The organism is Schlesneria sphaerica, from assembly GCF_044336245.1.
GTDB lineage: Bacteria > Planctomycetota > Planctomycetia > Planctomycetales > Planctomycetaceae > Schlesneria > Schlesneria sphaerica.
Genome location: NZ_CP172346.1, coordinates 6,193,771 through 6,251,441, shown reverse-complemented (window position 1 = coordinate 6,251,441; position 57,671 = coordinate 6,193,771). Strand labels below are relative to the sequence as shown.

General features: G+C 57.1%; 43 protein-coding genes (2 of these 43 only partly in view). 21 read left to right on the top strand and 22 right to left on the bottom strand.

The window, feature by feature from the left end; all coding sequences use genetic code 11:
• The 5 genes from upp to ACGY09_RS22485 form a co-directional block, all read right to left on the bottom strand.
• Positions 1 to 37: the start of a uracil phosphoribosyltransferase gene (gene upp, locus ACGY09_RS22505; RefSeq protein ID WP_397569521.1), read on the bottom strand. Its footprint begins 602 nt before the window's first position; 37 of the gene's 639 nt are visible here — the first part of the coding sequence; it begins with the start codon at positions 35 to 37; its stop codon lies beyond the left edge, outside the window.
• 327 nt (positions 38 to 364) lie between these two features.
• Positions 365 to 1,741 carry a hypothetical protein gene (locus tag ACGY09_RS22500; protein ID WP_397569520.1) on the bottom strand — a complete coding sequence of 459 codons (1,377 nt, stop codon included), beginning with the start codon at positions 1,739 to 1,741 and terminating at the stop codon, positions 365 to 367.
• A 339-nt stretch (positions 1,742 to 2,080) separates the two neighbouring features.
• Entirely contained in the window at positions 2,081 to 2,725 is a 645-nt protein-coding gene (locus tag ACGY09_RS22495) for a bifunctional 4-hydroxy-2-oxoglutarate aldolase/2-dehydro-3-deoxy-phosphogluconate aldolase (protein WP_397569519.1), read from the bottom strand.
• A gap of 152 nt (positions 2,726 to 2,877) precedes the next feature.
• A complete protein-coding gene (locus tag ACGY09_RS22490) occupies positions 2,878 to 3,369 on the bottom strand; it encodes a hypothetical protein (RefSeq protein ID WP_397569518.1) in 492 nt (163 codons plus the stop codon).
• Between the two features lie 268 nt (positions 3,370 to 3,637).
• Complete coding sequence (locus ACGY09_RS22485; protein ID WP_397569517.1) at positions 3,638 to 3,841, bottom strand: hypothetical protein; 204 nt, start codon at positions 3,839 to 3,841, stop codon at positions 3,638 to 3,640.
• A 173-nt stretch (positions 3,842 to 4,014) separates the two neighbouring features.
• Here ACGY09_RS22485 and ACGY09_RS22480 point away from each other — a divergent pair, with 173 nt between their 5' ends.
• Complete coding sequence (locus tag ACGY09_RS22480; protein ID WP_373652738.1) at positions 4,015 to 4,428, top strand: hypothetical protein; 414 nt, start codon at positions 4,015 to 4,017, stop codon at positions 4,426 to 4,428.
• A 103-nt stretch (positions 4,429 to 4,531) separates the two neighbouring features.
• Positions 4,532 to 5,827, top strand: coding sequence for an ATP-dependent Clp protease ATP-binding subunit ClpX (clpX, locus tag ACGY09_RS22475; protein WP_373652739.1), 1,296 nt, complete (start codon positions 4,532 to 4,534; stop codon positions 5,825 to 5,827).
• A 144-nt stretch (positions 5,828 to 5,971) separates the two neighbouring features.
• Here the strand turns inward: clpX and ACGY09_RS22470 are convergent, their stop codons facing one another.
• Positions 5,972 to 7,351 (bottom strand): hypothetical protein, encoded by a 1,380-nt coding sequence (locus ACGY09_RS22470; RefSeq protein ID WP_397569516.1) that lies wholly within the window; start codon positions 7,349 to 7,351, stop codon positions 5,972 to 5,974.
• Positions 7,352 to 7,699: 348 nt separating this feature from the next.
• Between ACGY09_RS22470 and ACGY09_RS22465 the strand changes: the two genes are divergently transcribed.
• Both ACGY09_RS22465 and ACGY09_RS22460 read left to right on the top strand, forming a co-directional pair.
• Positions 7,700 to 8,488 (top strand): SDR family oxidoreductase, encoded by a 789-nt coding sequence (locus ACGY09_RS22465; protein ID WP_397569515.1) that lies wholly within the window; start codon positions 7,700 to 7,702, stop codon positions 8,486 to 8,488.
• A gap of 312 nt (positions 8,489 to 8,800) precedes the next feature.
• Positions 8,801 to 9,211 carry an iron-sulfur cluster assembly scaffold protein gene (locus ACGY09_RS22460; RefSeq protein WP_397569514.1) on the top strand — a complete coding sequence of 137 codons (411 nt, stop codon included), beginning with the start codon at positions 8,801 to 8,803 and terminating at the stop codon, positions 9,209 to 9,211.
• Between the two features lie 187 nt (positions 9,212 to 9,398).
• Here the strand turns inward: ACGY09_RS22460 and frr are convergent, their stop codons facing one another.
• The 4 genes from frr to rpsB all read right to left on the bottom strand — a co-directional run bounded on the left by frr (position 9,399) and on the right by rpsB (position 12,606).
• Positions 9,399 to 9,956, bottom strand: a complete 558-nt coding sequence (gene frr / locus ACGY09_RS22455; RefSeq protein ID WP_397569513.1) for a ribosome recycling factor — start codon at positions 9,954 to 9,956, stop codon at positions 9,399 to 9,401.
• Between the two features lie 24 nt (positions 9,957 to 9,980).
• Complete coding sequence (gene pyrH / locus ACGY09_RS22450; RefSeq protein ID WP_373653808.1) at positions 9,981 to 10,721, bottom strand: UMP kinase; 741 nt, start codon at positions 10,719 to 10,721, stop codon at positions 9,981 to 9,983.
• 48 nt (positions 10,722 to 10,769) lie between these two features.
• A complete protein-coding gene (tsf, locus tag ACGY09_RS22445) occupies positions 10,770 to 11,606 on the bottom strand; it encodes a translation elongation factor Ts (RefSeq protein WP_397569512.1) in 837 nt (278 codons plus the stop codon).
• Between the two features lie 250 nt (positions 11,607 to 11,856).
• A complete protein-coding gene (rpsB, locus tag ACGY09_RS22440; RefSeq protein ID WP_373652745.1) occupies positions 11,857 to 12,606 on the bottom strand; it encodes a 30S ribosomal protein S2 in 750 nt (249 codons plus the stop codon).
• 856 nt (positions 12,607 to 13,462) lie between these two features.
• On the opposite strand from rpsB, the gene ACGY09_RS22435 reads away from it, so the two are divergent.
• A complete protein-coding gene (locus tag ACGY09_RS22435; protein WP_397569511.1) occupies positions 13,463 to 14,239 on the top strand; it encodes an SGNH/GDSL hydrolase family protein in 777 nt (258 codons plus the stop codon).
• 202 nt (positions 14,240 to 14,441) lie between these two features.
• Positions 14,442 to 15,476, top strand: coding sequence for an L-threonine 3-dehydrogenase (gene tdh, locus ACGY09_RS22430; RefSeq protein WP_373653809.1), 1,035 nt, complete (start codon positions 14,442 to 14,444; stop codon positions 15,474 to 15,476).
• Positions 15,477 to 15,669: 193 nt separating this feature from the next.
• Here tdh and ACGY09_RS22425 read toward each other — a convergent pair whose 3' ends face one another.
• The 3 genes from ACGY09_RS22425 to ACGY09_RS22415 form a co-directional block, all read right to left on the bottom strand.
• A complete protein-coding gene (locus ACGY09_RS22425) occupies positions 15,670 to 16,860 on the bottom strand; it encodes a formylglycine-generating enzyme family protein (protein ID WP_397569510.1) in 1,191 nt (396 codons plus the stop codon).
• A 110-nt stretch (positions 16,861 to 16,970) separates the two neighbouring features.
• Positions 16,971 to 18,980, bottom strand: a complete 2,010-nt coding sequence (locus tag ACGY09_RS22420; protein WP_397569509.1) for a M28 family peptidase — start codon at positions 18,978 to 18,980, stop codon at positions 16,971 to 16,973.
• Between the two features lie 317 nt (positions 18,981 to 19,297).
• Positions 19,298 to 19,921 carry a TetR/AcrR family transcriptional regulator gene (locus ACGY09_RS22415; RefSeq protein WP_373652750.1) on the bottom strand — a complete coding sequence of 208 codons (624 nt, stop codon included), beginning with the start codon at positions 19,919 to 19,921 and terminating at the stop codon, positions 19,298 to 19,300.
• 113 nt (positions 19,922 to 20,034) lie between these two features.
• Here ACGY09_RS22415 and ACGY09_RS22410 point away from each other — a divergent pair, with 113 nt between their 5' ends.
• From ACGY09_RS22410 to ACGY09_RS22375, 8 genes are all read left to right on the top strand, one after another.
• A complete protein-coding gene (locus tag ACGY09_RS22410; RefSeq protein WP_397569508.1) occupies positions 20,035 to 22,791 on the top strand; it encodes a PSD1 and planctomycete cytochrome C domain-containing protein in 2,757 nt (918 codons plus the stop codon).
• 18 nt (positions 22,792 to 22,809) lie between these two features.
• Positions 22,810 to 24,297, top strand: a complete 1,488-nt coding sequence (locus tag ACGY09_RS22405; RefSeq protein WP_397569507.1) for a DUF1501 domain-containing protein — start codon at positions 22,810 to 22,812, stop codon at positions 24,295 to 24,297.
• Positions 24,298 to 24,455: 158 nt separating this feature from the next.
• The gene (locus ACGY09_RS22400) at positions 24,456 to 25,133 is read left to right on the top strand and encodes a hypothetical protein (RefSeq protein WP_397569506.1); all 678 of its coding nucleotides are present in this window, start codon (positions 24,456 to 24,458) and stop codon (positions 25,131 to 25,133) included.
• Positions 25,134 to 25,323: 190 nt separating this feature from the next.
• The gene (gene hemL / locus ACGY09_RS22395) at positions 25,324 to 26,616 is read left to right on the top strand and encodes a glutamate-1-semialdehyde 2,1-aminomutase (protein WP_373652754.1); all 1,293 of its coding nucleotides are present in this window, start codon (positions 25,324 to 25,326) and stop codon (positions 26,614 to 26,616) included.
• Between the two features lie 18 nt (positions 26,617 to 26,634).
• Positions 26,635 to 28,371 carry a gamma-glutamyltransferase gene (ggt, locus tag ACGY09_RS22390; protein WP_397569505.1) on the top strand — a complete coding sequence of 579 codons (1,737 nt, stop codon included), beginning with the start codon at positions 26,635 to 26,637 and terminating at the stop codon, positions 28,369 to 28,371.
• Positions 28,372 to 28,674: 303 nt separating this feature from the next.
• Positions 28,675 to 29,454, top strand: coding sequence for a class I SAM-dependent methyltransferase (locus tag ACGY09_RS22385; protein WP_397569504.1), 780 nt, complete (start codon positions 28,675 to 28,677; stop codon positions 29,452 to 29,454).
• Between the two features lie 90 nt (positions 29,455 to 29,544).
• Positions 29,545 to 30,888 (top strand): ABC transporter permease, encoded by a 1,344-nt coding sequence (locus tag ACGY09_RS22380; RefSeq protein WP_397569503.1) that lies wholly within the window; start codon positions 29,545 to 29,547, stop codon positions 30,886 to 30,888.
• Between the two features lie 125 nt (positions 30,889 to 31,013).
• A complete protein-coding gene (locus tag ACGY09_RS22375; protein WP_397569502.1) occupies positions 31,014 to 31,565 on the top strand; it encodes a nitroreductase in 552 nt (183 codons plus the stop codon).
• Between the two features lie 89 nt (positions 31,566 to 31,654).
• On the opposite strand, the gene ACGY09_RS22370 is transcribed toward ACGY09_RS22375, so the two are convergent.
• Together ACGY09_RS22370 and ACGY09_RS22365 are read right to left on the bottom strand one after the other, a co-directional pair.
• Positions 31,655 to 32,635 carry an amidohydrolase family protein gene (locus tag ACGY09_RS22370; protein ID WP_397569501.1) on the bottom strand — a complete coding sequence of 327 codons (981 nt, stop codon included), beginning with the start codon at positions 32,633 to 32,635 and terminating at the stop codon, positions 31,655 to 31,657.
• A 124-nt stretch (positions 32,636 to 32,759) separates the two neighbouring features.
• Positions 32,760 to 35,117: a Tex family protein gene (locus ACGY09_RS22365; RefSeq protein ID WP_397569500.1), complete on the bottom strand. Its 2,358-nt coding sequence runs from the start codon at positions 35,115 to 35,117 to the stop codon at positions 32,760 to 32,762.
• 607 nt (positions 35,118 to 35,724) lie between these two features.
• Here ACGY09_RS22365 and ACGY09_RS22360 point away from each other — a divergent pair.
• On the top strand, positions 35,725 to 36,519 hold the full coding sequence (locus ACGY09_RS22360) for an HpcH/HpaI aldolase/citrate lyase family protein (protein WP_373652761.1): 795 nt from the start codon (positions 35,725 to 35,727) through the stop codon (positions 36,517 to 36,519).
• A 312-nt stretch (positions 36,520 to 36,831) separates the two neighbouring features.
• On the opposite strand, the gene ACGY09_RS22355 is transcribed toward ACGY09_RS22360, so the two are convergent.
• The 3 genes from ACGY09_RS22355 to ACGY09_RS22345 all read right to left on the bottom strand — a co-directional run bounded on the left by ACGY09_RS22355 (position 36,832) and on the right by ACGY09_RS22345 (position 39,713).
• Positions 36,832 to 37,905 carry a ThiF family adenylyltransferase gene (locus ACGY09_RS22355; RefSeq protein ID WP_397569499.1) on the bottom strand — a complete coding sequence of 358 codons (1,074 nt, stop codon included), beginning with the start codon at positions 37,903 to 37,905 and terminating at the stop codon, positions 36,832 to 36,834.
• A gap of 91 nt (positions 37,906 to 37,996) precedes the next feature.
• A complete protein-coding gene (locus ACGY09_RS22350; protein WP_397569498.1) occupies positions 37,997 to 38,638 on the bottom strand; it encodes a tRNA-uridine aminocarboxypropyltransferase in 642 nt (213 codons plus the stop codon).
• 130 nt (positions 38,639 to 38,768) lie between these two features.
• Positions 38,769 to 39,713, bottom strand: coding sequence for a hypothetical protein (locus ACGY09_RS22345; RefSeq protein ID WP_397569497.1), 945 nt, complete (start codon positions 39,711 to 39,713; stop codon positions 38,769 to 38,771).
• Between the two features lie 403 nt (positions 39,714 to 40,116).
• Here ACGY09_RS22345 and ACGY09_RS22340 point away from each other — a divergent pair, with 403 nt between their 5' ends.
• Complete coding sequence (locus ACGY09_RS22340) at positions 40,117 to 40,530, top strand: hypothetical protein (protein ID WP_397569496.1); 414 nt, start codon at positions 40,117 to 40,119, stop codon at positions 40,528 to 40,530.
• Between the two features lie 596 nt (positions 40,531 to 41,126).
• Here ACGY09_RS22340 and ACGY09_RS22335 read toward each other — a convergent pair.
• Positions 41,127 to 45,068: a hypothetical protein gene (locus ACGY09_RS22335; protein ID WP_397569495.1), complete on the bottom strand. Its 3,942-nt coding sequence runs from the start codon at positions 45,066 to 45,068 to the stop codon at positions 41,127 to 41,129.
• 346 nt (positions 45,069 to 45,414) lie between these two features.
• Between ACGY09_RS22335 and ACGY09_RS22330 the strand changes: the two genes are divergently transcribed.
• From ACGY09_RS22330 to ACGY09_RS22320, 3 genes are all read left to right on the top strand, one after another.
• Positions 45,415 to 46,881: a MotA/TolQ/ExbB proton channel family protein gene (locus tag ACGY09_RS22330; RefSeq protein ID WP_397569494.1), complete on the top strand. Its 1,467-nt coding sequence runs from the start codon at positions 45,415 to 45,417 to the stop codon at positions 46,879 to 46,881.
• A gap of 65 nt (positions 46,882 to 46,946) precedes the next feature.
• The gene (locus ACGY09_RS22325) at positions 46,947 to 49,229 is read left to right on the top strand and encodes a hypothetical protein (protein WP_397569493.1); all 2,283 of its coding nucleotides are present in this window, start codon (positions 46,947 to 46,949) and stop codon (positions 49,227 to 49,229) included.
• Entirely contained in the window at positions 49,226 to 50,368 is a 1,143-nt protein-coding gene (locus tag ACGY09_RS22320) for a hypothetical protein (protein ID WP_397569492.1), read from the top strand. Before ACGY09_RS22325 ends, ACGY09_RS22320 begins: the two co-directional genes overlap by 4 nt.
• A gap of 965 nt (positions 50,369 to 51,333) precedes the next feature.
• On the opposite strand, the gene ACGY09_RS22315 is transcribed toward ACGY09_RS22320, so the two are convergent.
• Positions 51,334 to 51,927: a sigma-70 family RNA polymerase sigma factor gene (locus ACGY09_RS22315; RefSeq protein ID WP_397569491.1), complete on the bottom strand. Its 594-nt coding sequence runs from the start codon at positions 51,925 to 51,927 to the stop codon at positions 51,334 to 51,336.
• Positions 51,928 to 52,113: 186 nt separating this feature from the next.
• On the opposite strand from ACGY09_RS22315, the gene ACGY09_RS22310 reads away from it, so the two are divergent.
• Positions 52,114 to 54,309 (top strand): serine/threonine-protein kinase, encoded by a 2,196-nt coding sequence (locus ACGY09_RS22310; protein ID WP_397569490.1) that lies wholly within the window; start codon positions 52,114 to 52,116, stop codon positions 54,307 to 54,309.
• A 267-nt stretch (positions 54,310 to 54,576) separates the two neighbouring features.
• Here the strand turns inward: ACGY09_RS22310 and ACGY09_RS22305 are convergent, their stop codons facing one another.
• Positions 54,577 to 55,749: a hypothetical protein gene (locus ACGY09_RS22305; protein ID WP_397569489.1), complete on the bottom strand. Its 1,173-nt coding sequence runs from the start codon at positions 55,747 to 55,749 to the stop codon at positions 54,577 to 54,579.
• 383 nt (positions 55,750 to 56,132) lie between these two features.
• Between ACGY09_RS22305 and ACGY09_RS22300 the strand changes: the two genes are divergently transcribed.
• A complete protein-coding gene (locus ACGY09_RS22300) occupies positions 56,133 to 57,203 on the top strand; it encodes a tRNA dihydrouridine synthase (protein WP_397569488.1) in 1,071 nt (356 codons plus the stop codon).
• A gap of 86 nt (positions 57,204 to 57,289) precedes the next feature.
• Here ACGY09_RS22300 and ACGY09_RS22295 read toward each other — a convergent pair whose 3' ends face one another.
• A protein-coding gene (locus tag ACGY09_RS22295) for an N-acetylglucosamine-6-phosphate deacetylase (protein ID WP_397569487.1) crosses the window boundary here: on the bottom strand, positions 57,290 to 57,671 show its 3' portion. The gene runs 788 nt beyond the window's last position; the window shows 382 of its 1,170 coding nt (coding positions 789-1,170); its start codon lies beyond the right edge, outside the window — the gene reads right to left on this strand; the stop codon is at positions 57,290 to 57,292.

Below are 57,671 nucleotides of genomic sequence, written 5' to 3'. Positions count from 1 at the left end.
TCACCAGGGGATGGTCAACTTCCGTTACTTGCGTCATGCGATAATCCTCAGGCGAATAGGAATGCGAGAAGCCTACGATGCAAGCCACTTTCGGAACAGCAACACTCCGAAAAGAGGGGGACGCGACCGGCGAGACGCCAATCGATTTGCGACAACTGCCAGGAGATCGAAATTGAAACTCAAGGCAACCGGATGGGCGATCCGTCACCCCTCACGGGTTCACGTCGAGCCCCGGATTCCGCTCTCGACATCGGCTCAGGCCGCAGCCACAAAAAAAGGGGCACAGACCCGAAGGTTTGTGCCCCATCTTAGTTGGTGAATCTCAAGTCGAAGCAGAATCTCGACAGGAACCAGCCAACTTCAATCAGATCGCCAGACGACGTCGAGAGAACGGGGCGGTGGAAATCGGCCCGTTCGAAGTGGGAATCGTCTCAGCAGGAATCGGCTTCAAGTTGACCGATGATTCCGGAACAGTACCGCAGTTGCCCGAGGCACATCCGCCGCTGCCGCAGTTACCAGTGGCACAGCCACCCGTGCTGCAGGAGTTGCAAGTCACCGGGCAGACGGTTTCTGGAACCAGCTTGCAGACTTCGTAGTTCTCGACACGTGGAACACACTTGGTCACCATGCGGGTGCAGGTCTGCTGGACTTCCCGAGGAACACAGCGAGCAACTCGCTTGGTCACGGTGATGGGCTCCTGGCGGCAGACGGTGTAAGGAACGCGACAGGTCCGTGTTTCCATGACCGTACGACAGGTCTGATGGGGAACCTTACGAACGCATTCTTCGGCAACCATTCGGCAAACCTGGTAAGGAACTTTTCGTACCTGAGTTTCGCAGACTGTACGGCAGACCTTAACAGGAATCTTCTCAACGACTTCTTCCGAAACCATGCGGCAGACCGTGTAAGGCACCCGTGTGACAATCGTCTCGGGAACCATGCGGCAAACCGTCACGGGACAGACCTGACGAACAACTTGTGGCTGGTAGGTCGTGCAGGGAACCTGGCGTTCAACGATGTTCGGGCACCAGACTCGCTTGCAGGTATAGAAACCTGGCATGCGTGTCATGCACAGTTGCGGACCGCAAGGGCCACAGACGAGCTTCGGACAGCAGGGGCCCGGATGATAGACCTGCTGCGGAACCCACTGACCACAGTCCTGTCGTTCCGTACGGTATGTCGTAACGGGACTCATGACGGTGTAGCATCGTTCCTGATTGATCACTTCTGTCTGCTGTCGCATGACTGTCTGACGACATTCACGCTCAAGCGTTTCGGTGACGGGTCGCTGAACGCAGCGTCGGACTTCCCGCGTTGTGTCTTCAAACACTTGTCGCTGAGTTGTGTACGTCTGATCGCGGTAGAGCGTTTCGGTGACGGGACGCATCACGGTGTAACGTTCTTCACGATCGGCAGTCTCGTAGACCTGACGGGCGACCTGATACTGCTGTTCGCGATAGGCAACTTCGTTCACGATCCGGTGATGTGTTTCCTGCACATCATCGAAAACGGTTTCATACACTGTTCTGCTGACGGTGTACGTTTGCGGTTCCTGAATCGTCTCATAAACCGTGCGCTGACACATCTGCCGCTCGACGCGCTGAGTGGTGTAGCAGCAATTCTGCTGACATGCATTCACCGGACAGCACCGGTAACTCGCGGCTCCGCAGTACCACCCTGCCGAAACAGTTCCCGGTGACGCGCCGACCGCGATTACCAGCGCCCAAAAAGCACTGACCATCGCTCTTTTCATAATTGCCTCCCCCATGACTGGTTTAAGCCATCTCCCCCGCGGAGCTCACCAACGGAAGAAATGGCAAATTGCTGAGATCCGACAATCATGATAGGCCGCAGGTTAACCGGACGCTTTAATCAATTTCTGGAAAATCCAGATTCGCTCTCAAACATCGGGCGTGATCGTATACAGACCGCAAATTCCGCAAACTATCGAGCGCAAGTGAGTCGTTACAGACCCGTTTAATCCCCCTATTTTGCTATCATTTGGTGAGTTTCGGCATCATTGATGATGCCAAAGAGCCACGTCCCGGATTGATCGTTCAGGACCTTATTCCGGACGAATTTATTGGCGCGCCTGTTGCAGCAACTGCACATACTCGCTCGCCAATTGCCTGATCCGGGCGAAGTCGCCACGTTCAAGTGCATCCTTTTCGACAAGCTGGCTGCCAAGTCCGACTGCACACGCGCCCGCCTTGACGAAGTCACGCAGTGTCTCGCGGTTCACGCCCCCGGTCGGCATGAGGCGAACCTGGGGCAGCGGCCCCTTCAGCGCTTTCAGGTAGGGAGCGCCACCGATATCGGCAGGGAACAGCTTGACAATGTCGGCACCCGCTTCCCATGCCGTCATGATTTCGGTCGGCGTATAGGCCCCCGGCATGACAAGTTTGTCATAACGCATCCCCAGCTTGATGATCTCCACATTCACGCAGGGCGAAACCAGAAACTCAGCCCCCGCCAGAATCGCGACACGTGCCGTTTCAGGATCGAGAACCGTTCCGGCTCCGAGCAGGATCTTGTTGCCCAGTTCTTTACGAACGGCAGAAATCACGTCAACCACGCCGGGGGTGGTGAACGTCACCTCAATCACGTCGATTCCCCCTTCGTAAAGGGCCTTTGCAACACTGACAAGTTGCTCGCCGGACTGGGCGCGAATAATCGCCACGATGCCACTCTTCAAGACACGCTGCAAATCTTCATGACGACTCATTCGTCGAAACCTTTCGATGACACTGAAAGAACGGGTAAGTGTGAAAATCGCCTCGAACGTGTGAACGGAACCGATGGTCCGCGCGGCAGGCCCGGCCGATGCCATCTGGAGAACAGCCATTCAAGGCATGGCAGAAGAAAGCGACGACGGATTCAAGCGCGCGCAGAGAACTTTTCCGCGAACTCCAGAATCCACTGATCGACGACGTCGCAAAACCCTTCGACGTCGACCTGAGTGAGTTGCTGAAAGTGCGAGCGGCTCAGAACTTCCTTATTCCGGATTGCCCCGCGTGCCACCAGTTCGAGAATGCGAGTCGGCGAATAGGGGCGGACCAGCATTTCGATATGACTGTAGAAGTGGACGAGACCTTTGGTACCGGCAGGTCCTGGCGCCAGATCATCACGACGGATGCGAGCGCCCCAGCCGTCGGCGGACATCAAAGGCTCGTAGTCAAAGCCGGGAAAATAGTCTGCTAGCTTACGCAGCCCCGCTTCGACATGTTCAGAGAGTTCCAGGCGTGACTTGGAGTGGATATTGCGACATTCCTCTTCTGTCATTGCCCGCAGGGCCTGCTCGCGGCTCTCGGCTTCTCGCTGGCGCTGCCCGCGTTCAATTGCACGTTCAAGTCGTTGATCAAAGTTCATGAATATTTCTCACGGCCGTTGAATACGTCGCGTCGAGCCTGTCTTCGATCTGCCATCCCGGCACACGTGCAATGATATCCTTATCAGTCAAAGACTGTCTGTCAGAACGAGAAAACCGTCATCGGCGACTCCTGCCACACTGATGCCACACTGACACACATCATCGCATCAGCAGAAAAAGCGATTCAAAACGGTTAACTGACAAACTTTGCCGACGATGACGAATCAATCGATTCAAAATTCCAGTTCACCGGGCGTCTGCACGATTCTATTCCACCGGACCGCAACTTTGAACCATGTCCCAGCGGGAAATCCCGTTCAGGACGCGAGACTGGACCTGTAGACCTTTCAAATCTACAACTGTTGATGGGGAGACGTGCGGCTTTTGTGTAATCGCTACAACAGCGAACGGCAGCTTATGCCAGGAATGGGGATGGAAACCCGGAATCAGTGGTGTTAAGACAATAGGCACAGATGTTGCTTCATCAAAGCTCGGCTGAAAGCAGAATGGCTTCGCAGTCGAAGAACGATGAGGACGGTACTTGATGGCTCCCGGTAGTTGATGGCTTCAGAGTGCACTTGAAGACAAGTGGCCGAAGAAGAAGTTGGACCTGTACTAGCAGGGCCAATGGCGTGAGGATGGCCATGATCGATTGGAACCGATGGCAGAATTATCAGCAGGCGATGAGCCCTCTCAGTTGGGCGATCGTCGGGCTGGTAGTGTTGGGATCGATCTGGCTGATTGTTTGGATCAGGTCATACTTTCGCGATGATGCCGACAATGCGGATGAGACACTGGAAATGCTCACACAGTTCCGCGAATTGCATCAGGAGGGTGGCCTCTCAGACGATGAGTTCCGATTAATCAGGAGCCGTCTTGCACTGACTGCGAAACAGGCATTACAGGCAAGACACGAACCAAGCGCAGTTCCCGCCGAAACTGGATTACCAGGATTTTTGGAGACGAAGCTCGACATCCCTCTGGACGCGCCGGAATCGACTGCAATCGTAAAGCCAGAGGATGCTCCCTCAGAAATGATGGATAAGGAAGCCCAATAGCATGCAAATCCCAATTGCAAAGCCAGGCCAGGGACGCGCCGCCAGCTTTCACCACTGTGTCACTCACTGAAGAAGTTCAATCGGCAGCGTTGAAGGATAGCTGATGGCCTCAGGACGCGATTTTATGTCGACCGGCAAGCGCGGTGCGACCGGTAAAAAAAATGCAAACTGTTCGTTCTGTCGAAAGAGCTACCGCGAAGTCGGTCCGCTCGTCGAGGGACCGGACGAAGTTTACATCTGCGGTGAATGTATTGAACTGTGCCAGAATATTCTGGACCAGGAAAAACGTCGCCGTGGCGGATCGACCAAACTGTTCAACCGCGTTCCCACCCCTCGGGAAATTACGGAACACTTGAATCAGTATGTCATCGGTCAGGACCGCACCAAAAAACTGCTTTCCGTAGCGGTCCACAACCACTACAAGCGGCTGATGGCCACGGCTGACGTGGACAACGATATCGAAATCGAAAAGTCGAACATTCTGCTGATCGGCCCCACCGGTTCGGGTAAGACGCTGATGGCAAGAACGCTTGCCCGTCTGCTCCAGGTCCCCTTCGCCATCGGCGATGCGACGACCCTGACCGAAGCTGGCTACGTCGGGGAAGACGTCGAAAACCTGTTGCTGAAGCTTCTGCACGCGGCTGACTTCGATATTGAATCAGCACAGCGAGGAATCGTCTTCATCGACGAGATCGACAAGATCGGCAAGACGTCCCAAAACGTCTCGATCACTCGCGATGTCTCTGGTGAAGGGGTTCAGCAAGCCCTGCTCAAGATGCTCGAAGGGACCGTCGCCAACGTGCCGCCACAAGGGGGCCGTAAGCACCCAGAGCAGCAGTACATCCAGATCGATACCACGAACATCCTCTTCATCTGTGGGGGGACATTCGTCGGCCTCGAAGACATCATCGCGAAACGGATGGGGAAACGAACCATCGGTTTTGGTGCCTCGGGAACCGCGATCCACGAAGATGCACGGACTCGCTCCGGAAAGCTGCTCAGTCAGGCCTGTACCGATGACATTATCGAATACGGCATGATTCCTGAGCTTGTCGGGCGACTCCCCGTCGTCAGCGCTCTTCTGCCACTCGAAGAAGAAGACCTCGTCAAGATTCTGGTCGAACCCAAGAATTCGTTGGTCAAGCAATACCAGAAGTTCTTCCAGATGGAGAACGCCGAGCTCGAGTTCACTTCAGACGCGCTCCGGGAAATTGCCCGCATCGCAAAGGAAAAAGATACGGGAGCACGCGGACTTCGATCGGTCGTGGAAGACTCGATGTTCGAAGTCATGTACGACCTTCCTGATCAGGCGGCTGGCAAGAAGTACGTGTTGACTCCCGAAGTCATTCGTGGTGAAACCCGACTTCGTCCGCTCGATGATTCCGCCACCGCGGCGTGATCAGCCGATCACTCGGAAAGCACAAGCAGCCCTGACTCTCAGTCAGGGCTGCTTTTTTTATGAACGACTTCGACTTCCGGTCAGCCTTCTACGTCGTCCCTGTTCTTGAGTCGTCCCTGTTCTTGAAGGGACGCATGCCGAATATCAGCGAGTTCCCTTCAACTGAACTGGCTGCAAACTGCGAACAGTAATCGTGTCGGCGTTCCAGTCGTCACGGTGGGCTCGCGGACCAACGATGCCCATCGCACGTCCCACATGCCTGTTCAAGTCGACTCCAGGGGCTGGCTGAAGGTATGCGAGAAAGCGTCCATCCGGAGCGATCAGAACATACTGCGGTCCACCCGGAAAGGTTTTGGCCATCTTCTGAACGATCCCCGCGCCATCGAAGGCAGGAGCACCATTCCCTTGCGGTGGCGCCGGACGCTGAGGTTGCGGCTGTACCTGCGGTTGCGGCTGCGGCTGAGCCTGGGGTTGTTGCGGAATTGGCTGAATCGGAGGAACGTTCTGCGGTGGAGCGGTATTAGGAATCTGGCGCGGGACAGTGGGGGACTGCAGAGCAAGCAGTTCCGCATCTCGCTGTCGGGTCTCCTCGGACAGCCGTGTGAACTCAAGATAGTTCTTGTGGATTTCACGATAACGTTTGACGGCATCCAGACGAGATCCGATCGTCGCCGTCATGGAGGGCATTCCCGTCTCCCCATCGAGGCGTCGATACTGCTCGTCGAGAGAATCAAGATTCCATTGAGTCGGTTCCTGACGGATCATGTCCCGAAACTGATTGTCGATTTCTTCAAGTTGTTTCCGTGCTACAGCAAGTTGCTCTGCATCGGGTCCGGTCTTTCGAACGCCACTGTTTTCCACGCCGTCCGTATCCGTCGAACCCGCTGAGTCTCGCTCTTCACGACGGATGGGGCCAGTCGAAATGGGCCGGGCGAACGCATCTTCGGCGAGATTCGCGACGGGCCCTGAGGGCTTCTTGCGCGGCGATTGGGGCGCAGGGAAGGGCTCTGTCCGAATTGCATCCGCAGGCACAATCGATTTGCGCGCGATCCACCGCCATTCGCGTTTCACCGGGCTGATCTTGTACATCAGCCGCATGGTGTCATCGAAGCGAAATTCTTTCTCACCCAGAATTTCGACGGCATCGCCCTTGGAGAGATGAGCCTGGACGGTCATGAATTCGTCTGGCTTCACGTTGCTGCCAATGTGAACGACAACATCGTTGGCCTTCAGCACGCCACTTTGCGGCCCACTTTTTTGCACGTACTCGGCTCGGATCCAACTGAAACTTCCCGGAGGGGGTGCAATCATGCACCAACCGCCCGGATCATGGCGGTGTACCATGACCCGATCACCCTTCCGCAATTTGTCGGTTGGATAGAACTTCGGGCCGGGTCCGCTCCAGACACTCTCGCCGTCCTCTGCATCCACGATCGCTTCATAAGGAAACTTACGCTCTTCAGATTGCAGCGGCGTACTGCCCGCAAACAGAGTAGCGCAAGCAATCAGCAACAGAAAACGCATCGGCGAGGCCTCCGTGCCGAATCAATCGAAACTTTGAATCCAGATCAACAAGCTGGGTCGAGCGCGAATTACATGTCCAATAGAATACGACACTCGGAATTGAGTGCGGGTTGTACAGAACCGGCAATTCCTGCTCAAGATCGGTTTTCCTCCCCCTCGCGACGGGTCAGATTCTCTGAATCCCCGAAATTGACTGACATGCCGGATTCGCTTATCCACCCAGCGCGCCTTCCGCTTGAAAACAGACGTCTCACCCCCCATTCTGTTCCTGACCACGGGAAGGGAATCGGCAAACAGAGTCGGAACCCGGCCGGTGAATCTAATACCAAGCACCAGAGGAATGTCGTCGTGGATCTGCAACTGAAGGATAAAGTCATTCTCGTAACCGGTGGGGCCAAGGGAATCGGCCTGGGTGTCGCTGAAGTCCTCGCCGCGGAAGGAGCGATCCCGGTCATCGTCGGACGCAACGAAACCGACAACGCCAAAGCGGTGCAATCCATCGAAGCGGCTGGCCATCAGGCTTGGTCCGTCGTTGCGGAACTGAACCGGACTGACGACTGCCGTCGCGCGGTGACTTCTACGGTGGAGCGTTTCGGCCGCATTGAAGGTCTGGTCAACAATGCCGGAATCAACGATGGGGTGAGTCTGGAGAATGGGGACAGGGAGCGGTTCCTTGAATCGCTCCGCAAAAACCTGGTCCATTACTATGAAATGGCCAGGTTCGCGCTCCCCGAACTGAAGAAGGCCGCGGGTGCGATCGTGAACGTCGGTTCGAAAGTCGCTGAGACAGGGCAGGGGGGAACGTCCGCGTATGCCGCAGCCAACGGTGGCCGCAATGCCCTGACTCGGGAATGGGCGATCGAACTTGGAAAGTATGGTATCCGCGTCAATGCGGTCATTGTCGCCGAGTGCTGGACGCCCATGTACGCCACCTGGCTCGCCACTGTTGAAGATCCGGAAGGGACGCGAAAGCGAATCGAATCGCGCATCCCGTTTGGGCAGCGAATGACCACCGCAACAGAAATCGCGAACATGGTTGCCTTCCTGCTGTCTCCCTGTTCGAGCCACACCACCGGCCAATTGATCCATGTCGATGGTGGATACGTCCATCTCGACCGCGCCTGCCACGCAGAATAAAGCCGCGTTCATCGGCTGAAAGCCCCCCGCCCAATTGACTTGGGCGAGGAAGGACTCGTGCGGGATCACGGCAGAGTCCTTCCCGCCGAACCACGGAAAGGGCAGGGCCCGCGCGCTGTCAAAGTCGGCGTAGCAAACGGTAACGGATGGCCGCATGCTCGTACTCACAGCCTTGGAACGTGCTGCTTACTTCCTTTTCAACTGGACGGAAAAGTTGAAAGATCCGCCCCGCAGAATTCAACCGCTTGGAAACCGACTTTGATCCCCCTAAAATTGGGTGCTCGCATTCAATTTGACGTAAGGGAATTTGAAGTGTCTGACGAACTGTACGATGACCACATCCTCGATCACTTCGAGTCCCCTTATCACAAGGGACATGCTGCGTGTCCCACCTGTTCGCATTCCGATCGGAACCCGATCTGTGGCGACCAGATTACGCTGGAACTGGTGATTGATGATGCCCAGCATGTGAAAGAGGCATTCTTCGACGGAAAGGGGTGCGCCATCAGTCAAGCGGCCGCTTCGATCCTTTGCGAAACAATCGAAGGAAAGTCCCTCGATCAACTTCGTGAGTTTCAAGCACAGGACATGCTGGACCTGCTCAAAGTCCGTCTGACTGCCAGTCGCCAGAAGTGCGGCCTGCTTGGCTTCAAGGTTCTGAAGACCATGCTCTATTCACTCGATCAGTCCCAGCCGAACAGTCCTTCTACCATCACTCCGTGAAGCACCTGCGAACTCCGTCCCGACGCCGCCCAAAGGGGTGCAGGTAACAGACGCGCAGCCTGGCTCAATCCGATATAAAACGGCCGTGGTAAAACGAAGAGGAGCGTAGATCCTGGATCCACGCTCCTCTTCGTTTGATTCTCAGCAATCGGTACGAATCGATTTCTCGAAGAGACCGAACGCGACGCTAGCTCATTAATTCTTTCTCTTTGGCGTCCGCCATCGTGTTGACTTTGCCTTCGTACTGCTTGGTCAACTCCTGGATCTGCTCTTTCAATTGCTCATGAATGTCTTCATTCATCAATTTATTCTTCAGAGCGGTGTCCGAGTGCTTGTTGGCATCACGGCGGATATTTCGAATCGCTACTCGGGCATCTTCAGCAAGATCCTTCAGCCGCGCCACCATCTGCTTACGACGTTCCGTCGACAGCGGGGGAATATTCAACCGAATGACTTTGCCGTCGGAGTTTGGTGCAAGCCCTACGTCACTGGACTGAATCGCCTTCGCGATATCGTTGATTACGCCCTGATCGAAAGGACGAATCATGATTTGCTGTGCTTCCGGAACGCTGATCGTCGCAATCTGTTTCAGCGGTGTCGGTGAACCGTAGTAGTCCACACGAATCGAATCGACCAATCCCGGAGTCGCCCGACCGGTACGCAAGCCTTGAAAGTGGTCATGTGCCACCGAGGCTGCCTTTTCCATTCTCTCTTCAGCGTCGAGGAGTATCTCGTCCTGGTCCATCGTCACAAGCTCCTTTGATAGTGATTAGAGAGCCGGAGCGCCAACGCGAGTCCCTAATCGTTCTCCCGCGATTACTCGCTCGATGTTACCTGGTTTCTGGTAATTGAGCACCACAATCGGAATGTTGTGCTCCATGCAATGATGAATTGCCTGAGCATCCATCACCTGCAAATTCTGTCGCAGAACATCCTGATAGGAAATCTCAGAGTAGCGCACGGCGTGTGGGTTTTTCAGAGGATCATCTGAATACACGCCATCTACGCGAGTCGCTTTGACCACGACATCGGCATCGATTTCTCTCGCACGCAGCGCAGCGGCGGTGTCCGTCGTGACGAAGGGGCTACCCGTACCGGCCGCCAGAATTACAACCCGACCTTTTTCCAGATGGCGGATACAGCGGCGACGAATGAATGGTTCGGCAACGGGCGGAATCGTGATCGCGCTTTGAACACGCGTTGGAATCCCGTAGTGCTCCATGACGTCCTGCAGTGCCAGAGCGTTGATCGCCGTCGCCAGCATGCCCATGTAATGAGCCGTCGAGGGAACGACGATCGAGTTCGTGGAAGAGAATTCCTTCCCACGAAGGATATTCCCTCCACCGCAGACGATGGCAAGCTGCACACCGCTGTCGACCACTCGTTTGATCTGCTCACAGATAATCTGAACTTCAGAAAGACTGATGCCAGATTCGCCGGGACGAGCGAAGCTTTCGCCGCTCAGTTTAAGAAGAACTCGCTTATACTTCGGTGTCGTCCCTGCGGGCATCGAATTCAGATCTCCGGTCACATCAACAGATTTTTAACGCAAATGGGTTCAATTACCCAGAATCCAGCGAGCGAAGGTCACTGGCTTCAGACCATGCTCGGCCAGGGCCTGATTCACAGTCTTCGAGTCATCTTTGGCGAACAGCTGATAACCCAAAACGCCTTGCTCGGCATAGTAGGTCTTCATTCGTCCTTCCACGATCTTCTCGAGAATATTGGCTGGCTTGCCTGAAGCAGCCGCTTCAGCAGTCAGTCGTTCCTTCTCAGCGGCCACTTCAGCGGCTGGCAACTCTTCAGGGTGGGTGACCACTGGCTTCAGAGCCGCAACGTGCATCGCGACATCGCGAAGCACGGCTGCCGTCTTATTCTCGCCACCGGCCCGGACCAGCACGCCCGTCTTGCCGTCGTGATGGGTGTAAGCTCCGGCTGGACCTTCGACCAGCAGAACGCGAGAAACAACCATCTTCTCGCGAATCTTGCCAACGACTTCTTCGAGGAGTGCAGCCAGGGTCATGCCAGGCCGGTCTGGAGCAGTCTGGGCCAGCAGTTCTTCTGGAGTTGCTGCACCCGGGCCTTCGAGCAATCGCTTCAGCAACTGATCTGCCAGGAAGACGAAGTCATCTGCCTTGGCAACCGGTGCAGACTCACACTGCACTTCGACCATCGCGGCGCGAGTACCGTCTGCGGACACACCGGTCCGGATGACACCTTCGCTGGTGGGATTTTCAGCTCGCTTGATCGAAACTTTCTTGTTTGCTTCTTTCAGCAATTCAATCGCGCGCTGCTGGTCACCATTCGCCTCCGTGAGAGCCCTTTTGACTTCCATCATCGGCAGATTGGTCAGATCACGCAGTTCTTTGACTGCCTGGGCAGTGATCTCGGCCATGACTTTGACTCCTCAATTGTAAAAGTTCTGTGCTGACGAAGTTCAGCCGACGGTACCATTCCCGTTTCGCGAAATATCACAAAACAGAATTGCTGCCGGACGGTATCCGAAATGAGCATACCAAATCCGCTTAGCGGACTCGCTCAAATCCGACACCGTCCTACAACGGACTGGCCGCCAGCCGTTCGCCTTGCAAATTATTTATACTGCAACACGTTTGCGCCGCAAACCACTCATACAGCCATTCGAACTACGACTGAATCGAAGGCCGGGCTTTGTACTGCTCTTCCAGTGGTTGTTCGACTTCTTCTTTCGGCACCATGTTCCGACCTTCTGCAACAGCGGCGGTCAAGTGCTTCAGAACGAGTTGGATCGAACGAATGCTGTCGTCGTTGCCGGGAATCGGAAGATCGACGTCATCGGGATTGCAATCGGTATCCAGCAGAGCGATGACCTTGATGCCGACCAGATGCGCTTCGTGAACGACGTTGTGTTCCTTCTTGGGATCAACAACGATGATTGCTTCCGGCAACCGGTTCATCAATCGTAGACCATTGATATTGCGAAGCATCTTGCGGTGTTCGCGCAACAGCTTGGACTGCATCTTCTTGGAGTAGGTATTGATATCACCGGACGAGAAGATCTGATCCAGCTCTTCCAGTCGCTTCATGCGGGTTCGCATGGTACGGAAGTTGGTGAAAATCCCACCCAGCCATCGGTAATCAACATAAGGCATGTTGACCGAGTTGGCACAATCACGGATTGTCTCCGCAGCTTGCTTCTTCGTACCGCAGAACAGAACCAGGCTTCCCTGAGAAGCCACCTTCTGCAGGTACTTCTTGGCGCGGAGCAATCCACGAATGGTTTCTTTGATATCGATGATGTGGATGAGATTTCGGCGACCGTAAATGTAGGGTCGCATCTTGGGATTCCATCGACTGGTACGATGGCCGTAATGGATGCCCGCTTCGAGAAAATCTTTCACCACAATTTCAGACACGTAATGACTCCTCCACGCAATTGAGCGGGCCCAGAATCCAATTCTGTAGTTTTAACCAAGTTATTCTGCAAAAAGTGCAGCATTCCCCAAGATACGCATCGTAACGGCGCTTCCCAATCGCGTCAAATGATCACGTTTTCCAGTGAATCACGTTTTCCGGCGATTGGAACAACAGCGTCAAATCCGCCGTCTTGAGCCCCTCCTGCAACCGGCCCAAACAACGAATCTTGGATACCTCATCGGCTGCCGAAACAGGGTTCATCCCCCTATTTTCGGTCGCACACAAACAAATTCGCCTCTGTGAACCCGAAGATTGCACAGAGGCGTCGTACGCATGCCCCAGGTTTTAATGACAAATCCGGCGAATAACCATCCTTGTAAGGGCATACCATATAACGGCCCGCATTATCGCAAGAGGAGGCACTCTGTCAACTCCGCACACATCAGGAAAAATCATCGCAGTGAAGGCCTCTTTTTCAAAGTATCTGCCCGCACAAAGCAGCCCCGGGGCTGAGGAGTTGACCACCCAATCGCCCCCGTTTTCAATGCTCACGACGCTTCTCGCGCGGTGCGTCGAAGTCATCCCCGAGCAACGGCGCCCGCGATCCGGCGTCGGGAATTTGCAGCGGATTTTCTTTCGATCCGAAGTCCGTTAAGTCCCTTCCCCTGTCCAATCCCTGAGCCGATACGGACCGAATGATCCATCGAAACAACCGCGGGTTCACTGAGATGGGGCTGCGTTGCGTCGACTGGCGAACATTCATTCGTGATTGCCAACTTGTGATTTCCGGTCCACATCCGAGAATCATCCCCGCGGTTACATCAATCGAAATTCTTTTGCACGGAAGTCGACTCAATGAAATCACTGCAACTCGTCGCTCTGCTCCTGACATTTCTCTACCTCGGCATCAGCGGGACCTCACCCTCCCCGGTCCGCGCAGAGCAGGAGGAGGGAACCGTCGCCGTCGAGAAAACGACGATGGGAAGTCTTGATGTCTCAAGAGTGCTGTTTCTTGGAAACAGTATCACACTACATTCGCCTGCCCCCGCAATCGGCTGGACGGGTAACTGGGGGATGGCGGCGAGCGCTCAGGAACTGGATTATGTCCATCTTTTGTCGGGCCAAATCGCAGAAGCGGCGTCGATGCCGAAAACAAAAGTTCGGAACATTGCTGACTTCGAACGTGGCTACAACGACTACGACATTGAGGGGAAACTGAAAGCAGAACTCGACTTCGCACCGCAGGTGGTCATCGTCGCGATCGGGGAAAATGTTTCCGAACTGGCCACACCCGAGGCCGAGAAGCAGTTCGCGGCTGCATTGGATCGGCTTCTTGCATCACTCAAAGCCCGGCAGCCTCAAGCGATTTTCGTGAGGAGTTCCTTCTGGCCGAATGCCACCAAGGACCAGATCATGAAGCAGGCCTGCGCGAGTGTCGACGCCACTTATGTCGATATTCATCGTCTTGCAGAAGATGAGTCGAACTTTGCCAGGTCGGAACGTGTCATCGAACACGCCGGAGTTGCCGGGCATCCGGGTGACAAAGGGATGCGCGCGATCGCTGACGCAATTTTCGCGGCCATTCAGCGGCGATCGAAACAGCACCTCGAAGACAAGCGTCCTAAGGAGTGATCCTCACTGTTGTGACTCTCTGTGAAGTAAACTTTAGCTGGTTCATCACTCTACGGAATTCGAATGGGCATGATGAATCCGACAGATCTTCACAGAGCTGTTACTGCCGTCTTGCATGAGCACATCTCGGAACCTCTTCTCATCCGTTGCAACGTCGACAACAGATCCCCTCTCAAACCGTTAAGGTCACAGCATGAAGACGATGAAGGCCCTGGTGAAAGCCCAGTCCGCTCCGGGACTCACCCTGCAGGACGTTCCAGTCCCTGAAATTGGCATCAATGATGTTCTGATCCGCGTGGACCGAACCGGAATTTGTGGAACGGACCTGCATATCTACAAGTGGGATGCGTGGGCGCAAAAGACAATTCCCGTCCCCATGGTTGTGGGTCACGAGTTCGTGGGCGAAATTGTCGAAGTTGGTTCCAATGTCACCGATTTCCACCCTGGGGAAGTCGTCAGCGGCGAAGGACACGTTGTCTGCGGCCGGTGTCGAAACTGTCTCGCAGGCCGCCGCCATCTCTGCAAAGACACGAAGGGGGTCGGCGTCAATCGCCCCGGTGCTTTCGCAGAATACCTTTCGCTGCCCATGACCAACGTCTGGCACCATCGAGACGATATCGACCGCGACGTGGCTTCAATCTACGACCCCTTTGGAAATGCCGTTCACACGGCACTGTCATTTCCCGTGCTGGGGGAAGATGTTCTGATCACCGGGGCAGGGCCGATCGGCATCATGGCGGCCGCCATCGTCCGACACGCCGGAGCCCGCTATGTCGTCATCACTGATGTCAACGACTACCGGCTAGAGCTGGCGAAATCCATGGGGGCGACCGTTGCCCTGAACGTCTCGAAAGGGAACCTCGCTGATGTCCAGAAGCAGCTCGGTATGAAGGAAGGATTCGATGTCGGGCTGGAAATGTCCGGCAATCCGACCGCATTTCGTGAGCTCCTGGCAAACATGGCCCATGGCGGCAAGATCGCCATGCTGGGTATCCCGTCGGAACAGATCGCCATCGACTGGAACCTGGTAGTCTTCAACATGCTGACAATCAAAGGAATCTACGGCCGTGAGATGTACGAGACGTGGTACAAGATGTCCGTCATGCTGGAGAGTGGACTGAATATCCGCCCCGTCATCACACATCGCTATCACTACACCGAATTTGAAAAGGGCTTTGAAGTCATGCTGTCAGGACAGTCGGGGAAAGTCGTCCTCAACTGGAAGGACGAGGCCTGACCCACGAACGCGCATCAACTCCGGGAAGTGTCGCTTGATCGCGGCACCTCCCGGACCCGAGCCCGCTCGAATCGCTGACCGGACCAGAACAGTTCAGACTTCAGGCCCGACACGGAGAATGAACTGATTCGCAGAAACGGCCCGGTGTCGAGCTAACCTGCAGATCTAACCTGTCGAGCCGAAGGTGACACCATCACTTGGTGCCGCGGGGAATCCTGAGTACACAGCGGAATCCGACGTCGCCATGGGCTTTCCCCATATCCTTTCCGGTCCGATGCCAGATACTCCAGTTCTCGCCATTTCCCTTGACGACGCGAAGATTCATGTCACGAACCTTCTTCGGGCCGCTCCAGTTTTTCAGACTGTCCTTCGAAATTGAGTTCACGGCTTCTTCATGAGCCGTCGCCGAGTACAGATCTGCGCACCACTCAGAGGCGTTCCCCGCCAGGTCATAAATTCCGTAAGGGCTGCGGTCGGCAGCGAAGACTCCCGTCGCCGAGATTGTGCGTTCGGCCCAGAGAGGTCTTCCGTCCCCCCAGGGTGTTCTCAGCCCGTGAGTACCACGAGCCGCTTTCTCAAACTCGGCTTCCGTCGGAAGCTCCATGCCCGCCCACTTGGCGTAATTGACTGCAATCCCCCAGGGAAGCCCTAACGCCGGCAACTGGGGGGGACTCGAGGCATTCAGCGGAGCCGGGGGAACCGTCTTCTTTTTCTCGCGCATTTCGACGCGGTACCTCTCAAAGTCTTGAATTGTGACTTCGAGCACCTGCATGTAGTACGTGTCGAGTTCCACTGTGATCGAAGGCCTGCTGACATCAGGGCCGATATCAGAACCGACAATGGCAGGCCCGGCAGGAACACACGCAAGCTGGGTTCCATTCTTCGTGCACAGAATTCGCTGGGGATAACCTTCCGGGGTGAATCCGTACTCGCGCACTTCTTCAAAGCCTGGCGGAAGCGTAAATCCCGCCTTACGCTCGACCGCCGTGCCTCCCGACAGCGACTGACTGGCGGTCGCGTTAACGACGAACTGGGTCGAGTCATACAGTTGGTCAGCAGACGTCACTTCGAACTTGTTCGCGGGAGAGACCGGCGGATCAGCATCCACTTCAACCAGCTGTCCCGGACCGCTGACGACAAACAGAAAACGGGGATCCACATTCGCAACAAGCGATGACGTTTTGCCCCCCGATGGCTTGGATTGAGGCTTCGGCTGCGACTGAGAGGTTCCGGGACCCGTCCCCGCAGGAGACGGCGGCGGCACCGGCCTGGTACTGGCGACCGACGTGACTGGAGCCTCTGTCGGTGTTTTTGAGCAACCCACCAGCGGGAGACACAAAGCGAGCAAAGTGCCGACAATTCGACGTCGAGGCAGACTTCGCATGGTGTGGCTCCAGTCCAGATAACTTACTCAGGACGAATGTGATCAAAGTGGAAAACGGAACGAGCAAGCGCGGCGATTCACCCACGCCCCCTCACCGTCAATGTTGCACGTTATCTCGGCGGATCAAGCGTCACTTTAAAAGTCTGCTCTTGCTTGTCACGGATGACCGTGAAGTCGACGACATCCCCCGGTGCAAATTTTCTCAGTGCCGCGTCGAAATCGTCAAGGTTGCTGACCGGGTGCGGACCGAGCTTCACGATTCGGTCACCTCCTTTTAAGCCACCCTTTTGTGCTGGCCCCCCCGCCGAAACACCACTGATCGCATACCCCGGTTCCTCGTTGCCAAACTCGGGAATGGTTCCGACGTAAGGGCGACTGCCGCCACGACCGGGGGTACTGTTCCCCTGAACTTCGACATACGCGGGACGCTCAGATTGCCTCAACGTTGCATCGATCATCGCTTCCATCAGATTGGCAACCCGGGACACCCCTTCGATATTAATCTTCTCCCAATCGTCTGTCGGCTTGTGGTAGTCCGCGTGCTCACCCGTAAAGAAATGCAGCACCGGAATCTTCTTGGCATAGAACGAGGCATGGTCACTGGGCCCAATCCCTTCCGGCTTGAAGATCAGCTTAAACCCTGCGTCGCCGTTGAATTGCTTCAGTTCGGGCTCCCAGCGGGGACTTGTCCCTGTACCGTAAACAATCAGTTTGTCATCTTTCAGTCGGCCGACCATGTCCATATTCAGCATGGCGATGGTCGTGTCCAGCGGAAACACGGGCTCTTTACAGTACCGGGCCGAACCCAGCAGCCCCAGTTCTTCGCCGGTGAAAGCGATGAAGACCAGGCGGCGTGAGGGCTTGGCGATCCTGGCCTTCTCCCCAAAACGTCGTGCCAGCTCCAGCAGCGTGACTGTTCCGGAAGCGTTGTCATCTGCCCCGTTGTGAATCTCGGTAGAACCGGGAGCCAGCGAGTTTTGGCCACCCCGGCCGACGTGATCGTAATGAGCACCGATCACGATGGTCTCATCTGCCAGCGGTCCTTCCCCATCAATCACCCCAATGACGTTGGAGACGTCGGCGCGCACCTTTTCGACATTGAGTTCACCCTGAGCTCGCCAACCCGTAACAGCCATGGACTTTGGTTTGTGAGTCGAATCGATCTCAGCTTCCAGCTTGGATAAATCCGTCTTGAGCGACGCCAGAATCTGATCACACGTCTTGATTGAGATATGAAAGGCGGGCGGGAACGCCTTGTTTTCCCCGCTCCCTGCATACCCAAACTTCATCAGCGGGTCGTCATCACTTTTTTCGGCAGCGGCCCGAATCGACTTCGCCTGATTGGTCGCTTCGGCCAGCTGGTTCCGGGCTTCGTTGAACTTTTCGACGTCGTTGGCGTCGGCAGATAAAAATGCTTCCGCCGCAAGCGAGACCTTTTCATGGGCGCTATAGAGGTTTTCACGACGCGTTTCTGCTGCTTTCCGGCCCGAGTAGGGGTCGTTCACGAACAGCACCGCAGCCGCTTTCTGGGCGGCTGCATTTGTCATTTTTGTTCGCAAATCTGCATGTCGGGAAATCCCATGTGTGCTGGCAAAGGGACTGGAGGGATCGCTCTGACGTGGATTCCGTCGCAAGACGATGATCACCTTTCCTTCGACATCAATCCCTTCAAAATCGTTGTAGCCTTCATCGCTGGCATCGATCCCATACCCACAGAACACCACGTCGCCATCGAACTTCCCACTTCCCCCGAATGAACAGCCTTCGACATCGTCACCGATTTTCAGTTCGATCGTCGTTCCTTCTGGCCCCACCAGTCGCAACGAGTTGGTGCCGACAAGCTTTGAACCAGTCGCGATGTCAAATTTCTGGAAGGCATCTCCGTCCACCCGATCGACGGCCAACCCTGCTTTGGCAAATTCGGTCTTGATGAACTGAGCGGCGATATTAAGACCGCTGGTCCCGACACCGCGCCCTTCCAGATCATCTGAAGCAAGGAACTTGATATCGTTGAGTAGTCGTACCTGCGACTCAACAACCGCGTCGCCGAAAAGTGGATAAGCGGCAAACGCCAGCACCAGTGCAAATCCACTGATGACCATAGCTGGAAAGCGGAACATGTTGAACCTCAGAGGGAATCGAGTGACAACCGCCAGCCATTGTAGACCGCATGTTGGGTGAATTACAGGGTTCCGTCCACCCGCTGCCGATCGGCATCATGACGCTTGAACAAGAAGCGGGGGGTTACAGAGGCAACCTGCCACGTACCGCAGCCGTCGCGACAGCTCACTTCTAATTCGAGAAGTTGAGAGGAAATGTTCGAGTCGATGCCCCGTGCCAGGGCTCGTTCTCGGGAAGGGGAGTGTCCCATGAAGTCCCTCTACAGGCCACCAGCCGCAGATTCTTCACCATCGAAACCGCGACGACACCGCGAATTTCAGTTGGCATCCACTCGCAGCGACTTCCAGGCAGCGAGTGCCAACGGTTCGATTGCGGATCGCAGGTTACTGCTCACACGGCCCATCAGCCAGGCGCGCGCAAGATGAGCTGCAGGGCCAATTATCTGTGAGAAATACAGTTCCAGCGGCAGCTTGACTAACTCACCACGCTCCGCGAACGGTCTCAGGCGCAGGGCAATTTTTTGCGCGAAGTTATCGCTCAGTTCCCGGTGCTTGGCGTTGATATCCCCCTGAACATCGGCCAGCCCTAATCGCGCCAGATAGAGTGATAAGGCCGGTGCATTGATGACAATTTTGAGATGTGTCGAAATCAACGCGTGGATAACGCTTCGTAGCGATGTTTTTCGTTCAATCGAGCGTAGCATATCCCGCTCATAGCTCTGCATCCCTTCGAGAAACAGCGTCATGGCGATGTCATCTTTCCCTTCGAAAAGATGATAGACACTTCCCGTACTTGCGCCAGACGCGGCGCAGATTTGCGGCATTGTCGTGCCGGGGATCCCTTGCCGCAAAAAGAGCTCCAGAGAAGCATCCAGAATCTCTCGTCGGCGCTGGTCTGTCGCCTCGCGCCGACGACCGGGAGTGGTCGAGCGTGTTGACATGGGAATACTCATAAGATTAGAACCGTATTCTAAAGTTTTCAGGAATGGCCATGGCCCCGCCAGCGCATTCGCGCATAAACAACCCCTTATGATTCATCAACCAGGGTGAAAAGATGATGCGACGAGATGGGCTTTTGATTGCCATCCTGATGGGAGCGTTATTTCCGTCACATATACTCCTGACGGGGTCCGAGGCACAAGAAACTCCGGCCTCGCAGGGCTTCAATTCAAACGACTCAGATACGTTCGACGTCGAACGGACCATTGCGCCACTCCTTCAGGCTCGCTGCCTGGAATGTCATGGCCGCAGGCAGCACGAAGGGGGGGTGCGGCTCGACTCGCGCGAAGCCATTCTTCGTGGCGGCGACAACCATCAGATCGTGATCGCCGGGAATGCCGATGAAAGCCGCTTGTTTCAACTCGTCACCGGCACTGCCCCGGATCACGTGGTTATGCCGCCTGAAGGTCCCCGCCTGCGACCTGAGCAGATCGAAGGACTTCGACGCTGGATCAACGAGGGCCTGCCCTGGCCGGATAGTCTCAGGCTGGACCGCTCTCCTGCTGAGATTGCGAGGTCCCACTGGTCTTTCAGACCCGTTGTCCGCCCACAGGTTCCGGTGATTGATGCGAACCCATCTCAGAAGCTGCTGGCGGATCAGGACGTTGCACCGGGACCGATTGACGGATTTGTTCTCGCGCGGCTTGAGTCAGAAGGACTAACACCAGCACCTCTGGCAAACCGCCGGACATTGATTCGCCGTCTGACATTCGACCTCATCGGACTTCCTCCGACTCCGGCCGAAGTCGACGAGTTCGTCGCCGATCACTCTCCCGATGCGGTGGAACGTCTGGTCGATCGTCTGATCGCCTCACCTCATTACGGCGAACGCTGGGCACGACCCTGGCTCGACCTGTGCCACTACGGCGACACTGATGGATACCTGACCGACCAGAAACGCCCCGTTGCCTGGCGATATCGTCAATGGCTGATCGACGCTCTTAATAGCGACCTGCCGCTGACGGATTTCACGATGCAGCAGATCGCTGGTGATCTCATCCCCGGTGCCACCGAGCAGCAACTCCTGGGAACGGGCTTCCTGCGAAATACGCTCAGCAATCGAGAAGGGGGGGCCGACCTGGAGGAATACCGGGTCGAGCAGATTGTCGACCGGGCAACGATGGTCGGCACCGCATGGCTCGGCTTAACAGTGGGATGTGCGCGTTGCCACGACCACAAATTCGATCCGTTGTCACAGAGTGAGTTCTACGGACTTTACGCCTTCTTCAACAATGCCGACGAAGTCAACATCGCGGCACCGCTGCCTCACGAAAAAGATCACTACGCCCGGGAAAAGCCGGACTACGACAAGCGACGAACGGAGCTACTTGCCCCTCAACTCGCCGCGATCCTGGAACTCCAGGACCGCTGGGAAAAGAAAATGCTGCACGCAGCAGCAAACCCCGGCCAGGATTATTTGTGGTTCCGTCAGTGGGAAATCCTGGGGCTCGTCTGGGGTGGGGAACTCGGCGAGGGGCAGCTCGAAGGGTGCCAGATCGTCCTGATTCCCATGGCCAGTCGCACCCAGGATCAACGCGATCGACTGCTCGACTATTTTCTCCGCTGGGGAGAATTAACCGACCCTGCACGCTTCAAAGAATTGAAGCTACCGGAACTGCAAAGCCAACTCCTCGAACTGGCAAAGCAGGCACCCGGAGCGACCCGTGCACCGGTCATGCAGGAAACGGTAACCCCGCGTCAGTCCTATCTGCACGTACGTGGTGATTTTCGAGTGGCTGGCGATGTCGTGAAACCGGCAATTCCTGAATGGCTGATAGTAACAAATCTGACATCACAGAATTCCCTCGCTGCTGTGGGCTCCCCCGAATCCCAGCCCTATCAGGAGGCAAACCTTGTGGTCGCCGATGCGCCTAACTTCGCCGCGACCGGGGAATTGACTTCACGTCTTGACCTGGCCAACTGGCTGGCTTCGAAAGACAATCCGCTGACGGGCCGCGTTTTCGTCAATCGAGCCTGGCAGGAATTCTTCGGTCGAGGACTGGTCGAGACGGCGGATAATTTTGGTCTCAACGGCGACCGGCCCAGCCATCCCGAACTACTCGACTGGCTCGCAGATGAACTGCATCGAATGGGGGGGAGCCTGAAGAGACTGCACCGCCGAATTGCCACATCGCGGACCTACTGCCAGTCTTCGCATGTCCGGCCGGATCTCATCGTTCGCGACCCGCAGAATCGACTGCTCGCGCGACAGGTACCGCTGAGGCTTTCGGCCGAGCAGGTGAGAGACGCTTCACTTGCCGTCAGCGGACTGCTTGCCGACCAGATTGGGGGACCAAGCGTCTTTCCACCTCAACCCGAGTCGGTATCGATGGAAGGTTTTGATCAAACCTGGAAAGCCAGTGAAGGTGCGGACCGAAACCGCAGAGGCCTCTACACATGGCTGCAACGGCTTTCCCCGTATGCCCAGGGAGTCACGTTCGACGCTCCGACGAACTCACGCGTCTGTGTCCGCCGCGAACGATCGAATACCCCGCTGCAGGCCCTCACCCTGCTCAACGATCCCATCTTCTGGGAGGCCGCTGAGTCACTTGCCGAACGAATCACGTGCGAAGGACCTAACGATTTCGATGGCCGGCTGACGTACGGCTTTCAGCTCGTCTTGGGACGCAGTCCCGATCCATTCGAACAACAACGGCTGACAGACCACTTCCACGAGCTGACTTCCCTGCCGCGGGAGCAGGTCGCTGCACCGCATGTCTCGTCCGCTTCGCAGGACAGGTCCTCCCTCAGCGCCTGGACAAGTATCGCGAGCATCCTGCTGAATCTGCATGAGTTCATCACCCGTGAATAGCGGAAAGAGGTTACCTCGATGTCCCCGACGACCGCCTCGAAGCCTGCTCTACCCGGAATACCATCCATCAACCGGCGCTCTTTTCTCACCAACTCGGCCTATGGCGTCGGAGGCATGGCTCTCGCCAGTCTTCTCTCACAAGACGGTTACGCGAGCGGAGTGGGGAATCTGACCCCGCCTGGTTCCCAAGCGCCGAGCCCGTCCCGGCAACCCCACTTCACTCCGCGCGCGAAGAATGTCATCTTTCTCTTTATGGGGGGCGGACCGAGCCAACTGGATCTGTTTGACCCCAAACCAGAAATGCAACGCTTGCACGGGCAACCGGTCCCCGAATCCTTCCTTCAGTCACTTGCCGATTCGGTGATCAAGGGTGGCGCCAGCGTCATGGCAAGCCCCCGCAAGTTCACGCGGTACGGCGAGTCGGGAATGGAGTTCTCTGACTTCCTGCCGCACCTGGGAACCTGTGCTGACGACCTCTGCATGGTCCGTTCGATGTTCACCACAACATCCAATCACGATCCCGGTCAGATGCTGTTCCAGTGTGGCACCACCCAGTTCGGCCATCCCTGCATGGGTTCATGGGTGACATGGGGTCTTGGCAGCGAATCACAGAACCTGCCCGGGTTCGTCGTCCTGTTGTCAAACTCGGGGAAGGGACTCGACTCCGGTTCCGCGGCCTGGAGCAGCGGATTTCTGCCGTCCAACTACCGGGGAGTCACCTTTCGCGGGCAGGGGTCACCTATCCTGCATCTCCACAGCCCCCCTGGCGTCAACCCGAAGTTCCAGCGGTCGAGACTGGATGCGCTGCGCGATCTGAATTCCCGTCGTTCGGCTGTCACCGGTGATCCCGAGATTGAGTCTCGTATCGCCGCGTATGAACTGGCCTATCGTATGCAGATCGCCGCCCCGGAACTGGTCGATCTTTCCAGTGAGACCGCGTCCACACTGGACGCGTACGGCCTGAATCAGGAAACCACACGAGGGTTCGGCACAAATTGTCTGCTGGCTCGCCGCATGGTCGAACGAGGGGTCCGGTTCGTACAGCTCTATCACACAACCTGGGACGACCATAGCGAGCTGAACAAAAACCTCGCCCTCAATACTCGAATGACCGATCAGCCCGCTGCCGCACTCATCAAGGACCTGAAACAACGAGGTTTACTGGAGGATACGTTAGTCATCTGGGCAGGAGAATTTGGCCGGACGCCGATGTATGAAGTCCGGCGCGGTCCCGGGACAGACCCCGAACGGGCCGGTCGGGATCATCATCCCTTTGGCTTCACCGTTCTGCTGTCCGGTGGCGGGATTCGGAGCGGTCAGATTGTCGGCAGTACGGATGAACTCGGCTATCACGCGGCCGAAGACCCGATTCATGTTCATGATCTCCAGGCCACGATCCTGCACTGCCTGGGACTAGACCATAGCCGACTGACATTCCGACATCAGGGGCGGGATTTCCGTCTGACCGACGTGGCCGGCCACGTTCAGCAGAAACTTCTGGCGTAGCTGTGCCGTCGCCCCAGTCACTTCGCCAGTGACTTGCAAGGCCGCTTCCACGGGGGTCTGCTTGATTTCGAGGGCCGGTTGTTCCAGAATCGTCGGACATCCAGTGCAACTGGCGAGCGACTAGACGAAACCCCAAACGACAATGGAGCGATGGTCTAATGTCGATTGAACGAGCTGAAAAGCTGAAAGAACTTTTGACAGACAAGTTCGTCGTTGTGGATGCAAGTGTTCCGGAGCTGCGACGGTTCGAAAACTGGACCGGCAAAGTACGCACCGTGAACATGAACTGTCGGGCTCTCGTCGAATTCGATGGACCAGTGGACATCGGCTGGTATGACATCGATCCCGACTACTTGAAAGTCGTTGACGCTCCCGTCAAGAAAGCCCCCCCCGCAGCGAAGACTGCGCCCGCGGCCAAGCCCCCCGCAGCAGCAGGAGCCCCCTCCGCAGCACCCAAACCTGCCGCCGCTGGCAAAAGCCCTCTCGACGCAATCCGAGCTCAGCAAAGCGCCAAGGCTGCTGCCGCATCTTCGGCTGCCCCGACTGCCGCCCCCGGCAAACCGTCTCCATTGGACATGATCCGCAAGCAGCAGGCTGCAAAAGCGGCTGCGGCGGCCGCTGCTCCGGCCGAATCGGTCGCCACGCCAGCACCGACTGCCGCAGCGCCAGAGGCTGCTGTCGCAGAACCAGTGCCTGCCGAACCAGTCGTCACGGAAGCAGCGTCTGCTCCTGCTCCTGCAGCCCCCGCCGCCGTTCCGACAACGGGTCCCGATGGTCGTCCGCTCTCAAAACTTGAGATCATCCGGATGCAGCAGGCCGCGAAAAAAGGGGGATGACCGTTCTCCCACCGGGGACGGCTCCAGGAAAATCCTCACACCCCGTCCGAGGCTCACGCCGAGCTTTCGCATCGGGTTGCTGCGCCGCTATAACGGCGTCAGGCCCGTTTCCTCCATGGTTTTTGTCGTGTGGCCTCATCCAGACGAACAAAGGCCTGCTTCCTCACGTTTTCCGCCATAGACAGAACACATGACCTTCACACAGCAGAAGAGCCAGCAACACTTTAACCGTGCCCAGAAATCGATCCCCGGTGGGGTGAACAGTCCCGCTCGCGCTTTCGGTGGAGTTGGCGGAACCCCGGTCGTGATGGACCGTGCCGAGGGAGCCTACCTGTTTGATATCGATGGCAACCGGTACGTTGATTACATCGGTTCATGGGGGCCGCACATCCTGGGACACCGTCACCCGGCCGTCATCGCCGCGATCCACAAAGCGCTCGAAAAGGGGACCAGCTTTGGTGCTCCGTGCGAACTGGAAACAGAACTGGCGGAACTGGTCATTGAGGCTGTTCCATCGATTGAACGAGTGCGAATGGTGAATTCCGGGACCGAAGCGACGATGAGCGCCATTCGCGTCGCCCGTGGATTCACCGGCCGGAATGTCCTCATCAAATTTGCCGGTTGCTACCACGGACATGTCGACAGCCTGCTCGTCAAAGCGGGCAGCGGGGCACTCACACTCGGGACACCCTCCAGCCCGGGGGTCCCCGCCGGCTGCACTGCTGACACGATCGTGCTCGAATACAACGATCCACAGCAGCTCGAGTCCGCCTTCGCAGCGCGCGGATCAGAAATTGCCGCCGTCATTCTGGAACCCGTCGTGGGAAATATGGGCGTGGTCATCCCGACGACCGAGTTCCTTCAGGCACTGCAGAGCCTGTGTCAAAAGCACGGTTCGCTGCTGATCTTCGACGAGGTCATGACCGGCTTCCGCGTAAGTTACGGGGGTGCGCAGAGCCTGTGGGGAATCCGGCCCGACCTGACCACACTCGGAAAGATCATCGGTGGCGGTCTTCCTGTCGGGGCCTACGGTGGCCGAGCTGACGTGATGAACTCCGTTTCACCCGTGGGGCCGGTCTATCAGGCAGGGACACTTTCGGGGAACCCTGTGGCCATGGCCAGTGGGATCGCAACGCTCACCCAGCTCAAAATCAACAACCCTTATCCGAAGCTGGATCAATTGACGTCGACACTCGTCGCAGGGCTTGCCGAGCGTGCGACCGCCGCCCGCATCCCTCATACGATTCCGCGCGTCGGCAGCATGTTCACGTTCTACTTCAATCCTGCTGCGGTGACGAATCTGCAAGTCGCTTCACAGAGCGATACAAAGGCGTACTCACGGTACTTCCACGCCATGCTCGAACGGGGCATCTACCTGGCATGCAGCCAGTTCGAAGCGAATTTTGTTTCCGCCGCACATTCCGAAGCCGACATTCAGGCCACACTGGACGCTGCCGAGCAGGCATTCGGACTGGTGAGCTAAACCCGGGAAGGTCCAACCTTGCGACAGTTCATCATGCACCCCGCTCGTTCGATCCCTTCCGTCTTTTCGGTCGGGATAGTGTTGTGGACGATCGCTGCCGGGATCGCTGGACGGGCGAGTTGGGCAGATGAACTGAAGGAAGGCAAAGACAGCCAGTCCCGTCTCGGTATCGTCGTTTCTGTTTCCCAACCGGCCTCCGTGATCGGTCGCGAAGTTCTCGATGCCGGGGGAAACGCTGTCGATGCAGCGGTGGCAACCGCTTTTGCACTGGCTGTCACGTGGCCTGAAGCGGGGAACATCGGCGGGGGAGGCTTCATGCTGATCCATTCCCCCGGTCAAGCTCAGCCGATCATGATCGACTATCGCGAGAAAGCTCCCGCTCTCGCGACAGTCGATATGTTCGCAAATGGACGGACATCCCCCCATTTACTTGTCGGGGTCCCAGGAACAGTGCGGGGATTACAACTCGCTCACAACCGATTCGGCAGGCTTGCCTGGGAGCAACTCGTGCTGCCCGCCGCGCGGCTGGCGCGAGAGGGCTTCAAAATCAACGACGAACTGGCCAAGTCCCTGAACGAGGTCATCGAAACGTCCCGCGGCAACGCCGAGTTGCTTCGCGTACTGGGCAAGGACAACGGACGACAAACCTGGACGGCCGGGGACAGACTCATCCAGAATGATCTGGCAGCGACGTTGACGTCCATCGCGACAGAGGGTGCAGATGCCTTCTACACCGGACCGCTGGTGGACTCGCTGGAAGCGGAAATGGAGCGCGGGGGTGGACTCATTCGCCGATCCGATCTCGCTGCTTACGAACCCGAGGTGCGAGCTCCCGTGCATGGCACCTTCCGCGGCTACGAGATCTTCGCTGCGGCCCCACCCAGTTCCGGGGGTATCGCCCTGATCCAGATGCTCAATATGGTCGAAACTTTTAACCTGCGTCAGGAAGGCCGCTGGTCACCGCTGACTCTGCATCTGATGATCGAAAGTATGCGGCGAGCCTATCTCGACCGCGCCAGGTTTCTCGGTGACCCTGACTTTGTCGACATACCGCCGCACCTGACGTCCAAGCAGTACGCTGCCGAACTGGCGCAGAGCATCTCGCCCACGACAGCCACCTCCTCCGCTGAACTCGGTGCCGATATTCTGACGCCGGAGGATGGACCGAACACGACCCACTTCAGCGTGATCGATCGCGATGGGATGGCCGTCTCCAACACCTACACCTTGGAAAACAGCTTTGGCTCACGAATTGTGGTTCAGGGGGCCGGATATCTGTTGAACGACGAAATGGGTGACTTCAATCCCCGCCCGGGTGTGACAGACTCCAGGGGATTAATCGGAACAAAGCCCAATCTCGTAGCGCCGGGCAAACGGATGCTCAGTTCGATGACTCCCGTGATTGTCACTCGTAATCAGCGAGTAGTGCTGGTGACCGGCAGTCCCGGCGGTCGCACCATCATCAACACCGTCTTCTGTGTCGTGCTGAATCTGCTCGAATTTGAGATGCCGATCCGTGATGCCGTCGATGCCCCCCGCCTGCATCATGCGTGGATGCCGGATACGGTGACTCTTGAAACGGGACTCCTTCGCGACCACCCCGATGCCGTAGCCAGCTTGCGAGAGAAGGGCCATCAAATTGTCGCTCGCGGTTCCCGCCAGGGAGACGCCCACTCGATTTACATCTCTGAAAGTGACGGAATGCGATGGGGGGCCGCCGATCAACGTCGTCGCGGCTGGGCCTCGGGGCAGTAGTTTTCTCCTCGGGTCTGGCTGATGACGTGGAAGCAAACACTCGCGGACGAAGACCGTTCGGCAGTAGCGGATCATTGCCCGCGAGCCCCTTCTGTCAGGGATGGACACTCCCGATGGCAGGTCAGCGCCAGGGATCGAGCATTCTTGCGGGCCTTCTTCTGAAATTTCGAACGTGGTGAAATGGCATCGTTCGTTCTTACAGTGCCATTGCGTTACACTCCCGCTTCAACTGCGGAACTCACTCACGAGTTCGTAACCTTCGTTCGTTGATAAACCTCTCCCTCTTGGAGCCCGACACCGCTCATGGAAACGATCGCCGGTCATCTGTACGACTACCCAAAGTACTACGACTTGATCTTTGGCTCAGATTGGGCAGCAGAATACAAGTTTCTGAAACAATGCTTCGCTAAGTATGCCAAGCGGCCAGTGAAACGACTGTTCGAACCGGCATGCGGGACAGGCCGGCTGGTCGTTCAGTTCGCGAAAGAGGGCTACGAAATTTCGGGCAATGACCTGAATGAAAAGGCCATCGCTTACTGCAACGCGCGGTTGAAACGGGCTGGCTATCCCGAGTCGACCTTCGTCGGAGATATGGCGGACTTCAAACTGAAGAAAAAAGTCGATGCCGCCTTCAACATGATCAACACCTTTCGGCATCTTCCGACGGAAGAGGCGGCCCAAGCCCATTTTCGCTGCGTGGCCGATGCATTGAATAAAGGGGGGCTGTATATCCTGGGGCTGCATCTGACCCCGAAGACTCCCGCCAAGTGCACTTCCGAGTCCTGGTCGTCGTCACGCGGGAATCTCTCCGTTGTCTCGAATCTCTGGACAATCGAGACCAATCTCAAAAAACGTCAGGAACGAATCGGCGTGACCTACGACGTCTATACTCCGACAAAGCAGTTCCGCATCACTGACGAAACAATCTTTCGCACCTACACTGCTGAGCAGATGTTTTCGTTGTTCGCATCGGAACCGCGGCTGCGGGTACTGGAAATGTTCGACTTCCGCTATGACCTGGACTGGCCAATCGACATTACGAACGACACCGAAGACATCGTTTATGTCATGCAGCGAGTCTGAACCAGGTCGGATTGGTACGTTCTGTGCAACAGAGCCTTGCCGACAGGTACGATCCGCCGCCATGTTACTTGATGGAAAGTGCCCTGCTCGATGTTCCTGTTTGCATTTCGAAATCTGATCAGCCGTCCTGTTCGCTCGCTCCTGGCACTGCTCGGCCTGACCGTGGCCATCGCCGGGATGGTCGGGCTGTTTTCCATCGCCACCGGCATCGACGACCTTGTCGGAAAAACCTTCAGCCGTATACCCGGCCTGGCGGCGATGCAGCCAGGAGCGCCCATCCCATTATTCTCGCGATTGCCGATCGGCTGGGTTGCCGAGATCGCCGAAGTGAAGGGGGTTCGCAAAGCCCGTCCGGAAGTCTGGGCTCGTGCCCAGCTTGTCGAAGGAAAACCCACATTCAGTCCCCCTCGGTTCCTGTTCGGCACCGACATCAAGACGACTTTGGAGTTGAAAGAGGCCATCTACCGCGACGACATCGTCGCGGGACGATTCCTGACGACAGACGATATCGGCACATTTAACTGCGTGATCAGTCGCCCCATCGCTGAAGCATTTAAGAAGACAATTGGCGACCGTCTGCATGTGGATGGCTATGACCTGACCGTGGTCGGCATCTATCAGTGTGGATCACTACTGCTTGATATTGCGATTGTCCTTGACGGAAACTCCGTCAGAAAGATCGGCAAGTTTGACGACTCGCTGGTCTCTTCAGTTTATATCGAACCGGACGACAGCGTATCGAAAGAACAGCTGATTGAAGAGATCCGCCAGAAGTTTCAGGGTCGTCGTGCCAGCGACTGGCGAACGAACGCTCTCGTCGAATTTCCGCAGGCGGGACTGGCCGGGCTGCTGAACGCCATCGCCCAGTTGCTGGAAGCGGCCGCCAGCCGGCTGCAAGGGAACAGTTTTTCTGCCCCGGGGAATTCCCTGTTAACGGCCCCATCCGCAGAGACCCCATCTGACCAACAGGCGAGTGATGAAGATGGCATCGAAGTCCGTTCCGCTCAGGACTGGGGTGACAAGATTGCAGATTTGAGTTCTGACCTCGACATCTTTCTCTATCTTATGACGGGGATCGGGATCATCATCGCGTTACTCAGCATCCTGAATACGATGCTGATGAGTGTCGCGGAACGATTAATTGAATTCGGGGTCCTGAAAGCAAACGGCTGGTCAGCGTGGGACGTGATGCGACTGGTCACCTGGGAGAGTGCCTTACTGGGACTGAGCGGCGGGATTCTCGGCTGTCTGGCGGGATGGATTGCCGTTCAGATACTAAACACCATCTATTCTACGAGACTCTATCTGTATGCCAGCCCGGGTCTGCTGCTGTTCAGCCTGGGATTCAGTACCTTCCTGGGCATGATCGGCGGCCTCTATCCCGCTCTCTGGGCCCTGCGAATGTCCCCCATGGAAGCCATTCGCAGGGGATGAGGGCTCATTGGTGAGGCCAAGTCATTCCCCAAGACGGATCGAGGGGTGGCCTCATTCGGTGCCCCGCCAACGTCCCATCGGGCGATCTGAAGATTTCTCATTACCCGTTTCAAGTAAGGACAATCGTGTCACAAACGATTTCTGAAGTCATTCGTGGCCGCCGCACGATCGGAGCGTTCCGGCCCGAGCTTCCCGACGCCTCGCTGATTGAGGCTGCCATCGAAGTTGCTCGCTGGGCCCCCAACCATAAAAAGACCGAGCCGTGGCGAGTCTACTGGCTGGGCCCCAAAACGGCCTCTGCGATCACCGAACTGAACGCGCGGCTGATCGAGAAGAAAAAAGGTCCGGCCGAAGCAGAAGCCAAACGAAAGTCATGGTCGTCCATTCCCGGCTGGCTCGCTGTCACCTGTACCCGATCCGGAGACGCGTTTCGCGAGGGCGAAGACTATGCAGCGTGCTGCTGTTTCATTCAGAACCTGATGCTTGCATTGTGGGCGGAAGGAATCGGCAGCAAATGGGCGACGGGCGATGTCACTCGCGAACCCGAATTTGATCAGTTGCTCGGGATCGATACCGCCACCGAACGTGTCGCCGGCTTGATCTGGTACGGGTATCCGGCAGTCGTTCCTGCTCAGACCCGTCAACCGGTCTCCGCGTTTCTGCGACGACTGGACTGAGTGAGGCCGGAATTCACTCGTGATGCAACGTGAGTCTTGTGCTCACGCCACTTACGGTGGATAGTCGGCTGCTACTCGACGGGCAGGGCTCAGGCTTCTTCCAGTTTCAGCAGTTTGATGGCATTGCCCCGGTAGATCTTGTACTGAACGTCCTCGGGAAGATTGAGCGAATCGAGCAGCTCAAATTGCGGAATCTTCTGGTTGGGCATCAGAACATCGGTTCCGAACAGCAACTGGTCTGCATGTCGAATGACGAACTCTCGACCGAATGTCAGGTCACGGGCAATCGCCTTCTCACCACCCGGTTCCGACAAATCTCCGTACAGGTTCGGATACTTCTTCATCAGTCGATCGAGCGCTCCATCTGGTGCGACCGGTAGAGGAATATCCGGATAGCGGCCGAAGTCCTCAATCGTCGCATCCCCTGAAATGGATGCCCAGAAACCTGCCGCATGTCCGATGAGTGGCAGTTGGGGAAACGCCTTGAGAACCGCTTCCAGACGGGGAAGACCAGGCATATCGGGGTTACGAATATCGTCAAGATGAAACAGGATGGGGAAGCCGACGGTGTCGCAGGCCTCGTAGAGGTACATTTGCTGAGGTGCATCGAACGGCAACCCCGTCTTGTGCTCGCCCAATCCTCGACAGCCGGCATCCTGATAACGCTTCAGGAGATCGACAATTCCTTTCACACCTGCGACATGACCTTGCCTCTGGCCCGGTGCGGTCGCCGCACGTGGGTCAACGACACAGAACGGAATGATCCGTTCAGGGAAGTCATGATAGGCTTTCAGTGCGGTGGTCACCGGTTGGGGAATCGGCGCGGATTCCGGTGAGACCAAGGGCAGGACGCAGGCCCGTTCCACCTGATGCTGGTCCATAAACCGCACCAATAGCTCGGCAGTCAGCTCTTGACTGTGGAAGAACGCACCCAGGTGGGTGTGGATATCGATGTACTTGATCTTCCGATCGGGCAGGGGTTCCGCCGCGGCCACCGCATCGATCAGGCCATGTCCCGCAAGACCCGCTGCTACCGCAGTCTTCAGAAACGATCGCCGCGACTGTTCCATGGAAGATCCCGCATCAAGAGAACGTTATCTCACATCGCTACGTCGCCAGCCGGAAGATTCCCCTGGCGTCTTCTCATCCCATCATGTCGAACATGATCCCTGTGAGTGCCCGGACGCAGGGATACTAATCTTTACTTTGCTGCCACTTCTGTTTGAGTTCGTCGAAGCCTTTCATCAGTCCCGCCTGTCTTGGCTTCGACTCGATGGCAGAGGATTTTGGCTTGGGGACGACCGAACGGCGATTCGGTTCCGGGGACCGCACGGCCGCTGCTCCTGACTGCGGTGTCGCCACGGCTTCTGAGACACCGGGGGGAATCATCGTCAAACCGACACGTTTTCGATCGCGGTCAACACTCAGTACCCAGACTTTAATCACGTCACCGATCGAGACAACATCATGGGGTGAGCGAACGAACTGCGTCGACAACTGACTGATATGAACCAGCGCTGAATCCTTCAGTCCGACATCGACGAACGCACCAAAGTCGACGACATTCAGCACCGTTCCCTGCAACTCCATTCCCACTTCAATGTCGTTTAGCGAGAGAATCCCGCGGCGGAATACGGGTGGCGGCAGATCGGCTCGCGGATCACGTCCCGGTCTCTGCAGATCTTCCAGCATGTCTTCCAGTGTAGGAATCCCACAGCCGACTTCGTCAGCAAACCGGGCAGCGATCACACCGCTCAGCCGTTCTTTTAATGCAGAACGGTCTGCCATCGGCCGCACGTCGTCAGGCGACAGCGAGCAACGGGCGAGCAACTTGCGAGCGATGTCGTAACTTTCAGGATGGATCCAGGTGTTGTCGAGCGGTTCATCGCCGTCCAGCTTCAGGAACCCCGCTGCCTGAGTGAAAGTCGCAGGACCAATCCCGGGAACATTCAACAATTGCTGACGATTGGTAAAGGATCCCTGCTTCTCGCGGAATTCCACCACCCGCCGGGCGAGCAGTTGATTGAAGCCCGAAACATGTGCCAGCAGCGACGAACTGGCTCGATTGATGTCGACGCCCACGTAGTTCACACACGATTCGACAACCTGGTCCAGCGTCTCTTTCAGTTGTTTGATATTGAGATCGTGCTGATACATCCCCACACCGATGTGCTGCGGCTCGATTTTGACGAGTTCGCTCAAGGGATCCTGCAACCGGCGACCGATCGAGATTGTCCCGCGCGCCGTCGCGTCCAACTGAGGAAACTCCTGCTGCGCAACAGCGCTCGTGGAGTAAATACTCGCCCCGGCCTCGTTCACAACAATGTACTTCGCTTCCGGACAATCCGTCGAAATCAGTTCCGCGACGAGTTCTTCTGTCTCACGACAAGCGGTTCCATTGCCAATGACGATCACCTGACAGCGATGTTCACGGATCAGCGATGCCAGCTTGGCCTTTGACTCCTGCTTTTTCTCGTCCGATAGAATGTACATCACGTCGACGACAACAACGCCGCCGACTTCATCCAGGACTGCCAGCTTGCATCCCGTTCGGAAGCCCGGATCGATCGCCAGCACTCGCTGGTTATGCAGGGGAGGTTGCAGCAGCAGGTTTCGGAGGTTCTGTGCAAAGACCGAGATTGCATGCCGCTCGGCCTTTTCCGTCAGGTCCCGACGGAACTCACGATCGAGCGCCGGCTGAATGAAACGCCCCAGCGCATCGAGAGCACATTCGGTCATGAACTCCCGGCACCGATGCTGATCGATCTTGAGGTGATCCCGGGTCACTTTCAGGGCCCGATCGTCATCCCAGTTGAAGCTGACTCGCAGAGCCTTCAGTTCTTCCCCACGATTGAGCGCCAGAATGCGATGAGGGGGGATCTTCGAGACCGGTTCCGTGTATTCGAAGTAATCGCGAAACTCGGGATGGGATTGATCGGCACTCTTCGTACCGAACGAAGCCAGTCGACCCGTCTCCCGCGCAATCTTACGACAGAGTTCCCGCAGATTGGCATCGTCGCCAATCCGTTCTGCGATGATGTCGGCGGCCCCTTCCAGCACTTTCGACTGGTCAGGCAATTCCTTTTCCGCACTGACGTAACGCGCGGCGTTCCCGGGCAGTTCTGCCTGTGTGATGGTCTGGTTCCAGATGGCATCTGCCAACGGCTCCAGCCCTCGCTCTTTTGCCATGGTGGCACGCGAGCGACGTTTAGGCCGGTACGGCAGATAGAGATCATCGAGCCGCTTGAGCGAATCAGCCTGCTCGATCTCGGACTTCAATTGCGGGGTCAGTTTTCCCTGAGCTTCGATCAAACGAAGAATGTCCGCGGCCCGTTCAGCGAGGTGCCGCAAGGACAGGACCCGTTCCTGAATGGCACGGATCTGCTCTTCGTGCAGATTGCCCGTCCGTTCTTTCCGGTATCGCGTGATGAAAGGAACGGTGTTCCCGTCATCCAGCAATTGCACGGTTTGCTGTACCTGGTCGTACCGCAGGTGCAATTCTGCGGCTACGCGTTTGACGTCCACGTCACGTGGCTGATGCTGATCCGTCATGAACACCATCCGTACCCCGCAGGGCCTGACTCGCCGCTTAAAAATCGTGATGCCGTATCGACGCACAAACAGTTCGAAATCGGCAGCGAATGATATCGCATTTTCATGTCGCCAGGGGAAGTGACAACACCACTTCTCAATCGATTACCCAATCCCTCGCGCGACCACTGCAGTGTCTCTGAAACGCGTCCACAATCCAACCCCTGAATCATGAGAGTCCGTGACCTCGATCTGGGTAGAGTCCTCTTCACAGAACTCTCGCTCATGAGCATCTCACTCTCGTCCGTTCGCTTGAATTTTTTACGCCCTCCACAGGACCGAAGATCTCCCCATAGATGTGTCGTCTCAGGACCCCGGCTGCCGCAATTCATTCCTTCGACACTCGGCTCGCCATAACACGACATCGCTCATACAGCAGGTGCCGAGCAGAAACAGATGAGAAGCCCCATGTTCAGGGACAGTACGGCATCAAATGCTTCATCCATGGGAAGAAGGCACGTCGCAGAGAATGAGTTCCCTGCTGCCGGGCGCTTGCTTCGAGCATCGATTACGTAGACACTCTGCATCCTGTTGCCTCTCCTGTTCACACACAAAGCTGGGGATTGTCATGCGGAAGAATTCGGTCAAGGCGGCGCTCAAAGCGGGATTGCCACAAGTGGGTACGTGGCTGTCACTGGGGAACGTATTCGCGGCCCGACTGATGGCACGCGTTGGGTTTCCCTGGCTGACAGTTGATCTGGAGCACTCACCGATCGGCTGGGACAACGCCGGGCAACTGTTCGGAGCTGTCGCCGACGCCGGTTGTATCTGCCTGGCACGTGTCCCCCGCGGCGATCACGACTACATCAAGCGTGTGCTTGACGCAGGGGCACACGGCATCGTCGTCCCGATGGTCAACACCGTTGCAGAAGCCAAACTGGCCATCGCAGCCGCAAAGTACCCCCCCACCGGAAACCGATCGGTGGGAGGAGGCATGCACGCGATGAACTTCAACGCGACGGCCGGTGACTACTACAAGTATGCGAATGACGAAGTTCTCGTCGTCCTGCAGACCGAGTCTCCTGAAGGAGTGCGGAATGCAGAAGAGATTTACAGCCTGCCAGGCGTCGACGCCATTTTTGTTGGTCCGAACGACCTGTCGTTCCAGATGCGAGGTCCCGATGGAAAGGATCCCAGCCCGGAAGAATTCGAAGCCATGCTGCAGAAGATACTCTCCATCGGAAAAAAATGCGGGACCCCCGTCGGCCTTCACGTCCAGACGGTCGAAGCCGCACAGATGCGTATCGAACAAGGCTGGCAGTTCATTGCACTCGGTAGCGAACTGCGGTTTATGGTCTCGGAAGCTCAACGAACGGTCGAAGGCCTCGGGTTGACCAAATCCGGAGATCTCGCCCGGTATTAATCTGGTTCACTCGTCCTGATTGCATCCCCACAATGGGGGATTGGCCCGCAGCGCCGAACGGATGGGGTTGAACCGACAGTTGATGCTGCTGGCTCTCTTCCTGTAATGATCGGCCATGAAGCAGCGACAAGGCCGGGATGTTGTCCCGGCTTTCTTTATTTGTACTCCGTTCATGCGTCTGCGCGGGTTTGCGAAATCTCGATTGCCCGGATGCCCCCCAGGTGTCTTCCACACCCGATCCTGGTGATCGTTCCCAACCTGGGACTGGTGACACTGCTTGAACGAAGAAGTGTTGAACGAACCAGAGACCGATCAACCGATAAAGCGGGCGTAAAGTCCCCGCGCGACGTTGATGTCGTCCGTTCCCTGAATAATGGCGCGGCCGTCCCGGAAGATCGTCAGCTCATAGGAGGGATTGGTCAGCGTCAGCCGCACGAGGAAGGGATTGCGCGTGACCGTTCCCGAAGATTCCAGTTTTCGCTCCAGTTCTTCCAGCGCGATCACGGCCGGAAATGCAGGAGAGATCTGTACGGAGTTGCGGCCACAGAGCACGACGGACTGTGAGGCGTTTCCTCCGTTAAGCCAGTCGCGCCGTCCCTGGACACACGCCGGGCACTGACTCTTGTCGCGAAGGTTTGCCAGGTTCATCTGCCGCAGAGATCCGTCCCACACATCAACGATCGACAATTGAGGGGGAACGAAGTCTTTCCGCCCCGCCAGAATCTTGAGCACCGTGGCCGCCTGCAGAGCTGTCACCATATGAATCGCGGGTGCAATAACGCCTGCCGAATCACACGTTTCGATCGAGCCCGCATCGGGTGGAACTTCGATGACACAACGGAGACAGGCTGACTCGTGAGGAAAGATCGCCATGGTCTGTCCATGACTGCCAACGCACCCGGCGTAGACCCAGGGAATCCCTGTTTCCAGAGAGACGTCATTGATGAGGAATCGAATCTCGAAGTTGTCGGTCCCATCGACAATCAGGTCGACGTCTTTCGCGAACTCACGAATGTTTCGCCAATCAATGTCGGCCACGTGGGGCTCGATCGTCACCTGCGAATTGACTCGGGCCAGTTTCTTCGCCGCCACAACAGACTTCGGCAAATGTTCCGCAACATCCTGCTCATCAAACAAAACTTGCCTTTGCAGATTCGACAGATCGACGAAATCGCGGTCAACGATGCGAACAAATCCGACACCGGCTCGCACCAGCGTATCTGCCAGGACGGTCCCCAATGCCCCGCAGCCGCAAAGCAGGATGCGCGATTGGCAGATCCGCTGCTGACCCTCAGCCCCGATTCCGGCGAACCGGACCTGGCGGCTATACCGTTCCAGCGAATCCGGTGCGGGCGTATCCACTGATGTCGAGCGATCTGCCGTCACGATAGATCCCAGCCTTTCTTATTAAACCGCCGACGCGCAAACCTGCGGTGGGGCAGGGCGGGGCATCTGCAACGACGCGGAATTCTGAAGGTCAATTGAATGCCTCTGCGGGGATCCCCGACACGTGACATTGATCAGCGGTAATCTTACCGCGTGACCAGAGTGTCCGTTCCACCATCACGCGGAGAACCTCTTCGAGTTTGGCTTGAGCTTCAGGACTTTCCAGAATCCCGATCGCTCGGGCAATCGCTTCCAGGGTACACACCCCCGTCACGTGCCGCTGGACTCGAAGATGGTATTCCGTCGGGGGACCAGGGGGAAGTTTGACGTGAGGAATCCCCGCGAGCGCGGGCTCACGCCGTACGAATTTTTGCGTTTGCCGCCAGTTCGCGTCAGGAACAATCAACGTGACCGGTTCGGACAACGAGGCGACGAAGTCAGCATCCAAAACGGTCGCATGAGCACTCGGGTAGAGCAGGTAAGAACGTGTCCCCGGCTGATGCAGGCTCGCCCCGTCCAGTCGATCGTCAATGCGACCATGAATACGCAGCTCGCTGTTCGTCAGGGCCTTATTGACCAGCTTGGCGGTGTTCGTCGTGAGGGGCTGCTCCAGCGTGTGCATCAGGATCAGCACGCGAGTCTGGAGCGTGATTTCCGGAATCCACGCACAGAAGCAAAGTGGTTTGCGAATCTCGCAGCGTGGGCAACGGTGCGCTGCAATGAACTGTCGCATAACTTGTCCAGCACGATTCGAAGAGAAAGCACTGAAGCGGGCTGGCCATAAAGGCAAGCCCGCTTCATTCTGATTTTCAGTTTACACCGTCTGGAATGCTCGCGACACCCTGACGATCAATTCACCCGCATCAGTTGCTGGCAGCCTTGGCCGTGCGAACTGTTCGAGGCTGAATCTGTTCCTCAACCTTGGGGTCCTGTTCTCCTTCTTCGCGCTTCTCTTCGGCTTTCGCCATCGCCTGTGCGAGCAGTTGCTGTGCACCGAGGAGCTGGTCACGAGTGAAGTAAGGGGCTGGATTGGGATCGCCCAGATGTTCTTCTACTTTCTCGGCCAGTTCCTGGAACGACATTTTGTCGGTCAGGTGCCAGGCAGCAGCCTGAGCAGCCTGTCGATCGACTTTCCCTGTTCCAACCTTCGCCAGCAGCTCATAGAGAACGGGACTCGTGCTGACCCGGGACAGCGGGACAATTGTGTATTTGCTGGTAGGACCGGGCTCAGGCTTGCCGTGTTCGAGACAGACAGAGTTGAACGGGAGCGAAATGATCTTCTCGGCGGGGACTGAGAAGAACCCACCCCCACCACCGCCCATGCCGCCCATACCACCCATGCCGCCGCCACCACCCATGCCGCCCATACCGCCGCCACCGCCCATGCCGCCACCCATCTGCTGGCCGCCGCCGCCTCCCATGCCCCCCATACCGCCGCCACCCATTCCCCCCATGCCGCCACCGCCCATGCCCCCCATGCCCCCGCCAAATTGCGAATGGATGGAGACACCGGCGACTGCGTCGGGAATCTTGACGGTCAAAGGTTTATCTGTTTTGTTCTCGATGAGGACAGTCCCCCCCATCGCATCACGGGGGATCAGCTTGACGGTGACCTGTTTGGCTTCAACCGCCTCGAACAGATCGACCTTCTCTGCTGTGGGGTCGAATTTGGGGTTCTTGATTGGCCGTTTGCTGGCTTTGGTCGCCTTGCTGGCAGCGGAAAGTTCGATGGGAAGCGATGCGGCGACAATGATTGCCAGGGACGTTAATCCGCAGGCGAACAGCAACGCGACGGGACGACGGGCCATCGAAAATTCCTTTCGCACACTCAAGTGACCAAGAATGGAGACGATTCTGATCGTCAAGGGAGTCCACTCTGCCACGACAAAACATCTGAAATCTATGCTCAGATTGTAAGCCTGAGCCAGAGACGACCACAATCAAAACTTTTTCGGAATGACAATTTTTCCCGCATGAATGCGGATTGTGCGCAACGTGGTCCCTACAGTCGCGCACAGCTTTTGACAGAGATCCTTTTCCTATCATCGACCGTTGTCCGGAAGCACCGTGAAATGGATTATGAAAGGCCGATTAGCCGTTACTTCCGGTCTCAATCGCTACAAACCGGACCGGACTGAGAGAGGGGATTGCTGAGACGTTCAGACTTTAGTAGGTTAAGCGAATGGATCATCTCGTCAGGAGGCTCACAACATGTCCCGGCATAATTCCGACCGCGGTCGTCTCGCGGTGACATGGCTGGCGACGGCGTTCGTCGTTGTGATTGGTGCCGCCGCATCGGCGTTTGTCATTATCGCCGCCACGGACCAGAGGGAACAGCCGCTGCTTGTCTGGGGAGCCTCATTCGCAGGACTCAGTTTCATCCTCTTCCTGATGAACCTCCGTTGGGACCGCCCCGTCGGGAAGCTGCAGACCTGGCTCTTCGCACAACATCGCAGTGACCCCACCGACGAATATCGCGCCGCGAGACGACGTATCCAGTCGCGAGAAAAGTACGGTAACAACGGGCCTCCCACGCTCGAAACCGTCCGTGACGCCGCCGATTTCAACGGAACCTGGGCACCCCGCTCCTCAGGTGGATCGCGTTCCCGCCGTGAAGGAAAGTAACCGACAAAGCAGCAGGACCGGCAAACAACAGCGAGTCCGCCCTTACCGTCCGGCCGAAAGTTCTGACCGGCCGAGAGCGAACTCCGCGGTGCACCTGCCCCTGCGTGAGCACGATCGATCCAGCAAGGCCGGGTAGCCACGGTTGACGCGTCTTCGCGGCTACCGGGGCGGCGTCAGCCGCAAGAGGTCCCCTCAAGGCTTCTCCCGAAGCCGCTCTCAAATTCCGAACAAACAACAATAAACAAGGTCAGTCGGGCCTGCACTCGAATTCTTTCGAGCCCAGTCAATTACAGGGACAAGTACGCAGCGTCGTCGTAAGAGAGACGACGCCATCTACACTCGCCGCGTACCATCCACACTCACCGCGAACAGACTGAAGATCTCGTCCATCGATCGTCGCAGCCCTCTTTTCAAAGGTCAGCGCAACTCAAAGGTCAGCGCGACCTCGGAAGACTACCGTGAGGAGTGAAGTGATTCAGAACTCTCCGCAGCCCCAGACAGAGTCTTTACGCGCCCCATCGCTCCGAGTGTGGCATCCGCCACGGGACTGAACGGCGAAAGCGCCACTCGGTCCCGGCTTACATTCCGACGAAAGTCTACGCCTTCCCTTTGCGTTCCGATGGAGGTTGCTTCCACTGCTTCAGTTGCTGACGCAGTTCCTTCAAGGTGAGTGCAGGAATCGGCAGATGAAGCAGCGGTTCAGAATCGGGGGGTGCGGTATCACCCGACTCGTGAACCCGGTTCAGTTCCTCTTCAAGAGTCCGCAACCACGCCGGAATATCAATTCCAGATCCGGACGTCGTTTTGAGATACTCTTCCACCGAGACCTGAAGTGCCTGGAATGCAGGTGATTCAGTCTTCCCCGCATCAGCATCTTCGCAAGCAGGCCTGATGCGGGCGAGCATGTGATTGACCGACAGCGGCTTAACGAAGCGTTCCTGCAGATGATTCGCCACCGAAGGCATCCGCATTCCGTACTTTTTCTGAAGCATTTCCAGACGCTGCAGGTGATTGTCCGCCATCTCTTCTGTTTTCAGTGAGATCACGTCTTCCCAGATCGTCGCCGCTTCGGTCTTGCCGAGTCGCGCCAGAACTTCGTGGGCCACCGTGACGGGCAGCATGTTCCAGGCATCACGGTCGTAGGCCGTTTCCAGTCGCAGGAAGTCAAGCAGCGAATAGAAATGTTCGCCGTAGTCCGACTGCGTGGTCGTCGTGTTGTATTCGAGAAAACGGTCAAACTTTTCGACGACCACCTGATAGATCAGATTCAACTGCTCGGCAGCTTCTTCGCGATCAATCGTTCCGCTGCGTAAGTCGTCCAGCAGCTTGATGGGATGCAGGGGGTCTTCGTTTTCCTCCAGATGCGTGAGGAAATGGTCGACGCCGCTGTGGAGAATGGCACGGACGTTACCCAGTGTGAGCAACCGTGCATTCAGGATGTACGAGCCATACGTCTTGACGAATTCGGCCGTCTCTTCCCACAGAGGTTCCACTTTCAACGCTTCCACGGTCGACAGGCGCATCGTGTTGCTGTGCTCAAGCCATTCATCGATGTAGTACTCGACGATCGTCCCGACGATTTCGATCAGATCTTCATCGCTGAAACGTCCACCCTTCCAGTCACCGGAAACCTTGATGACGCACTCCAGCGTATAGCGTAAGGCGATCCGGAACAGCCGGTCGAACTCGGTCACCGCCATCCCCTTCGGACGCGATGCCCGTTCCATCTGACGAGCCGTCTTCAGCAGTTGCCAGGTCTCTTTCAACAGACCGAGCTGAGGCAAATGAGCAAGCAGGAAACGGATGACCATCTGCATCGATCGGGCGGTCAGAATCTGCTTGGGTTCGCCCCCATGTTCGAGAGGAACATAGAGCAGGGGCTTGCTTTGCAGCGACCTGAGCAGTCCCGGCAGGACACGACGAACTTCGTCTTCGTTCCGTTGCATGACGCCGCGATAGATGTCGATGATCCGCACGTCATCGGCATTGGTTTTGACCGTGTCATCCGCCGGCGAAAGGGCACAGGCCAGACACCACTGAGCCGAACGGCAACTGAGCGCCGTCTGGATCGTTGTCTGGATCAGGAACAGCTTCGTCTGCAGTTGTGTGTCGTACTCGATGTTCACATCGTGTTCGGCACTGGCCTGCCCGATCTCCTGCTTCCACAGACGCTCAATCAGGCGTGTCAGGTCGGCCTGCACTTCAATCGAATGGCGCAGCCAGTGACGCAGTGATTCCGCCTGAGCCAGCCTCAGTTCCTTTACCGCATTGGACTGAGGGTCGACAGGCACAACCTCACGTTCCACGGCGAGCGTCGCCCCCATCTGATATAGCTGGGCGATCGTACGCAAGAACTTCAGGCGCGGTTCGAGTTCGCGTTCGATGAGTTCGAACTCGGTCGCGCGGTGGAAGGCTGGCCGGTCGTCCATGGTCTCGCCCTCCTGACCATCATCCGCACTGTCCCGGTAGACCATCCCTTCATAAGCGGCATCGAACAGTTCGTCCTCTTCATCGCGGATTGGTTCTTCCCCCATCCCGCTCACTTCCTCAGACGACTCGGATTCAGAGGACTTGCGAAATTCCGTAATCGACGTCGTCGCAGGCGCTGACCACAATTCGCCCGCGTTCGCTTCGAGGTAGTCGAACATTCTGCGGATCAGTGGCCAGGGGTCTTCTTTGGTCATCGAGCCCTTGTCGACGACGATCCCCATCCACCACAGCAGCAGGTCTTCGAACGACATATGGCCCGCTTCCAGCCCGACTTCTTCCTGCTGGCTCAGCCACTGCATCAGCAGGCCCAGCGCGGCAACAGTGTCGCGCCGCTCCAGCAACGCAGAAACCACTTGCGCATACGCTTTGGCGCTGTCAAACTTTTCGACATGTTCGCGCCAGAACTGGATGTCACCAGCCGCTTCTCCCGCTGTCCGCCACTCCGCCAGAGCCTGAGCGACGTGCGAGGCCGAATCAAGACTCTCCCTTGCTGCCACACGTGGAAGGTCATGCACAGTCGAGGATCCAAACCGGTCCCAGAACTCGGCGAGTGCTTCGTAGCGGACCGAGATTGTGGCGGCCATTTTGGTTTCGCCCCGCGCCGCCGCTTCTTCCCAAGTACGGGTGTAAGCGTCCAGCAGCGCCTCCATCATGTGCAGCAGAATCTCGACCCGCTGATCGGGAACACTGTCTTCCCGCGATGAAAACAGCGGAAACAGTCCTTGAAACCCCAGAATATTCCAGGGATCGACCAGCGCCCCGCACTCGATTCCCCGGTGCAGATATTCTTCGGCTTCCGCCAGCAGGTGCATCGCCTCGGAAATCTTGCCGAGTTCCACAACGCGACGGGCACCGTGGACGCGACAGAGCACTTCGCACTCAAACCGGGCCGACGCGCAAGGGATGACCGCCGCCTGACGCAAACTCGCTTCGGGATAGCCCATCCGCGCAAACAAGTGGGCCAACTGCCGACGCTGGACTTGTTGAGTCCCATAGTTCGCGAGGTACATGTTCAACGACTGCCGGACATGCCCGAACGGCTGGCGAGTCGTCTTCGCGTGCTTTTTCAGGCGTTTGGCGCGTGCCCCCGTGGCACTCTCCAGCAACCAGGAATAAAACCGGTCCCGCTGGCGAGCAACTCGTGGCAGCAGCGATGTGAGCGTGACACTGGAATCGTGGCATTCCGGGCCATCCCCGCTGATCGCCGACGCCATGAGGATCGTTCCGCATAGGACTGCGGACATGTCGAACAGCACTTCTTCAGACGCCACTCGCTTTTGCTTCTGTTGCCAGTCGATCAGCGAATCAATGATGACGCGACGAACGACGAACCGCTGATAACGGCCTTTCAAATCGATCTGGTGCGGATCCCACTCCCCGAACAGATAGTTGGTTCGCTTGTTGACAGGGTGGGAATGATCGTGAGCCCGAGGGTCCAGCGCCAGTTCTTCAAGCTGGTTAAAGTCGAAGTACGCTTCGGCCAGCATGTCTTCGGGGACTTTGGCCAGCAGGTCCAGAGCCCCCTGGATCAGCGTCTGATACGGTCCGTGTGCGACGCCCGCGTTCCGCAGGTAAAGCGGCCAGGGACGAACTCGCTCGTGCGAGTACAGGTCCATCTTGCGACCGTTTTCCAGCACCGCAATCGGACGGAATCCGACAAAATCGTTAAGTCGATTCAGGGAACCCTGAACGATCCCGTCCCGGTCGTCCCACGGCGGTCCCTGCTGCAGCACCGCTTCGAACACTTTTGCCAGGAAAAATGGCTGCTCATATTCGGATTCGTTCAAATGAGCCAGCAAGTCCCGATGATGAGTCCGGTAGGCGGGAAGCACATCATTGAAAACGAGATTCAGCACTGATTCGGCCTGAGCCACGTCCCGGAATGCGGGCGCAGTCTCTTTCAATTGCGTAAGGAGGGCGCGCAGCGCTCCCGGAACCTTCGTCCAGGTCTGGCTGGCGACAAGCTCGTTCAATTGACGTTGAAACTTCGGGTCAGGTCGGCCGCCGGAGAAGTTGAGATAGCCGAGTAACTCTTGTGCTGTCGTCATATCGGTTTGGGAAAGATTCAAAGTCCCGGTCCCCCGGCCATAAACGTCGTCAGCTCTTTTCAGCAAGGTCCGTGGAAAAGACACCTCCTCCACAAATCTTGCCAAGTCCATGCAATACAATACGGGACTTGTCAGCCTGTAAGCAAACCCGTCTGCCGTCGTTCCCCGGATAAATCTGGTTCTGTCTTAAGCCGCCACAGTTTTGGCTCATTCCACGAACCATTGTTGCCGATTGTTCCGATAATGACCTTTCTGCGGTTCCTCTCCGTCCTGCGGCGATCTCAAAACAGGACGATTAGGGAAGCTGGAACGATTGCCTTCTTGAACTCTGGCAGGAAACTTCGGTATGGCGACAACCTCGCGGTCCACCGGAAGATCGATCGAGCAGCGGATTAACGCCATTTTCGGGTCGCCCTGGTTGTGGGGAACAGCGATCACCTGCGGATTTTACGCGCTTCTTCCATATCTCCCTGTCTACCAGGAAGATATGAAGCGATACTTCACCGCGCACTGGATCGAATATGCCACAACGGGACTGTTCTTTATTGGACTGTCCACATTGTTTGGCAAGCTGATGCGGATTCCGACCGAACGGAGCGCGCTGCGGGCCGATCTACTCGAGGGGCTGAGCCTCGACGGAGTCCCCGACGCCGAAGTCTGCGCGGATCGAATTCAAACGCATTTGAATCTCGTCGCCAAACGAAGTGAAGACACCCACCTGGTCCGCCGGGTTCGCGAAGCGTGCGACTATGTCTCCAGCCGACGATCCGCGGAAGGTCTGGAAGGCTACCTCACTTACCTGGCGGAACTCAGCAGTGGCCGCCTGCACGATGGCTACGCACTGATCCGGACGATCACCTGGGCTGTCCCGATCCTGGGCTTCCTCGGTACCGTCATCGGAATCACGATGGCGATCGCGAATATTACCCCCGACAAACTGGAATCGTCACTCCCTGAGGTCACCGCGGGACTGGCTGTCGCCTTCGATACAACGGCGCTTTCACTCGCCCTGTCGATGATTCTGGTCTTTGTCACCTTCATCGTGGAACGTTCCGAGCACCAGACTCTGGACGATATCGAAGATTTCGGCGTCAAACGGATTCTGCGGCTGTTCCCCGCCACTGCAGCGACCGTCTCTTCTCCTCTCACGCTCGCAGAACAACAGGCGGCGGAACAACTTCTGTCACGCTCTGAAGGCATGATCAACTGGCAGATGGAACTCTGGCAGACTTCGCTCGAATCGCTTCGCGAACGCTGGTCAGGAACACTCTCCAGACAGCAGGAATATCTCGATCAGGCTCTTCAAACCGGCTTGACGAATGCCCTGGTGGATCATTCGCAACAGATGGCCACGGTCCGGTCGGAATTCATGACCGCTTTCCAGTCCGCATCCACGTCGATCGGACAACAGCTTAACGAAGCCCGTACGGCGCTGGCGGAGCAACAGAGACTGGGCTGTGAGCAGATCGCCCGTACCTGGGATCAGTTCCGAACCGAGATTGCTCAAACACGGGATGAATACGCACAGCAGCTCACCGCATTGACCCAGGAAATTTCAGCAGAAGTCGGTGGCTGGCAAACCCAGTTGGAGACATCGACCACGGCAATGACCCGGCAGTTCGAGGAATTGCGACAGCAGGGAGATGTCTTCCTGAAGCTGACCGAAAACGAATCCGAGCTGGTCCGTCTCGAAAGCCGACTCGCCGAAAACCTCGAAGCGGTCAAGGTGGTCGAATCCCTTGAGCATACGCTGCTGAACCTGAACGCCGCAGTCAACCTGTTGACCGCACGAGCAAAAACAAAGGCTGCCTGAACCGAAGTGAATGACTGATTCCCCAATCCGCCTCACTTTCGTATTCGTACTAGCAAGACCCTCCGATGAGCCGCCGATCGAAGGAAACACTTTCTGTCCAGCTCTTCCCGTTCCTGGCCGTGCTCGTCTGCACGATGGGAGCGTTGATCTTCCTATTGCTGGTCACGACTCGTGAGATCCGGCAACGTGTTGTCGCCTTCGCCGCCTATCAGGAAGAATCTCGAAAACGTCCGTCGCAACCTGCCGTCGTCGAAGAGCCTCCCGCCACGGAGGTTCCGCTTCCCATCCCTGAAGAGGTTATAGAACCAGTCACCCCGGCCGTCAACCGTTATGAGCTTGCTCTCGCCGAACGGGAACGGGAACTCGAACAGTTGAAGGCCGAGTGGCGTCTTCGCGTCAGCGAACTCGAAAGTGACCTCGAACGACGACGCAACGAGGTCGCCCAGCGCAAGTCGCGACTCGACGGCACGCTGGAAAACGCGGCGCTGCTGGAAGCAGAGATCAAAAAGCTCGAGGAACAACTGGGCGAGCTCGCTGGCGAAGCAGCCGCCTTCATGCTCAGCACGGATGAGGCAGAACGCGTGACGCTCGAACAGCAGATCGCCGACTTAAAGAAACAAATTCGTGCTGCGCAAGTCGCTGATGCCACGGACGAGAGTGACCGCTTCCAGGTCGTTCCGTTTGACCCGCAAACCGGCACCAGCCGACGCCCGATTTTTATCGAATGTTGTGCCGCCGGCATTCGCTTTCTTCCGGAGGATATCCTGATCACCGCTCAGGACATGGAAGGATTCACCACCCGCGCCAACCCGCTGGCGGCGGGGACCGGGGCTCTCGTTAACTACTGGAGCGTCTGGAATTCCAAGCAGAAGAATCCTCGTTCCGAACCCGAGCCGTACATCCTGCTGCTGGTCCGACCCGACGGGATCTACTCGTACTATGTCGCCATGCGCATGCTGGAACCGATTCGGACATCGCACGGCTACGAACTCATCGACCAGACGACGGCACTGAAGCTTCCCCCCGTCGAACAGGGGGCAAAAACAGCCTGTCAGACAGCCATCGATCGCCTGAAGGAACAGCGTGAAAGCATCGCCCTGTCGGCCATCGGCTCGGGTGCGGGGGGAACCGTCTTCGGTGGCACCGGACGCCGAGCGAGTGGTCTGGGCCAGGGTTTCGCTCCGGAAAGCCCTGACTCAAACGGCGGCCCCGGAACACGCCGCTCAGGTAACGGCTTCACCATGTCCGACGTCACCGGCGGAGAAAGCGAAGTCGGCTCACGCAGTTGGGAACGAATCGAAAACTTTGAAGGTCGCCCGCGCGGCAAACGCCGCGGTGGAGGGACAGGCAGTGCAGGGACAGGGGGTGGAGGCGCAGGAGGTTCGTTCGACGAGACCCCGGAAGATTACCAGGCAATGAATCAGCCCGGTCGAGGGTCCGGCCGACGCGGTTCCTACGGCGGCACAGCTAATCCCGACGGCGAGATGCCTCAGCCACAATCCTCGGATTTCCAGGGGAGCGACGACAGCGTCGGGGATTTTGACGGTACGTCGAGCGGTCCAGGTGGGCCGGGTTCTGATGCCACGGTTCACGCTTACGGCACGGATGATACCGAACCAGGGTCGCCGACTGGGCGACCAGGTCGACTTCCCGGTCGTTCCGGATCCCGTTCTTCCGATAGCGTGGAGGGAGATTCCTCCGCGGGGGATGGAGAAGCTCACGAAGGTGGCTCATCGCAGCGACAGGCGAGCGGCGGGTCCCGATCTCAATCCGGTGATCCAAACAGTTCGTCCATGGGTTCCGACGATCCCTCGGGCGAGACCCAGTATGCTCACGAACTTCGTCCGGGCCTGCGATTCGCGAAACCCGGCGAAAAAATCAGTCGGATGAACAAAGACCCCAATAAGCCGCTCGAACCGGAAATGCTCTCTGGACGCCGGTGGGGTCTCGGCGATCCGGGTGCGAGCATCGGTTACGAACGCGAAGTCCGCATCGATGTCTCACATGACAGACTTGTCATCGCGGAAAAACATGTCATCGCCATCAATGAGGGTGACACGAGGCAGGACGTCTTCGTCCGCTTCGCGTCCGCACTCGATGCTTACGCCTACGATTGGGGCCGCCCCCCACAGGGATTCTTCTGGGCACCGCGACTCAAGTTCGTGGTGAAGCCTGATGGGGACGCCCGGTATGAACAGATTAATGCCATGATGACACGTGCCGGGTTGTCGACTTCACACGAATTCGCAAACAGCACCAAGGCGGTCGAGTTTGGACGCATGACACCGAAACAGGCAAAACCCATCCCGAAAACGGCCGTCTTTCCAAGATCGAGAGGGAACCGATGAGCCGTCGTCGTCCTAAAGCGGAGCTTCAGTTTGGTTCCGACTCGTTTCTGGATGTCGTCGCGAATATCGTCGGCATCCTGATTATTCTGATTGTGATCGCGGGGCTGCGCGTCAGCCACACTCCCGCCGTTCACAGTCTGCCTGTTCTGGACCCGGCCGAGAGTCCGTCGAGTCCGTTACCGATGGTCGCCGCCACGACGATTTCACCCCCGGTCGATGCCGAGCCAACGCAGACCCAGCCGACGCAGATTGTCTTCCCGGAAGAGCCGATCGAAATACCGCCGCTTCCCGAACTCGTCCCCCCGGGTGAACTGGTTGACCTTAGCCAGCAACTCGAGTCGGCAATCGCCGCGACCAGCCTGGAAGAAGAAGAGATCGCGGAAAAGCTCAAAAAGTGGCATCTGCGGCAAGCAGAACTCCTCGAGCGACAGAAGGCGCTGCAGGGGGCCCTCGCGCTGTCGGCGGAAGAACTGGAAAAGAACCAGCAGCAGGCCGCAAAGGTCGAAGCGGACCTGGAACTTGCCAGAGAAACCCTGCGCCGCCTGACAAAACAATTGGAAGAACTCCAGGCCAAGCCGACCATGGTCCAGACGCTTCAGCACAAAATCACCCCCGTCAGCCGCGTCGTGAACGGTAAGGAAAAGCATTATCGGCTGCAGGGGAATCGGATCGCAGAAGTCCCCGTCGATGAACTCGTCAACCGCTTGAAGGAACAGATCGAACGGCGAAAAGACTGGCTGGTCAAAACGCGCCAGCATCAGGGCCAGATCGGACCACTTCGCGGCTTCACGATGAGCTACCTCGTCCGTGTCGATACTTTGTCGGGCCTGGACGAACTTCGAGCCGGACATGGGGGGTACCGCATCAGTCTCGAAGGCTGGGAAATCCGCCCCGAACTCGACATGCGCGGCGAAACGGCAACGGTCGCTTTACGCAAAGGATCCAATTTCTACCAGTCGATTCTCGGTGCCTCCCCCGACACGACGCTCACATTCTGGGTCTATCCCGACAGCTTCGCCATCTACCGGAAGCTCCAGAAATTCACGCACGACCACGGCTTCTCGGTCGCAGGCCGCCCCCTCCCCGACGGCATCCACATCTCCGGTTCCCCCAACGGCTCCAAGTCAGCCAGCCAGTGATGCGCCGGGATGTCCCGCGCGAATTGCACTGATACCACACCGGCAGCACACCAGGGAACAAAACCGGGGTTCAGAGCGTCCCGCTGTCGCAAGAGATTTGCGCGTCCGAGTTGCCCTCGGTATCTGCGTCGCTCTGCATCTTCGGTGGAGAGATCACTGACTGGCGGATCGCGATTGGCTTGAAACAGACAGAACGAAGAGCCCGGAGTGAAAGTCTTGATCCGCAGATTGCGATGATTTTCGCAGATGTTTCTCTTGTTCTCAGAATCTGCGTCGCTCTGCGTCATCTGCGGATAGGTATTAAACTTGCGGGTCATTACTCGGCTTTCCTGTCGAGGGACCGACAGGGCTACTTGAGGAAGGCTTCTCGTGGTACCGTGTTGGATTCTCGCCGCCTTGGCTCGATTAGCGATCTTCCGGCATTAAACCTGGCGACAATTCTTCATCCAGACTGCGCGCCATCGAATTCGCCGACGTTACAGCATTTTGACGCAGTGATCAGCCACGCGCGCATCGGTTGCGACAACATCTCTTGACGCAGCGTCAAAATACCTTTAACATTATGGCAATCTTTAAAGCGGCGATTCATTTTCGCGCGGCAGCGAGGATACGTCGGTGCGCGAATTTGATTTTCGCCCTTCGCAGCCACTGAGAGAACGGTGGCCTGTCAGGGAGTTTTCGTTTCTTGAAAGGTCTATGCGATGCCTGCCGTTTCGCCGTCATCAGGAGCAGTTGCAGTTGCTCGATTAGATGCTCAAGGTGCTCACGCTTGCGCACCTTGAGCATCTGATCAAAACACTACAAGAATAGAGGTTTCTGCAATTAGGTGCTCAAGATGCTCAACCATGTGCAGCGTGCATTTCATTTTGAGAAATTTTCATCATTGCCACCGATGAGGACCTTAAACAGGGAGAAAGGGAGGATGCGGAAAGCGTCACGCCGTGCAGGGAAATCCCCCCCGAGCATCAGGTGTGATCAGATAGGAGCTGCTGCAGCTTGGAAAGGGTCCGCGTCAGAAGGACCCGGACAGCGCCGTCCGACTTCCCCATGCGGGAAGCCACATCGCGCGTGGGAAGTCCTTCGACATAGCGCAGTCTGAGAAGCTCACGTTGCTCTTCCGGCAGGGAACTGACCGCCTCCTGCAGCAGAAATTCTTTCTGATCGCGCGAAAAGGCCTGGCTGGGAGTGGTCATGCTGGCGGCCAGCAGTTGAAGAAAGCCTCGCGCCTGATCTCCGGCAGGGGCGACATCGATCGAGACTTCGCGATCGACGGATCGCTTTTGAGCGGCGACATGGTGACGATGGGCGTCGATGATCCGTTGCTCCGCAATCTGGCAGAGCAGCTTAAACGGATCACGGCCGGGAACAGTAAATGCTTCGAACGAACCGAGCGCCGTCAGGACGACCTCCTGCAGAATGTCGTCCGGTTCGAGCTTTTTACGCAGAGCAGGCCCGAGGTTGTTCTGGATGTAAGCCAGCAATTGCGGGCGTTTCGTCTCGACGAAACTCGCCAGATGGTGCTGCGAAACGGGGAAGGGGAGATCAGTGGTTTCTGACATACGGCTTCCTGAAGTTTTTGGTAGTCAAAATGTAGACCACTCGTCGGCACATGACTAGACTCACTTTTTTACAGAGGAATCCAGGAGGATGATTGAGTAGGGGTTCTCGCTTGCAGCGGTAATACACGGCTTATTCAAGTTCCATCCCCGTCGGTCACTCGGCCCAATTCAGGTTGTTCCCCCACTTTGACGAATCCTACTCAATTCGCGGAAGAGCAGTGGTCGCAACTGGAAGCGGCGCTGGAGGCCTTTTCACAGGCCTGGGAAGAATCCCCTCTTCCCCCCACCATCACGGAGTATCTTTCAGAGTGTGACGAAGACCTGCGGCTGTCACTTGCCGTGGAACTGGTCAAAATTGACCTCGAGCAGCGATGGCAGCGGGGGCTGCGACGAGTCATCGAAGACTATGTTGCCGAAATCCCCGAACTGGCCGAGCGGATCACTCCACAGCTTGTGCTGGAAGAGGTTCATGTCCGCAAGCGGGCAGGTGATCGCGTATCAACCCAGGATGTTCTTGATCGTTTCCCGCATCTTTCACAGCCACTCGAGCGGATGCTGGTCCTTGATCCGACTCAGCAATCAACGGTGATCCACTCAGGTAACCTCGATGCGGTGCACCTGGAACCGGGCGAGTCGATTGATGATTTCGAATTGCTGGCGCGACTGGGACAAGGTGCATTTGCGACCGTCTTCCTTGCACGGCAACGCTCCATGCAGCGGATTGTGGCGGTGAAAATTTCGGCCGATCAGGGGGATGAGCCGCAAACACTCGCTCAACTGGATCACAACAACATCGTCCGAGTCTATGACCAGCGTTCCGTTACAGGACGTGGATTGCGGCTGCTTTACATGCAATACGCAGCCGGAGGAACGCTGGCCAGTGTTCTCGCATCGCTGCAGACGATCGATCCTTCCCAATGGTCCGGCAAACACTACCTGTGGGCCATCGATCAGGCACTCGACACCCGTGGTGACTCACCTCCCGCCGAATCCTCCGTGCGTCAGAAGCTGGCGGAGATGAGCTGGCCTCAGGTCGTCTGCTGGCTGGGAGCTCAGCTAAGTCGTGCGCTGGATTACGCTCACCGTCAGGGAGTCTTGCACCGCGACTTGAAGCCGGCGAATGTGCTGCTGACGGCAGAAGGGGTGCCGAAACTGGCCGACTTCAACATCAGCTTCAGTAAGAACGTGGAAGGTGCGTCAGCCGCAGAGTTTTTCGGAGGCAGTCTCGCGTACATGTCGCCCGAACAACTGGAAGCGTTCGACCACCGCAGTGGACGGACGCCCGACAGCTTGGACAATCGCAGTGATCTTTACGCACTGGGAGTTCTCATCTGGGAGCTGCTGACCGGTGAACGCCCTTTTTCGACGGACGTACAAAGAGAGGGACGACCTCCCGTTCTGAAGAAGATGATCGAAGCGCGGCAGCAAGGACCGGGCCGAATCCCGGAACGGTGGCGCCGTGAGGGGTTGGGACTGCATGAGATCCTCGATCGCTGCCTGTCTCCTTTACCGGAACACCGCTACGGCAGTTGCCTCGAACTGGCTCAGGAAATCGAGCTTTGCCTGGAACCTGATGCGCGGAATCTGCTGCGTCGCCCGGATGGAGGATGGCGGTACTGGGCCAGAAAGTTTCCTCTTTCGACGGTGACCATACTGACGCTGATTCCAAATCTGATCGGAGCCATCTTCAACTTTCTCTACAATTACCGGGTGATTCTGGAAAACCTGCCCGGGTCTGAACCGACTTTCATGCGGATTCAGTCCATCATCAACATGATCGCGTTCCCCACGGGGATTCTTTGCGCGGGATGGCTGGCCGGATCCGTCGCCAAAGCGACTCATATTGATTCGAAACAGCCACTCCCCCCTGGGGAACTGGCTAAGCAGCGTCGGCGATGCCTGGACCTGGGAAACGTCGCCGCCCTGGTAGGTCTGACGCTCTGGCTACTCGCGGCCCCGGCTTACCCGGTGTCGCTTCATCTGATTGTGGGACATGTCCCCTTCGACATTTATGTGCAGTTCGTAGCGTCGCTGGCCATCTGCGGACTCATCGCAGCCGCCTACCCGTTTTTTGGAGTGGCGATCGTCTCGGTGCGGGCGTTCTATCCGTCGCTGATCGACCGCGAGTCGATGACCGCAGACGATCGACAGGACCTGATACGACTCTCGCGGCAAACATGGTTGTATCTGGTGCTGGCGGCTTCGGTCCCGATGATTGCGGTCCTGATTCTTGCGATTGGTCAGTCAGAAAATCGCTCGGCCCTGGTCGTTCTGGCAGCGAGCGGAGCAATTGGATATGCGATCGCAATCTCGGCGTTTCGACTGCTTCAGACCGATCTGACCACGCTATCAAAAGTGATTTCGAATCGACGGGACCGGTGAAGGGGTGCATTGTGAGGGGACGACGGAATCGTTGTTGATTGGATACGTGGGGCGGCGGGGGACTGTTTGTTTTCGGCTTTAGGGAGTGGCCTGGGGGGATTGCGGTTCGGCTTTCCTGTCGGGGACCGCCAGGGCTACTGGGGGGAACCTCGTCGGGAGCGATTCTTTTCCTACGGACATGCGAGTAGCCAGGGCGAAATCGAGTGATCTCGCTCTGGCTGGGTTAGTCGTGACTGGGTGTTGGATTTTGGGGCTCAGAGAAACTCATCAGAACCGTGGACCCCGCAGAGTTTTGCCTGCTTCCACCAGTTTTGCTTCTTCCAATCCCAGCTCCAGCGAACCTGATGAGGTTGCGGAAGGGGCAGGTGGGATCAGGTCAGAGTTGCCATTCGGAATGGCGTCAGACAACGGGGGAAGCGAATCGTTTGTCAGAGCCATTTCCACGGGTACTTCCTGAGTCTGGACGGAAGCGTATCCCGGAGCGGCCGCATACACAGGAGCGTAGTTGCACTGATAAGCGGTCGTGACACAGGGCTGAAGGATCGTGGCACTGATTCCACCGTAGCAACCAGGAGTATACAGACATGTCCCATAGCTGTAGGTGGGGTAGCAGTAATTGTAGTTGTTATAGCCGCAGTAGTAGTTGTTCACCGGGTAGCAGTAGTTCCACCCACCAAAGTTGCAGCCGTATCCCCCATATCCCCAGCAGCCTCCGCCGTATCCCCACGACTTCTGATAAGGAGTTCCGCAGAATTTGTTGTTGTAACGGCCCGAGTTGTTGAACTTGCCTGGGTTGAACTTACCTGGGTTGAACTTACCTGGGAAGTACGGCCCCATCGACGTATGTGCCTTGACGAACTTGTTTTGATGGTTGAACTTCACGGGATTGATCTGGTGCTTGCCGTTCATGCCCGGGAAGCCATTCTTCCCGAATTGCTGACCCGGAAAACGATTCTTGTTGAGGACCGAAGAAACCGGGTTGTGGTTCCCGTTGTGGACATCGAACTTCTTGACCTGCGAAATCAGCCCGCTGCCATTTCCCGCTGGCTGCCTCGACACGACGTTCGGTACCCGCTGATTCCCCAGACCAATCTTGTGATTGCCCTGAATGACCTTGGAACCGACAGACGAGTTGTTGGGGATGCGATTGAAGCCCCCGTTGACAGGACCAACTTTTGTCAGGACCTGCTTCGAGATCGGCTGCGAAAAATTGTTGTGGGAAACCACGTTCTTCGACGGAATGTTCATGTTTTGTGGTCTGAAGTTGGAGTTTCCCATCTGGTTGACCTGGCCCCGACTCGCCTGAAACTGGCCACCACCAAAGTTTCGATTCCCACCACCACCATTTCCCTGATGTCCCCGCGCTTGAGCATCGCTCTGCGAGGTCAAAGTGAGAACAACCATCAGTCCCGCTGTCAGTAACGTCTTGCTTCGTAACATGATCTGTCTCCTAAAACTTTTCTCAGAACTTGTTAATCACATCCGCCTGACATGCGGAGCGAAGACCGTGAGAAAGTGTTACAGAGAATTTTCAGAGAATTTTTTCGGGCCTTGTCAGAAAACGCCGTCGACGTGTTGTGACACCAAGCATCCTCCCTCGGGCCTGCTACAATCCAGGGCGTCGGCTCAGGCCCATCCCGGCTTGCCGCAGCCCTTTTGGAATGAAGTATTGATGATTTCGCGGAGTCACTGCGTGACCCGACACCGGGCGGCCTGATCCGCGGGGAAACCCGTTCGCATCAAAAACTGACCAGACGAGAGACAACCGCAGTCGCCATCCCCCCGATTCGCTACCCCACGCTCAACAAAGCACGTAATTTCGAATGACCAACGAAACGTCCCTGACCGAACGAATTCCACCTCCCGTCCGGACCTACACCGGTTCGCCGCTGCACTCATTCCCGCTCAAGCTCCTGTCCATCGGGAACGTGTCGATCGGATTTCCCGTCGTGCAGGCGGCACTCAGCGGCTATAGCGACGGCCCCATGCGGATTGTCGCGCGGCGGTTAGGAGCCAGCTATACGCTGGCCGAGGTGATGATTGACCGGTTTGTGCTCGACCTGAAACAGCGACAAAAAACACGACGATACCTGCGAATCACCGATGAGGAACATCCGGTCGGGGGGCAGTTGATGGGGTCTGATCCCACCGAATTTGGTCCGGCTGCACAAAAACTCGTCGCGGCCGGTTTCGACATCATCGACATCAATTTCGGATGTCCCGTGAAATCGGCCGTAGGGGGATGCCGAGGGGGATATCATCTGAGCCAACCGGAAACGGCACTGGAAATCGTCAGCCGGACACGCGACGCCGTCCCCCCCTCAATCCCCGTGACGCTGAAGATGCGGCGTGGACTGGATGACTCGGCCGAAAGTCGGGACCGCTTCTTCCGAATTATGGACGGCGCTTTCGAGCGTGGCGTGGCAGCGATCACCGTCCACGGTCGAACGGTTGAACAAAAGTACGTGGGCCCCAGCAACTGGGATTTCCTGCGGGAAGTGAAGCAGCACGCAGGCTCACGAATCATCCTGGGAAGCGGCGACCTCTTCACCGCTCAATCCTGCGTAGAGATGTTCGCCGCAACAGGCGTCGACGGCGTCTCGGTGGCTCGTGGCGCGATTGGCAATCCCTGGATCTTTTCACAGGTCCGCGCCCTGGAACGTGGCGAACCGCTGCCGGAACCCGATCTGACGGAGCAGAAACGGGTCATGGAAATGCATTGCGAGCTGAGCATGGAGGTTTGTAGCCCGGAGCAGGTCCTATCCACCATGCGAATGTTCTCGATCAAGTTCGCAAAGCTGCATCCCCGGTATTCAGACGTGCGTAACGCGTTCGCCGCCACTCGCACGCTCGACGAATGGCATGCCGTCCTGAGGGAGTGGTATTCCCGCTGAGCCGTCCAAAGTGGCTCGATTCGGTTCATTCCCGCTCCGATTGCTGGCGAGGGTTCCGAGGATTGGCTCGCTTCATCAATGAAAGATTAACGGGAAAGGAGTTCCCCATATTTTAACTCGCCATCCGCAATCGTTGCTTCGACCTTCAGCTTGGGATCCTGCGGAGAAAGATGGAACAGGATCAGATCCGCGCGGGAGCCGCGGCGCAGGCGAACCACTTCCTGATCGAGTAGCCGAGCCGGGTTCATGCTGGCCATGTCGACGGCTTCCTTGAGTGTCACCTGGGCAAAGTCAACGGCGTTTGCCACACAGGTATCCAGTTCCTGCGCCGAACCCGCCAGCAATTCGTGCTGTCCGGCAACGACCAGTTTCCCGCTGGGAAGAATTTCGCTGCGCCCCAATTTGCTTTCGTAGACTCCAGGGGGGCACCCCGCCCACCCGGCCGCGTCACAAGTCAGGATCGTCCGC

What these genes read in the sequence shown, in the direction of transcription:
- ACGY09_RS22300 (WP_397569488.1), top strand. Translation starts at nt 56,133, where the DNA reads ATGACCAACGAAACGTCCCTGACCGAACGAATTCCACCTCCCGTCCGG.
- ACGY09_RS22330 (WP_397569494.1), top strand. Translation starts at nt 45,415, where the DNA reads ATGGCGACAACCTCGCGGTCCACCGGAAGATCGATCGAGCAGCGGATT.
- ACGY09_RS22405 (WP_397569507.1), top strand. Translation starts at nt 22,810, where the DNA reads ATGTCCCCGACGACCGCCTCGAAGCCTGCTCTACCCGGAATACCATCC.
- ACGY09_RS22435 (WP_397569511.1), top strand. Translation starts at nt 13,463, where the DNA reads ATGAAATCACTGCAACTCGTCGCTCTGCTCCTGACATTTCTCTACCTC.
- ACGY09_RS22325 (WP_397569493.1), top strand. Translation starts at nt 46,947, where the DNA reads ATGAGCCGCCGATCGAAGGAAACACTTTCTGTCCAGCTCTTCCCGTTC.
- ACGY09_RS22360 (WP_373652761.1), top strand. Translation starts at nt 35,725, where the DNA reads ATGCGGAAGAATTCGGTCAAGGCGGCGCTCAAAGCGGGATTGCCACAA.
- ACGY09_RS22410 (WP_397569508.1), top strand. Translation starts at nt 20,035, where the DNA reads ATGATGCGACGAGATGGGCTTTTGATTGCCATCCTGATGGGAGCGTTA.
- ACGY09_RS22345 (WP_397569497.1), bottom strand. Translation starts at nt 39,713, where the DNA reads ATGGCCCGTCGTCCCGTCGCGTTGCTGTTCGCCTGCGGATTAACGTCC.
- tsf (WP_397569512.1), bottom strand. Translation starts at nt 11,606, where the DNA reads ATGGCCGAGATCACTGCCCAGGCAGTCAAAGAACTGCGTGATCTGACC.
- ACGY09_RS22340 (WP_397569496.1), top strand. Translation starts at nt 40,117, where the DNA reads ATGTCCCGGCATAATTCCGACCGCGGTCGTCTCGCGGTGACATGGCTG.
- ACGY09_RS22495 (WP_397569519.1), bottom strand. Translation starts at nt 2,725, where the DNA reads ATGAGTCGTCATGAAGATTTGCAGCGTGTCTTGAAGAGTGGCATCGTG.
- ACGY09_RS22470 (WP_397569516.1), bottom strand. Translation starts at nt 7,351, where the DNA reads ATGCGTTTTCTGTTGCTGATTGCTTGCGCTACTCTGTTTGCGGGCAGT.
- ACGY09_RS22490 (WP_397569518.1), bottom strand. Translation starts at nt 3,369, where the DNA reads ATGAACTTTGATCAACGACTTGAACGTGCAATTGAACGCGGGCAGCGC.
- frr (WP_397569513.1), bottom strand. Translation starts at nt 9,956, where the DNA reads ATGGACCAGGACGAGATACTCCTCGACGCTGAAGAGAGAATGGAAAAG.
- ACGY09_RS22425 (WP_397569510.1), bottom strand. Translation starts at nt 16,860, where the DNA reads ATGCGAAGTCTGCCTCGACGTCGAATTGTCGGCACTTTGCTCGCTTTG.
- clpX (WP_373652739.1), top strand. Translation starts at nt 4,532, where the DNA reads ATGGCCTCAGGACGCGATTTTATGTCGACCGGCAAGCGCGGTGCGACC.
- ACGY09_RS22500 (WP_397569520.1), bottom strand. Translation starts at nt 1,741, where the DNA reads ATGGTCAGTGCTTTTTGGGCGCTGGTAATCGCGGTCGGCGCGTCACCG.
- ACGY09_RS22370 (WP_397569501.1), bottom strand. Translation starts at nt 32,635, where the DNA reads ATGGAACAGTCGCGGCGATCGTTTCTGAAGACTGCGGTAGCAGCGGGT.
- ACGY09_RS22335 (WP_397569495.1), bottom strand. Translation starts at nt 45,068, where the DNA reads ATGACGACAGCACAAGAGTTACTCGGCTATCTCAACTTCTCCGGCGGC.
- ACGY09_RS22400 (WP_397569506.1), top strand. Translation starts at nt 24,456, where the DNA reads ATGTCGATTGAACGAGCTGAAAAGCTGAAAGAACTTTTGACAGACAAG.
- ACGY09_RS22420 (WP_397569509.1), bottom strand. Translation starts at nt 18,980, where the DNA reads ATGTTCCGCTTTCCAGCTATGGTCATCAGTGGATTTGCACTGGTGCTG.
- ACGY09_RS22415 (WP_373652750.1), bottom strand. Translation starts at nt 19,921, where the DNA reads ATGTCAACACGCTCGACCACTCCCGGTCGTCGGCGCGAGGCGACAGAC.
- ACGY09_RS22380 (WP_397569503.1), top strand. Translation starts at nt 29,545, where the DNA reads ATGTTCCTGTTTGCATTTCGAAATCTGATCAGCCGTCCTGTTCGCTCG.
- ACGY09_RS22315 (WP_397569491.1), bottom strand. Translation starts at nt 51,927, where the DNA reads ATGTCAGAAACCACTGATCTCCCCTTCCCCGTTTCGCAGCACCATCTG.
- ACGY09_RS22385 (WP_397569504.1), top strand. Translation starts at nt 28,675, where the DNA reads ATGGAAACGATCGCCGGTCATCTGTACGACTACCCAAAGTACTACGAC.
- ACGY09_RS22365 (WP_397569500.1), bottom strand. Translation starts at nt 35,117, where the DNA reads ATGACGGATCAGCATCAGCCACGTGACGTGGACGTCAAACGCGTAGCC.
- ACGY09_RS22320 (WP_397569492.1), top strand. Translation starts at nt 49,226, where the DNA reads ATGAGCCGTCGTCGTCCTAAAGCGGAGCTTCAGTTTGGTTCCGACTCG.
- tdh (WP_373653809.1), top strand. Translation starts at nt 14,442, where the DNA reads ATGAAGGCCCTGGTGAAAGCCCAGTCCGCTCCGGGACTCACCCTGCAG.
- ACGY09_RS22350 (WP_397569498.1), bottom strand. Translation starts at nt 38,638, where the DNA reads ATGCGACAGTTCATTGCAGCGCACCGTTGCCCACGCTGCGAGATTCGC.
- hemL (WP_373652754.1), top strand. Translation starts at nt 25,324, where the DNA reads ATGACCTTCACACAGCAGAAGAGCCAGCAACACTTTAACCGTGCCCAG.
- pyrH (WP_373653808.1), bottom strand. Translation starts at nt 10,721, where the DNA reads ATGCCCGCAGGGACGACACCGAAGTATAAGCGAGTTCTTCTTAAACTG.
- ACGY09_RS22305 (WP_397569489.1), bottom strand. Translation starts at nt 55,749, where the DNA reads ATGTTACGAAGCAAGACGTTACTGACAGCGGGACTGATGGTTGTTCTC.
- ACGY09_RS22480 (WP_373652738.1), top strand. Translation starts at nt 4,015, where the DNA reads ATGATCGATTGGAACCGATGGCAGAATTATCAGCAGGCGATGAGCCCT.